The 57,671-nt window shown below is 45.4% G+C and carries 29 protein-coding genes (1 of these 29 running past the window's edge); 5 read left to right on the top strand and 24 right to left on the bottom strand.

The window, feature by feature from the left end; all coding sequences use genetic code 11:
• The 15 genes from KJB05_RS25580 to pstS all read right to left on the bottom strand — a co-directional run.
• A protein-coding gene (locus tag KJB05_RS25580) for an EAL domain-containing protein (protein WP_208444298.1) crosses the window boundary here: on the bottom strand, window positions 1-1,907 show its 5' portion. Its footprint begins 160 nt before the window's first position; 1,907 of the gene's 2,067 nt are visible here — the first part of the coding sequence; the start codon lies at window positions 1,905-1,907; its stop codon lies beyond the left edge, outside the window.
• A gap of 337 nt (window positions 1,908-2,244) precedes the next feature.
• Complete coding sequence (locus tag KJB05_RS25585; protein ID WP_045479639.1) at window positions 2,245-4,335, bottom strand: EAL domain-containing protein; 2,091 nt, start codon at window positions 4,333-4,335, stop codon at window positions 2,245-2,247.
• 283 nt (window positions 4,336-4,618) lie between these two features.
• Window positions 4,619-5,467, bottom strand: a complete 849-nt coding sequence (locus KJB05_RS25590; RefSeq protein WP_005441240.1) for a mechanosensitive ion channel family protein — start codon at window positions 5,465-5,467, stop codon at window positions 4,619-4,621.
• Window positions 5,468-5,564: 97 nt separating this feature from the next.
• Complete coding sequence (locus tag KJB05_RS25595; RefSeq protein WP_208444299.1) at window positions 5,565-6,470, bottom strand: OmpA family protein; 906 nt, start codon at window positions 6,468-6,470, stop codon at window positions 5,565-5,567.
• 9 nt (window positions 6,471-6,479) lie between these two features.
• Window positions 6,480-9,995 carry a hypothetical protein gene (locus KJB05_RS25600; protein ID WP_208444300.1) on the bottom strand — a complete coding sequence of 1,172 codons (3,516 nt, stop codon included), beginning with the start codon at window positions 9,993-9,995 and terminating at the stop codon, window positions 6,480-6,482.
• A 68-nt stretch (window positions 9,996-10,063) separates the two neighbouring features.
• A complete protein-coding gene (locus KJB05_RS25605; protein ID WP_244142886.1) occupies window positions 10,064-21,328 on the bottom strand; it encodes a DUF11 domain-containing protein in 11,265 nt (3,754 codons plus the stop codon).
• A gap of 199 nt (window positions 21,329-21,527) precedes the next feature.
• Window positions 21,528-22,019 (bottom strand): DM13 domain-containing protein, encoded by a 492-nt coding sequence (locus tag KJB05_RS25610; RefSeq protein WP_208444301.1) that lies wholly within the window; start codon window positions 22,017-22,019, stop codon window positions 21,528-21,530.
• A gap of 352 nt (window positions 22,020-22,371) precedes the next feature.
• The gene (locus tag KJB05_RS25615; RefSeq protein ID WP_208444302.1) at window positions 22,372-23,289 is read right to left on the bottom strand and encodes an OmpA family protein; all 918 of its coding nucleotides are present in this window, start codon (window positions 23,287-23,289) and stop codon (window positions 22,372-22,374) included.
• A 29-nt stretch (window positions 23,290-23,318) separates the two neighbouring features.
• Entirely contained in the window at window positions 23,319-26,834 is a 3,516-nt protein-coding gene (locus tag KJB05_RS25620) for a hypothetical protein (protein WP_208444303.1), read from the bottom strand.
• Window positions 26,835-26,864: 30 nt separating this feature from the next.
• On the bottom strand, window positions 26,865-37,400 hold the full coding sequence (locus tag KJB05_RS25625; protein WP_213053118.1) for a DUF11 domain-containing protein: 10,536 nt from the start codon (window positions 37,398-37,400) through the stop codon (window positions 26,865-26,867).
• 380 nt (window positions 37,401-37,780) lie between these two features.
• Window positions 37,781-38,506, bottom strand: coding sequence for an SDR family oxidoreductase (locus tag KJB05_RS25630; protein ID WP_208444304.1), 726 nt, complete (start codon window positions 38,504-38,506; stop codon window positions 37,781-37,783).
• A 125-nt stretch (window positions 38,507-38,631) separates the two neighbouring features.
• Window positions 38,632-39,438: a phosphate ABC transporter ATP-binding protein PstB gene (gene pstB / locus KJB05_RS25635; RefSeq protein ID WP_348542144.1), complete on the bottom strand. Its 807-nt coding sequence runs from the start codon at window positions 39,436-39,438 to the stop codon at window positions 38,632-38,634.
• Window positions 39,439-39,488: 50 nt separating this feature from the next.
• Complete coding sequence (gene pstA, locus KJB05_RS25640) at window positions 39,489-40,325, bottom strand: phosphate ABC transporter permease PstA (RefSeq protein WP_208444306.1); 837 nt, start codon at window positions 40,323-40,325, stop codon at window positions 39,489-39,491.
• Complete coding sequence (pstC, locus tag KJB05_RS25645) at window positions 40,322-41,251, bottom strand: phosphate ABC transporter permease subunit PstC (RefSeq protein WP_005441028.1); 930 nt, start codon at window positions 41,249-41,251, stop codon at window positions 40,322-40,324. Before pstC ends, pstA begins: the two co-directional genes overlap by 4 nt.
• 51 nt (window positions 41,252-41,302) lie before the next feature.
• Window positions 41,303-42,337 (bottom strand): phosphate ABC transporter substrate-binding protein PstS, encoded by a 1,035-nt coding sequence (gene pstS, locus KJB05_RS25650; protein ID WP_208444317.1) that lies wholly within the window; start codon window positions 42,335-42,337, stop codon window positions 41,303-41,305.
• A 370-nt stretch (window positions 42,338-42,707) separates the two neighbouring features.
• On the opposite strand from pstS, the gene KJB05_RS25655 reads away from it, so the two are divergent.
• Together KJB05_RS25655 and KJB05_RS25660 are read left to right on the top strand one after the other, a co-directional pair.
• Window positions 42,708-44,102, top strand: coding sequence for a HAMP domain-containing sensor histidine kinase (locus tag KJB05_RS25655; RefSeq protein WP_041053805.1), 1,395 nt, complete (start codon window positions 42,708-42,710; stop codon window positions 44,100-44,102).
• Window positions 44,099-44,728, top strand: a complete 630-nt coding sequence (locus KJB05_RS25660) for a response regulator (protein WP_005441035.1) — start codon at window positions 44,099-44,101, stop codon at window positions 44,726-44,728. Before KJB05_RS25655 ends, KJB05_RS25660 begins: the two co-directional genes overlap by 4 nt.
• Before the next feature lie 91 nt (window positions 44,729-44,819).
• Here the strand turns inward: KJB05_RS25660 and KJB05_RS25665 are convergent, their stop codons facing one another.
• From KJB05_RS25665 to KJB05_RS25705, 9 genes are all read right to left on the bottom strand, one after another.
• Window positions 44,820-45,380, bottom strand: coding sequence for a sugar O-acetyltransferase (locus KJB05_RS25665; protein ID WP_020197144.1), 561 nt, complete (start codon window positions 45,378-45,380; stop codon window positions 44,820-44,822).
• Between the two features lie 136 nt (window positions 45,381-45,516).
• Window positions 45,517-46,857 carry an HlyD family type I secretion periplasmic adaptor subunit gene (locus KJB05_RS25670; RefSeq protein WP_208444307.1) on the bottom strand — a complete coding sequence of 447 codons (1,341 nt, stop codon included), beginning with the start codon at window positions 46,855-46,857 and terminating at the stop codon, window positions 45,517-45,519.
• Window positions 46,832-48,550 carry a type I secretion system permease/ATPase gene (locus KJB05_RS25675; RefSeq protein ID WP_208444308.1) on the bottom strand — a complete coding sequence of 573 codons (1,719 nt, stop codon included), beginning with the start codon at window positions 48,548-48,550 and terminating at the stop codon, window positions 46,832-46,834. The genes KJB05_RS25670 and KJB05_RS25675 overlap by 26 nt, the downstream gene beginning before the upstream one ends.
• A gap of 61 nt (window positions 48,551-48,611) precedes the next feature.
• On the bottom strand, window positions 48,612-49,196 hold the full coding sequence (locus KJB05_RS25680) for a calcium-binding protein (RefSeq protein ID WP_009704923.1): 585 nt from the start codon (window positions 49,194-49,196) through the stop codon (window positions 48,612-48,614).
• A 205-nt stretch (window positions 49,197-49,401) separates the two neighbouring features.
• Window positions 49,402-50,058 carry a LuxR C-terminal-related transcriptional regulator gene (locus KJB05_RS25685; protein ID WP_032802144.1) on the bottom strand — a complete coding sequence of 219 codons (657 nt, stop codon included), beginning with the start codon at window positions 50,056-50,058 and terminating at the stop codon, window positions 49,402-49,404.
• Window positions 50,059-50,288: 230 nt separating this feature from the next.
• On the bottom strand, window positions 50,289-50,957 hold the full coding sequence (locus KJB05_RS25690) for a LuxR C-terminal-related transcriptional regulator (protein WP_009704925.1): 669 nt from the start codon (window positions 50,955-50,957) through the stop codon (window positions 50,289-50,291).
• Window positions 50,958-51,135: 178 nt separating this feature from the next.
• Window positions 51,136-51,336 carry a chromosome segregation ATPase gene (locus KJB05_RS25695; protein ID WP_009704926.1) on the bottom strand — a complete coding sequence of 67 codons (201 nt, stop codon included), beginning with the start codon at window positions 51,334-51,336 and terminating at the stop codon, window positions 51,136-51,138.
• 59 nt (window positions 51,337-51,395) lie between these two features.
• Window positions 51,396-53,312 carry a methyl-accepting chemotaxis protein gene (locus KJB05_RS25700; protein WP_208444309.1) on the bottom strand — a complete coding sequence of 639 codons (1,917 nt, stop codon included), beginning with the start codon at window positions 53,310-53,312 and terminating at the stop codon, window positions 51,396-51,398.
• 226 nt (window positions 53,313-53,538) lie between these two features.
• Window positions 53,539-54,282, bottom strand: a complete 744-nt coding sequence (locus KJB05_RS25705) for a Crp/Fnr family transcriptional regulator (protein ID WP_208444310.1) — start codon at window positions 54,280-54,282, stop codon at window positions 53,539-53,541.
• Between the two features lie 113 nt (window positions 54,283-54,395).
• Between KJB05_RS25705 and KJB05_RS25710 the strand changes: the two genes are divergently transcribed.
• The 3 genes from KJB05_RS25710 to KJB05_RS25720 all read left to right on the top strand — a co-directional run bounded on the left by KJB05_RS25710 (window position 54,396) and on the right by KJB05_RS25720 (window position 57,661).
• Window positions 54,396-55,772: a hypothetical protein gene (locus tag KJB05_RS25710; RefSeq protein ID WP_208444311.1), complete on the top strand. Its 1,377-nt coding sequence runs from the start codon at window positions 54,396-54,398 to the stop codon at window positions 55,770-55,772.
• 83 nt (window positions 55,773-55,855) lie between these two features.
• Complete coding sequence (locus KJB05_RS25715) at window positions 55,856-56,530, top strand: hypothetical protein (RefSeq protein ID WP_208444312.1); 675 nt, start codon at window positions 55,856-55,858, stop codon at window positions 56,528-56,530.
• A gap of 174 nt (window positions 56,531-56,704) precedes the next feature.
• Window positions 56,705-57,661, top strand: a complete 957-nt coding sequence (locus KJB05_RS25720; RefSeq protein ID WP_005432145.1) for a MoxR family ATPase — start codon at window positions 56,705-56,707, stop codon at window positions 57,659-57,661.
• Window positions 57,662-57,671 lie beyond the last annotated feature (10 nt).

Raw genomic sequence — 57,671 nt, forward strand, 5'->3', positions numbered from 1 at the left:
TCCGCAACGGTTTCTGCCCCAGTGATTTTCACCAGTTTAGCTGTCAATCTGAACAACTCTCTTCCGTTCTTGTTATCAAGGTTGAGCACTAAAGAGCGGTCGATTTTCACCTTATCAAAATCGTATTTCGACAAGTAGCCGATCGACGAATAGCCGGAGCCAAAATCATCAAGCGCGATCTTCACTCCTGCTTCTCGTAACTCACTCAACACACGGTGGGTACGGTGCTCATCTTGAATCAGCATGTCTTCTGTAATTTCAAACTCAACTTGCGAGTAAGAAAGCGCGCTTTGGTTAATCATCATCAACACTTTCTCTGTGAAATCTGGCACCAAACACGTTTCTGGAGATAGGTTGATCGACACTTTAAAGCTTGGTCGATTCGCTAACGGCGCAACTTCTCGTAGCGTCGTTTCTACCACCCACAAGTCCAACTCACTCATCAAACCGACTTTGGCAAAATCTTCGAGAAACGTTGGAGGCGTGATCTCACCCGTTTCAGAGCGATGGCGAATCAACACCTCAAGCGAACGAATCTCCCCAGTGCGAGCGTTTACCTGCGGTTGGTAGAACAGTACGAACTCACCGTGTTTCTTCAAATCGCTGATGCGTTTCTGAGCAGCAAACTTATTGGTGATCTCTGGGAAGAAAGCCCCCGCGACTTTGCCGTTGTCTAAGCCCTCATAGTTGAAGAAATCATCAGAGACTGACTTCGCAAACAAAGCGTTTGAGCTGCCAATTTTGTCCATCTGCTTAAAGAACGGATAGTAAATCACGATGCCGACCAGAATAATGATCAGCTGTAATATCGCGCCCGTCCAAGTGTAACCTGTGCCGATGTAACCACTGGCTAATGGCGGTGTCATCCAGCTCATGATTTCTGTTATCGGCGCAACTAAGCCCATCACTGTAGCAATGTACGCAATGATAAGGCCGACAATAGGTGCAATCAGAAACGGCACAATCATGACTGGGTTGAACATGATTGGTAAGCCATAAATGATCGGTTCGTTGATGTTGAACAAGCTCAATACTAACGCCGTCGCCGCCAATGCTTTGTAACTGCGATTCTTGGTCAGAAACAGCATACACAGCACCAGAGAAATGGTGTTTCCTGCCCCACCCATTCCCGCATAAAAGTCATAGAAGTTGGTGGTTAGAATTGGCAGTGGTGTGCCAAGCGCTTCGTGGTTCTCTATCGCGACACGCGTTGTCTCATACAGCTCTGCTTTGTAAGGCGCAAAGATGATGTGACCATTGATGCCAATCGACCAAAACAGGTTACGTACAAACTCATAGATAATGCCATCAAGCAAAGAGTTCGGATCAAGTTCTGGCAGCAGAAAACTCGCGATATCCGCTGCGCAAACCGCCTTGCCTAGCACGTAGCCAAGAGCGGAATATCCAACCACCAATACAACGGTTGCCATCACAAGGTTGTATGACTGATCCACCACATTTGGCAGCTCTGAACGCATGAACCATTTTCGGTTTTGCATCACACGTACAGACCAAGCGATCACTGTTGGTACAAGTATCGCCAGTGGATAGTTACTCGGAACGACAGTGCCTTCTTGCAGCAAACCCCATTCGTTACACACGATAAAGTAAACCATCAGCGATGGCGTGATGACATTTACGCGAGAGACTTTCAGCAAAGAAGAAAGAAACTGCGAGAAATACACTAACAGTAAGATCGGGAAAAGCTTCCAAATGATCGCGCTTGCCGTGCCTATCGTGATGCCAAGTTGTTCATAACCAGCAATCATAAACAGATTACTCAGCAAGGTACTAAATGCTGAAATAAGCGACACGGGCAATAACATCACAAGGACATTACACAAACCGTTAATATATGAATTGGAAGAAATTAAAGTAAAAAGCCGATTAATGTATCGATTATTCATTTGGCTAAGTAAATCCATCAAAGTACGACTCAAAGAGCCGTTCAGGAAGTTCGCCGCAATTAAATCCGTTTAGTTTGTTTCGCAATGAGGGAGAGTTTCGACATGCTCGTCGAGGACGGTATCATTCGAGTAACAAAGCGTTGATCGTTCAACGTTGCGAATAGTCACTCAACAAAGGTAGCCATAGCCAACTTGTTGTTATCATCCAAACAAAAAGAGCACAAGCTAGGACCCTCGTACTCTTTTAGTCTGGTTAAACGCGTTGTTTCTTGGGTCAACGTCGTTTGTTATTTCGCCTGCTATTTAAGCAAGGAGGCGCACATTAGCGTCAGCAAGTCTATATTTCCACTCGACTTTGTGATTGTGACGATAAAAGTGGCTTGTCTTGTTGCTCACCAAGGATATCCACCAGCGGTGACGGGCGAGCAAAGAAATAACCTTGCACTTTATCGACACCACAGCCTTTCACAAAATCGTACTCTTGTTGGGTTTCCACCCCTTCTGCGACCACTTCACAATGAGTAATGTGGCCCAACTTTGCGACCAACTCATAGAGGTCTCTGCCCTTTTGATCGTTGGCATCGAGCAAGAGAGAGCGGTCGAGCTTGATCTTATCAAATGGGTATTTCAGCAAATGCGGGAACGACGCATAGCCCGTACCAAAGTCATCCATAGCGATACGAATGCCTTGAGCTTGCAGTGCTTCCATGGTCTTAATCAAAAACACCTTATTGCTAAGAATCGCTTCTTCGGTAATTTCAATTTCCAACCATTCTGGCGAAATGCCGTAGTGGGCTAAACGCGATAGTAGGTGCGGCACAAACTCTTCTTGCTCAATTGTCGCTACTGCGATGTTGATGGCAATACGGCGATCTTTGGACAGCGTCATTTGCTGCATATCTGCCAACACTCTTTCAATGACCAACTTATCCAACAGCGGCATTGAGTTGAGCATTTGGAAGTCACTCACAAACGTCGGTGGGCAAAGGTTTCCGTCTTTATCGATATAACGAAGTAACGCTTCATAAGAGAACACGTTAACTTTCTTAGTCGACTGAAGTTTTTGATAAAACATCACCAACTCACCTTCTCGCAATATCGTGGTTAAACGCTTTTGTGCCGTCGATTTGCTGATACTGGAGTTATTGGAGTCTCTTACGTTGTTCAACAATGATTTGAATATCGAGCTCTCAATACCGGTATAGGCGGTGTTCGCACGAAACTGCGCTGAAAACTTCCCTGCGTATGCCAAGTAAAATGGGCGGTAAATGAAAACACCCAACACAATGATCAACGCTTGCAGAATTGAGCCTTCAATTTGATTTCCCATTGCCATGTAACCGCTGAAAATGGGTGGCGTCATCCAGTTCACGATGTTCTCTACCGGTGGCACTAAACCAAACGAAATACACGAATAGGTGATAACAAAACTCACCAAAGGCACCAGAACAAAAGGTACGATCAGGATCGGGTTAAAGATGATCGGCAGACCAAATAGCAATACTTCGTTGATGTTGAAAATCACCAGTGGCATTGCTGCCAGAGCAAGCATCAGATGGTTACGCTCTCTCGCGAACATCAGCACGCACAGCAACAGGCTAATCGAGTTACCAGAGCCGCCCATCGACATGAATGCATCATAAAAGCCTTGGCTAATGACGTTGAGTGGCGCATCCCCTGCTTGCCAAGCCATCATATTGGCTTCGGTGGCAGCAAAGATCTGCTGCTTAATCGCAAACAGCAAGTTGTGTCCGTTGATGCCAATCGAGCCAAGTAACCCAAGCACGGTTTGATACATCAATCCGCCAGTGAGCGTCAGTGGGTCGACACCCAAATCACGGACCATGCCACCAAACAACGCCATAAAAATCGCGGTGAAGTGGGACATGACCAAGGCCACCAGCACAAACAAAAAGAAGTGCACCACGTGTTTGAGCAAACGGGACGAGAAATCGAGGGCTTGCGGCTCTAACAAACGTATCTTGAATAGGCTGCAATACACGTACGTCATCGTCGCGCTCAATAAAGCGAGCAACGGGTTGTTTGGCAGCATATAAGTCGCAGACAAGCTGCTGTTTTCTATCGAGACCAAATAAAACATGATCAGCGAGTAGATGATGAACAGTGCGCTCGAAACATTGGTTTTGTGTGAAAGGTAATATCCTGCCACGACACAAAACGCACTTGGATAGAGGTTGATCAAAATGTCGGAGACATGGAATAACAACTGCGACAAATCAGCCAAACCGGTAAGCCTGAAAACGTGTCCGAGAAATATGGCCAACGCATTAGACAAAGTCAGCGGAAGTAACAGCAAAGCAATAGACGCCAAATCCGTTAAATAGGACTTGGAGCTCGCTCGCCATTGACTCACCACTGCCAATAAACGTTGGGCAGGTGCAAATTTGAGTGTAAAGCCAGTTTGCATGGAGCATCTTATTATAAATGGGGGAGTGAGCTGTTAAACGAACAGCCGTAATTGCAACCAGTGCCTTTTAGGCGTGACCATCTATGTAGTCTTAGTTAGTAGTAATTTTTAGTGCTTAGCAGCAAGCGTAAGTTGTGCGGATAGGTTGCGAGGCGTAATTTAGCGATTATATGCGCCTCGATCCATTAAGATTATTTGTCGTTACGATAATTGAATACATGAAAATAACCCTCACTGTGAAAAGCGAGGGTTAACATTTGCCAGATGATTATTGAGTAAGAACTTAATGCTCAGTATTCATTGGAAATCGCTGTTCATAAAGCTCCATAAAGTCTTTACGAATCAGATGCTCTAAATGGTTTGCCTTGTCAGTCGGGCAGAAAATCATGATATGCAGGATTTGCTCACCATTGATGTTGCTTGAGATATGGATGTGCGGCTCTGCACCCGGTAGATCGACACCAGCGTGCTTCTCGATCATCGCGTTGTAACGGTGAGCAACATCGGCAAAGTAACTGCAATGTTCATCAATCTTATCGGTCAGTAAAGGCAAAAGTGGGTAGAGATTGACGAAGTCTTTCACCACAACAGAAAAGTCATGGTAGACGTAACGCTTCATGAAGTTGAGGTTCTTCACTGGGTAGGTAAAGAACATGCTGTTGGGCAACGTCGCGGTTTTCCCCGTGAAGTGGTATTGCCCATGATGCAGGTCGATTTCTTGAATCACTGTCGCCATCATGTTGTGCTCAATAACCTCACCACACAGCTTGCCAACTTCAATCCAGTCACCAATGCGGAATGAACGCGAACTGGCTCGCTGAATCGAACCGGTAAAACAAAGAATAATCTCTTTAGATGCGACCACAATCGCCACTGCAATCGCCGTAACGCTTAGGGCGAACTCGCTGATTTCTGATTGCCATAAGATGAACAACAGAATCAGAGTGAGAGCAAATGTGCCGTTTTTGGTTCTCGACATCCAACTGCGTTGTTCTTCCGTAATGAAGGCATCGTCGCCACGAATTCGAGACAGAATCAAACGACGTAGAACAATGATAAACAGCAGGATTAATGCGGAAAATAAAATTTTGTGAGTGAGAAGAAAATCGACGACTAACTGCACTTTCTCCATTACCCGACTCCCTGTTTGGTTTAGATAGGTTGACCTTTCATGCTAAATATCGCTCAGAAAACAGATAGCTAGCTTGCGAGAGGACAACCTTACCAAATTATTCAGTCGGTTGCCCCAGTTCGCTTTCTTTAAATACGATAAACGCACGGCGGTTTAAAGCATTGGCTTCTGGAGATTCCTCGTTGATCACAGGTTGAAGCTCACCAAAGGCTTTTACTTCCCACACAAACTGCGATGGATCGAGTTTCGTCTTGAGATACGCCACCACGGTTTGCGCTCTTCGCTCCGCCAATTGTTCATTATAAAAGAGCGAGCCGACTTGGTCGGTATGACCAGCTACCATAATGCTACCTTCTAAACCTTGCAGTTTTGCGATGAAATCATCTAATTGTGAAAGGTCTTCCGGTTTTAATTCCGACTTATCGAAATCGAAGTGTGGTGTCATCGCCATGTAGATCTTACGTTCTGGTTTTGGCGGCTCACAGAAAGGCATCTCTTCGTACTTCTTCGCCTCTTCAAACATCACATAAGCACGACGGTTTTCAGCACGCGCTTGATCCGATTTACCCAACGCTAGCGGCTGCGACTCACCAAAGTGCTTCACTTCCCAATCGTATTGCTCTGGATCGAGTTGTTGCTGGAGATACGCTTCTACCGATTCAGCGCGGCGCATAGACAGCTTCTCGTTATATTCGTCAGAACCTTTATAATCGGTGTGACCAACAATCGTGATGCGCCCGCTCAAGCCTTGAATATCACGGATGAACGCATCTAGGCTTGCCGCATCGGCTTCACGAATGATGGATTTATCGAAATCAAAATGCTCGGCAACCGCAATATGGATTTCGCGTTGCGGTGCTAAACATTCACTGATCAAAAACTTGGAGACATTGACATCGGCAAACTTTTCTCGGTTCTCTTGGCTTACATACGCATCCGCCGAACAACCTGCCAATATTGCCCCTGCGATCATGCCGCTTAACAAACGAATCGTCGTTTTCATATCGCCCTCTTATAACTTACCAACTAGGTTAATGAACACGCCTGATGCATCGTAATCGTCATCATTCGCTAGGTTGCCATCAAAGCCTGAGAAGTTATAACCCACGCCGACTTTGAAGTTGTCGCTCAAATGTTTGTTAACCGAGACCAATGCGCCCTGCTCTAGTTCGTCATAGGTGCTGTCCGTCTTCCAGTGGTACTCACCAGTCACGTCCCAGTCTTTCATAACACGGTAAGAGGCACTCAAACCGTAGAGAGAAATTTTACTGTCGACTGGAATGTCTTCGCCTGACTGACGAGTGAAAATTTCATGCTTGTCCTTATAAGCGTATTTCGCGCCTAAATCCCAGTTTGCATCCAACGAGTAGATACCTTCGATTTCGATGATGTGGCTTTCTTCATCTTTGTAATCCACATCGCGGTTAAGTTGGTCGAAGTCCACCAAATACGTGTAGCGAGAGAGTACGTTCAAACGGTCATTGTAGATTGGGCGATATGCCAAACCTGCGGTCGACTCAATAAAACGAGCCAATACTTTATCGCTCGATTTGCTCTCTGAGCGTGAGTAGTTGAACTTACCAAACAAGGTGTACTCTTCCGTTAGATGATGTGTGTAACGGTTAGTCGTCACCCATTGGTCGACACGTTTCTTATCTGGGTCTGCGGAATCATCAGTCTTGTCGACACGGTATTCGACTTTGTTCTTGAACAATACGTCATCCACATCAATCGAAGTGCTTACACTCACCGCTTGACGCTCTGTGGTGATCTTCTGGTCGTCTTCGATTTCGCCTTTTTGGTAGCCGATACCCATGTCGATATCATCATTCATGTCGTAACCAAAACCAAACGAGTCAATACGGCCTTTGCCGTTGTTCTCATCTACAAATTGGTTTTCTTGGTAGAAATCGACGGTTGAAGTCAGGTCTGCACGTTGACCGACAATCACGTTGTTTTTGCCTTCGTAAGTGTCATCTACGTAGGTTAAGTAGGTGCTGTAATCTTCCGTTACGTCATACGTCACGCTCGCTTCTGCGGCATCACCGCGATCGCCAGTGGTGTATTCCGCGCCAACCACAAAGTCTTCTAGAATGCGGGTTTCACCACCTAGCGTGACGCTGTCGTTCTCGTCGTATTCGTCGGTTTGGCCCACAGTTTTCTGGCCTTTGATGTACACGTTGTTGTCGCTGTCCCAGATGTAGTCAGCACGCAGACCTGCTAAAGTCCCTTTGCCTTTTTCATCTTGGTTGTTTAGCTCTTCAACTTGTTTACCCGCTGCCGAGATCTTGATGTGTTTGGTGACTTTAACTTGAGTTTCCAATTCCGCTTGCTGGGTATCCGTTCGCAAATCACCATCGGATTCACGCTCTTCAACCGAGGTAAAGCGCGTCTTCACCGCAACTCGGTCAGTGGCTTGGAAACGAATTTCGGTGCCATAAGACTCTTGCTCTAAGTCGTCATCTTGGCTGGCAAAACTGTAACCTGCATCTTTGGATTTGTACCAAGCTTTAACATCGTTACCTACCGCAGAGAATACGTTAGGAGCTAAGTCGTAAAGGTTCATCACCCCTTTCACTTGGTAGATATCACCTTCACGATCTTCCGCATTGCTGCCAATCGGAGTAAAGGTTAAGCCGCCATCGAAAGATACGTAGTTGGAATCGGTTTGACGACCTTTACTGTGTCCGAATTCGGCTTTCAAGTACGTACCTTCTGATGCACGCAAGGTTAAGTCCGTGCCGTACGCTTCGTAGTCTTGGTTGTCTTTTTCTTCGGTTTGGTAGTTTGCACCCACACCGATGTAGTCGTTCACCCAACCTTTCACACGACCACCAGCAGTCATTGCGTCAAGCGCGTCACTGCCTTGAGGAACGTATTCGTAGTCCACCGAAAGGTAGTTGTCATAGCCCGATGCTGGTTGGTCGTTGATGACAGTGCCGAAGTTATCCGAAATGATGTTGTTCAGCGGTCTGGTCAGAATAATGCGGCCTTGGTACGGGTCGATTTCATAGTCACGCCCCGATTGCAGCGGCATTTCTTGCACAGTGATGCTGCTGTCTGGGTCGACAACTTTCACCATTACTTTGTCACTGCCCGGTACCACTTCACCATGACGCAAGAAGTACAACGAACCACCTGTACCGAGGAATTCATCGTGAGCGAAGAGTGAGTCAGATTCAGCCGCAAAACCCACAATGTTTAAGCGATCTTCACCAAACTTGGTGGTTGAACGAGTACGGTAATCCCCTTTGAAGCCGTATAAACTACGGTTGTAATCGTTGTTGTCGGTGCCAGTAATGCCGGTGTTGTAGTTACCCCACAACACATTGGATTTGTCGTACTCAACGTTGAGGTAAACCTTACCTTTGGTGTTCACCACTTTGTAGATGTTGGAGCTGTCACCATAGTTGCCGTAATACATCTCATCGTCGTCTTCGAGAATGTCGAATACGCTGGAAGACTCAGAGGCAAACGGGTTCTTAAACATGTCTCGAACGTCACTCTCTTTAGTATCAAAGTGAGTGGTAACTCTGAGTTTGTCGCCAAACTTACCCTGACCAAAGTACGCCAAGCGCCCTTGGTTATAGATGTCATCTTGGTATTGCTCGTCGACGGCTAATGCGGCGGAGTTACCCGTCACTTTATTTTTACCGATGTAGAAATCTGCAAGACCCGCTTGCACCCAATACTCATCAGGAATACGCACGTACAGTTGGTAGCGACGCTCTTCACCGCTGTCGAATACCACGCGAGTTGGGAACAGATACGCATCTGCTGGCAAGTATTGTTCTGCGTATAGCTCGCCCTCTTCCACATCAAACTCGTCTTCGCCAATTACGACTTTATCGACGCCTTTTAGTCCTGTACCCATGAATCTAGCCAGACCCGCAGAGGTAGGAATGTTGTGACGCATCAACTGAGCTTTGCCGAGCTTGCGGCTTTGCTCTTCTTCGCCGTCGTTCTTATCGATATCGACCTCAGAATCTGGCTCGACAAGGTCAATCACACCAACCGTCGTTACGTCCATGTTGCCGTCTTTATCAAAGGCTTTTAAACGGAATAACAACTGCGTGTTGGATTCAAATTGATACTCTTGGTCGGTCGTGCCATCCCAAACAATGTTGAAATCGTTAGCAAATTGCTGACCTTCTACCACTGCTAAAGGGTCAACCAAGCCACGGTCACCACCACGGAAGACTTCCAGTTGGTAATGGTCGACGTAGTAGCTGAAGTTGGTTGTGATAGCAAAACTCATTTCTTGCAATGGTTTGCCATCTTTCACTTCAACATCACTGCTAATGCTCAGGTCGAGAACTGGGTCAAATCGCATGATGTCGCGGCTTACCCAAATCGCACCTTGGTCTAGGTAGATACGCGAGTTATCCGTTTGTTCGTGAGCTTTTACTTCAATACCCAGTGAGTCACTGTCAAGTTTCTCCAATTGGCTGGTGTCTTTCGCGTACGAAAGTATTGGCAACGCAGCCGCGATACACATTGTCAGTCTTGATTGTCTAAATCTAATCATAATAATCCTGCTTAACCGCTTGAGTGGTTGGCTGGAACTGGCCCAGCCTGCGTCTGTACTGCGAACGGTTAATCATCCCCACTGCTTTGAATACTGAAGTTAAATTTCGTCAGTTTGTTTGGTGTGATTCGGCGTACTTTCGGGTTCTCACTGACCACCTTCATGCCTGTCGGTAGCGAGTCTGTGTCAACTTTGACCAAGAACTGCTTACCTTTTTTATTCAACACCCACTGTTCTGGAACGTGGTATCGACCATATTGGTCTGTCTCGATGATGATGCCTTCGACCGTTAGCAGTCGAACGCCTGGGATACCGTCTTCGTAAAGTCCTTTGTTCTCTACGATGATTTCCCATAGGTACATATCACCATCTCGGTAGAGGTTTCTCACCACGTCGATGTTCTCTGCCGACAGACCTTTTTTCTTATCTCCTTTGTGCTTGGTAATCGCGTTACCTTGCTTATCGAACTCGATGTGCGTGCCGTTATCCGTTGTCACCTTGAAAGGGAAGCCTTGGCGAGTTCGTGTATTAAACTGGAACACCACTTTGTTGCTGTGTTCGAGGGTACGGTTACGAGATAGACCGAACAGCTCATCGACTTCATAGCCTTTGTCCACACTCGACATCACGACGTCTTGGCCTTTATGCTTCACCTTCACATCTTTCAGTTGAGTTTCAACACCATCTTGAGTAATGAAGGTCGACCCCGGTACGTAGTCGCCCGCGGCAAGGTCGACATCGATGTAAATGTCATCTGCCGTTGCGTCTGCTTGGAAACCGTCACCGTTGTGGTCTTCGAACACCTTGCCGATGATTGAAGCGGTATCGAATACCTTGTCTGGCATGATTTCGACCGTTGCACTGGCAAGGTTCGACTTCACAACGTAATTGGTCGTGGTGTTTTGTGCCGAGAAGCTTTCTGCCGGTGGCGCTTCGGCCCATGCTGTGTTGGTGTAAACGCCAAAGGTAGCACCGACGCTTACACGCATTAGGTAACGGATACGAACAGCATCAGCGGTTTTCGAATCGCCCTTGCCGTAAATATTCATGTCGCCGACTTCGAAGAACAGTTGATTGGTCTTCGTTGGCTCTACGGTGATTTGGATGTCATCCGAGGTATCAAATACGCCATCAGGACCACTGTTAATCATCTCAGTCGAGTCTGGAATGTAAGCAAAGCCGCCCGGATAGCGGTCAACCAAACGTACACCCGTGAATGGGTTGTCGTTTTCATTGGTAATCACGACTTCGTACTCGACAACTTCACCGACGCTCGCCTCTGACTTGCTCGCTACCTTGGTCACTTTCAGCATGCCTTCGTTGTAAGCTTGTTTCTTAACCTTAATCGTGACGTTGGCTGAGGCAGTCTCACCCGTTGACGCAGCGGCAGTGAACACGTTGGTAAAGTTATCGTCGATACCTTGGTTGATTTCACCCGTCACTACGATTTCATATTCATTACCTTGGTACGCCTTCATGGTGTGGTTAGAATCGACATTACTGTCTGAATCAACCGACACCACTACACCAGACTTGAGTTCGGTGATGGTCGCTTTCCATGTCGTGAACAACGGGTTTCCGTTGTTGCCGATGAGCTTGTCGATTTCATCCAACAGGTTGACGCTCTCCGCATCTGCAGAGCCTCGGTTGGACGCCGTCATCGTGAAGGTGATTTCATCGTCGTCGTTGGTGTATTCCGCTTTATCTGCCACTTTGGTTACCGATAAGATGATCGGTTGTGGCTTGATGGTCACGAAATCATCAGCAAGTACATCACTTTCAGACTTATCGTAGGCATAAGCGTGGTTGGTAATTTCTCCCATTGCGTCGGCGTTCACCACACCCGTGATTTCAATGTCCAACTTATCGTTTGGCGCAATAATCACACGGCTATTCACATCCAAATTGTCACCTTGAATCTGTGGTAACACGATGGTGCGATCGTCACTGTATGAGCTTGTCATGCTCCAACTGGTAAACGCTGGCGCTTCGGTGTCATGAATCGTATTCACCTTCAACTCTGAGATAAGATCTTTAAGTACTATCTCTTCGGTAAACGAGCCAGATTCATTACTTAACACCACGTGGTAAGTGACGTTTTCACCCGGACGGTAGTACTCATCATCGACGGTCTTCTCTAGCTTGACCGATTCTGGCATCGCCAATAGCATCGCGCTTGCTTCTTGAGTTTCACCGCGGAACACCGCACTTGCCGTGTTCTCAATCTCGCCCGTTGCGTACTGATTCACCAAACCAGTGATAACAAACTCAACCTCATCATTCGCTGCTATGGTCAGCGTTGAATCGATGTCGGTATTTACGCTTGGAATATTGGTAATATCAGTATCGGAACTGCCCTTGTTCACTTCGATACGCCACGAATCGAACGCTTTGACTGTCGTGCCATCTAAGCGAACCACTTCAAGATCACTGATGGCATCTTTCACCTCGACGTCTGTTGCTGGCACCGTACCTTCGTTCTTCACTTTGACGCGGAACGTCGCTTCTTTGCCCGGAATATAGAACTCAGTGTCAGCGGTTTTCTCGATAGAGATACCTTGCGATTGAGGTTGAATCGTTGCACTTGATTGCTGTGTGGTGCCGTTTAAATCTGCAATTGCCGTATTAGTGATTTCACTCGCTGCCAATGGATTGGTTTTCGCCGTAATGGTGAACTCAACAATGTCATGTGGCGCGATATCGATCACCGAACGAATATCTTGGTCATCAACTGGCATTGGCGTGATCGTTGTTCGACTGTCATTGTTAGTCGTCTCAATCTTCCAACTCTCGAAAGCACGTTCGTTTACACCGTAGATATTGACCGCTTTAATACCTGACAGAATGTCATCGAGCTCAATGTCGTTGTCGAAGCCATCAGTACCGTTGTAAACGCGAACATGGAACACCGCTTCCTCACCCGGAATATAAATTGGCGATTCGGCTGTTTTCTCTATCCAAACCTCTTCAGGTAGGGTTTCTAGCGTTGCCGTTGCATCGGTAGTCGCACCACCAAACTCAACCGTCGCTGTGTTAACGATGTTGGCTACCGCACTACTGTTGACTGTACCTGTGATAGCAAATTCAACCGTGTCGCCAGGTGCAATATCAAGGTTGGTAGAAATGTCACCGTTTGGTCCCGGTACCGTTTCTATGTTGGTACGTGGGTCGCCTTTAGTGGTCACGATAGTCCAATCATTCAACGCTGGTTCCATTGCCCCACCCGAGGTTTCCACTTCGAGTGAAGAAATGATGTCCTCGACTTTTACATCGGCCGCAAAGCCAGAACCGTTGTTGGTCACCTTGACACGGAATGTAGAGAACTCTCCCGGTTGGTAGTAACGCTCATCGGTGGTTTTCTCCAGAACAATATCGCCCGGACGCGGTTTCAACGTTGCCGTTGCCGTCACGTCTTTACTGTTGTGATTCAACGTTGCGGTGTTAATTATGTCGCCTGTCGCTTCTGTATTGACTAGGCCAATAACGTAAAGGGTAATGGTGTCGTTCGGTGCGAGGTCGATGTTGTAATCGATATCCTTATCGACAACAAGTGAGTTAGCATCGACTGTGGTCAGTGAACTGCCCGTAACATACTGAACCGCCCATTGCAGGAAGGCTTGGTTCGCCGTGCCATCAATGGTGTTCACGGTTAGCGCACCAATTTCATCTTTTAGGTTGATGTCATTCGCGTAGCTGTTGCCTTCATTGACGATTTTCAGGATGTAACCTGCCGCTTGGTTAGGGCTATAAAACTCGACCATTGGCTCTTTGGTGAAGGTTAAATCTGGGATCTTCGCGGTGCTGGTTGCCTCTGCTGTTTTTGTTGCACCGTTGTAAGTGACTTCCACTTGGTTAGTCACGTCACCTACGACTTCAGGGTCAAGCTCACCTTCAACAGTCAGCGTCACCACATCATTTGGACCGATGTCCAAGCTGCCATCTAAAAACTCACCAGTGGACGATGGGAACTTGGTGTCACCCGTCTGTGAAGATGCATTGAAGAAGATGGTGCCAGATTCAAACGCTTTTACTGTCGCGCCAGTAATACTGGTTGAAGTGATGTCGTTGACCAGATCTTTGATCGCCACATCACTCGCCCAGTTGGCTGTCGTGTTTTCGATCTTGATGGTATAAGTCAGCTTGTCACCTGATTCGTATTGGCTCTTATCGACCGTTTTATCGACTGTGAGATCAGCCGTTGCCGCCACGTAAGTCGCATCCGCAGTTTGCGAGCTGCTTGAATCGCTCACTTCTACTACGTTGGTGATATCGCCAACAAGGTCCGCTTTTACAACACCTTCGACATGAAGTTTCACTGTGTGGTCTGGGTGAATGTTGTAACGAATCTGATAACCATTGTCGCCAGTTACCTCAGAGCCCGCAATTGGTTGAGTCAGCGTTGGATCTGTACCATCGACAGTCACTGATGTTGCTGACCAAGAATCAAACGCGCGCACAGGTAATGTCGCCCCTGCCTTCTCTGCTCGAATCGTCTTCCAAAGGTCTGAAATCAACACATCGGTCGCATAACCTGTACCGGTATTTTTCACCTCAATGTCGTAACCAATGGTATCGCCCGGATGGTAAATCGCAGGGGTGATTGAGGTGACTTTAGTCACAGCAAGGCTTCCCGGCTCTGGGACGATAACTTTTTCTTTGAGGTTGTATGTGAAGTACTTGGTTCCTGAATTCAGTTTACCTTGTAGTTGGTTTGTAAACTCACCAACGGCATCATCACGAACATGACCAACGACTTCGATTAGGATTTCACTTTCTGCACCGCCATCAACTTTACCATTCATTTTCACGGTAACATCGATGTCAGTATTGGCTGCGATAGATTGAAGCGGTGCAATGTCACGGAACCCAGAAGCGTTACCGTCGCTCACCACACTTGCTGTTACTGCCCAATCTTTAAGTGCTGTCTGTTCAGAGCCATCAGCAACTTCAACCTTATATGTCGAGATCAAATCTCGAACGTTAATCTCTTCGTTTAGTAGCGTTTCATTTCGAATACGCATTTCATAACGAATCTCGGAACCCGGTGTGTAAGTTGGTGTGCTGGTCGACTTCTCTGCCGTTAAGCTTGAAGTACCCGGATCCAACACAATCGCATTACTATCAACATCATTCACTTTTGCAATATTTGTGATTGTGCCAGACGCATCCGCCGCTACCGTGCCGTCAATCTCAAACACAACTGTATCACCCGGCATCAAGTCGAACGCTGCATTCAGTGGCACGGTTCCTTGGTAATTACCCGTAATTGAGAATCTGTCTGGATCAGGCGCACTTACGATTGCCACACTATAGTCTTGGAATGCAGCCTTACCATCTGATGTATTAATGGTGTTTAGCTCATCAACGATAGTCGCGCCATTGGTAATACTGTCACCCACGTTGGTCACACTAACTTGATACTGAACTTGGCCGTTCGGGTTGTAGTGACAATCTGTGCCAGTCGTTGATGGGAAAGTACATGTGCCGCTGTCTGCGGTTGTACTCAGCACTGACTTCTCGAAGTTCAGTACGGGCACAACTGGTGGAATCACATCAGTTGTATCACTTTGGTTGCCTGCTTTACCTGTGTTGCCATCGATATCACCAAGAGCGTCCGGGCGAACTTTTCCTTTAACCGTAAACTCAATGACTTCTTCCGGAGCGATATCGACTAGTAGGTCAAGATCATCAGTCGCATCATAAGACTCGATGTAAGTGTCTTGGGTTCCCGTTGTACCTGTTGAAGTGAAAGTATGAGATATATCCGTATCTGAGAACGCTGATTTCGTCGTCCCACCGATCACTTCAACGCGAACGTTAGAGACAATATCTTGGATCACGGTTTGGTCACGCCACACGGGCTCGGTGTTGATCACCGTGAATTTGTAGATGACCTCATCTTCAGGTTTGTAGGTGTCACCGGATACATAAGATTTGCCATCGATTGAGACAATTTCTTTGCTCACCGACAGATTACTGCCCTCTGGCGTAACTTTCGCGGAATTGAAGTTACTGCCGTTGTATTTCGGTGTCGCAACAATCTGGTCGAGCGCATCTTGGCGGATCTGTGACTCCATGACAAAGTCAATCCAACCACCCGGCGCGATCGAAAGTACTGAAATATCGATATCTGCATTCGCACCACCAGTGTAGCCATCAATTAGTGTCGTCGCTTCACCCGAGGTAGTCGCGGTGACTGTCCAACCATATTGGCCAAATGCCGGTAAAGTTTGTGAGTCAGATTCGCCCGCTGCGTTTTGCGCAACACGTACTTTGACATTTGAGAACAACTCTTTCAGTGATTTATTGTACTCCAAACCTTTACCATTGTTCTCAATACGCAAGTGGTAAACGATCTTTTCGCCATCTGTCGTATGGTTGTAGGTGGTCTTGTGTGTTGCCAATGATGTATCAGTGTACGCTTTATGCGACTTAACAATGTTCACCGGCAGCATGTTCACCGGTTCTGACGGTAAGTTATGGCTGTTGTCTACCACTGCAACGTTAAGAATTTGACCTATCGCTTTCTCACTGATCTTCGCTTTGATCGTGTAAGTAACAAAGGTTCCGCCCGTTGCAAACTCATTAGCTGCTAGGTTGAACTTAGTATCGATATCACTGTTGTTACTGACAGAGCCCGCATCACTGATGCCACTCGAATCAAAACTGGTAACAATGGTCCATGAATCAAATGCACGTCCTTTACCACTACCATCGAAGTAATCGGTCTGGATCTTGCTGATTTCATCCTTGATTGGCATCTCATTAATGTGAACATTATTTAAGTTCTTCAGTGAGATTTCATACTCGATGTAACCACCCGGCGTATAACCACCACTTAACTCGGTAGTGCCATCCTGATCGTAAATTTTGGTAACATGTTTAGAGAAGTCGTACTTCTCAGCAGACGCTTTGGTATCCGCACTCACTGTATCACCATCGACGGTAAGCAAGTTCAAGAGCTCACCGACGGCGTTGTTGTTCACCTTAGCTGTGACAACGTATTCAATGGTTGTGCCTTTAGGGATGGATACATGAGTATCGATGTCTGCGTTATCAGCAATCTTGCCATCCAGATCGAGAATAGCCGAGGAGCTACCACTGACGATCCTTGGAACGACCGTCCAACCCGAGTCAAACGCTTTACCGCTTGTGCCATCGACAAGATCGACCATGATATTAGACAGTCGGTCGATAACAGGAATGTTGTATGCGTTGCCCTTACCATCGTTTTCGATCGTTAAGCGGTAAACCAGAGGTTGTCCCGGTTCATAGCTTGATTGATCTACCGTCTTGGAGAATGCTAGATGGTAGCTGTTCGGAATGACCGTGATGCCACCAATGGTAATTGTGCCGGTTGCATCTTCGCGCACCACACCCACGACTTCAAAGGTAACGGAATCTTTGCCAGCCACATCAATCGTAGTATTAATGTCTTGATTATCCGCAACAGTACCATCCAATGTGCCGTCGGTTGTGCCGTCGCCACCATTTGAGTCATCTTTCGAAACATCGACGGTGAAACCTTTATCAAATGGCGTCGCTAAAGAGCCATCCAACAACTGAGTCGTCACGCCAGTAATGTTTTCGCTTACAGCGTGGTCATTGACATAACCAGTTTGAGAAGAAACCGTCACTTGATAGGTAAGCGTATCGCCCGGAGAGTAGAAACGAGACTCTACGCCATTTACTAATAGTTTTCGTACTACGTCTCCACCATTGAAAGCGCGCTCCATTTCATGGTGAGAAACGTGCGATTCTTCGGTCACTTCACCAAAATCACGATATACGTAAGCGTCGTTTTCAATTTTGTCGTTTAGGTTCCCCATTGAATCTTGAGAACCAATAACGTTGTCTTTTACGTGAGCTTTAATTCGGAAAGTACGAAGCTCGCCCGGTTCAAGCGTCATTGTGTTCGAAGCAGCACCCGGTGGGTAAATAAAGTCTTCGGTAGTTTGAGGTTGAAGACCGCCACCGTCATCGAAATCAAACTGCCAGTATTCAAACGGAGATTGATCAGAGTAGTTTTCGTATTGGTTGTCTTTGTCGTTCGCTAAAACAGAGCGAATCTCTGTCAGCAAATCAACGACCTTAAGACCATTTTCGACATTCGCGCCATTGTTCAAAACACGAATCTCATAAGTGACGTCATCGCCTGGGACAAAACGTACTTTGTCAGCGGTTTTCAGAATCGAAACATTCAGCTTTTCACTGCTCGTCCCACCAATTTCTGCAGAAGAGGATTGGTTTAGATTGGTCGATGGATCGTAGATTTCAGCTGTGTTCGAGATTTCATCTTCGACGTAATCGTCTTTGACTTTACCTCTCACATTGTAAACAACGTAACCTTCTACCCCATTCACTTTCGGGTCGATATCGATGCGACTATCAATATTTCCATTGTTTGGATAGCCCGACTTTTCACCATCGTAACTGCCTGTTTTAAAAGGTGAGTTATTGGAATCCGTGTACGAAGTTATTTCCCATTCCGAGAACGCATTTAGACCTTTGATGTCATCTGTGACACGTACTTCGTTCGCATAACCTGGCCCCGTGTTCACAATGGTGATTTTAAAGTTAACCCATTGTCCCGGAACAAAAGCATCATCTGGTGTTGTTTTCGCAACAATCACTTTTGGATCATGAGGGTAAACAATAACTGTATCCGATGCAGATGATTGAACTGTTGAATCCGGTGTTTTGATTTCTGCTGTATTGTCAAATCGCGAGTATATAATCTCACTTTCATTTGAGCGGTCGATTTGTGCCACGATGGTGTAAACCACTTCAACATTCGGCGGGATTTGTGCCGTTGTATCTAGATCCGTATTTGGTGCAAAAGTACCGACGTCGGTGTACGCTGGATTGCCATCCAATTGAGGATCATCTGAGATAATCTCCGCACTGATCGTCCACGATTTGAACACTTGTTTTGATGTCGTATCTGGTTCCAATATCTTCGCGGAGATCGAAGATAAGGTGTCTTTTACAGCAACATTTGTCGCATAACCGTTTTCTTTATCGTTCTTTAAGCTGATTTGGTAAGTGACTTCGGTATCAAGCTTAGAATACGCAGTCTGTTCACCATGAAACCCGCTGTCAGTATTCGTCTTCACACGTTTGTTTAGCGCAATCGCAAAGTCGCGAGGATCAGAGCCTCGATCGGCATAGACAGAGCCATCAACAGTTACTTCGTTTGAGATATGGCCATTTGCTAAAGGGTTAGTCTGAGCAACGATGGTGTATTCAATGTAGGAGTGAGGCTGGAGCGTTGCTATCACATTTAAGTTATCGGGATAATCGATCTCGCCGGAGATGCCAGTATTTGAAGCCGTCGCTGGCGTACCATCGTCTTTAAACGCTTCAGCGGTGATCGTCCAATCCGAATAAGCATTGATTTCTTTGCCGTTGATATCGGTTGTTTTCACTGAGTTCAGGTCATCTAGCACCTGAACTTGGTTTGCAAAACCATCACCATCGTTCGTCACGGTAATGGTATAAGTAAGAGTCTGGCCTGAAGAGTAAAAACGGCTATCTACATCTTTACTCGCACGCAAGTTGTCATCTGGTGTTTGAACACCCGAGCCTTCTTCAGTGACGTTATCGTTAGAACAGCTTGGGTCGTCATCAAGAATGAGGCCTGTGCTGGTGTCATTGGTTTTCGCAGTCAGCTTGTACTTGATGGTTTTACCCGGTGCGATGTCCGGTGTCAGCGAGAGTGGACTTGATGTCCAAGCTCCATAACTAAAAGAGCCAGGATCAGAACCAATTGAATCTTCTCCGGAAATGACTTCAACTTTCCATTTTTCGAAAGCCTGCCCGTCACCAGCGCCACCCGCTTGCTCGGTAACAACACACGTCAAGTTATCTTGAACTAACAGGTTATTGGCAAAGTATTTTGATGAGCCATTTGTAACGGTAATTTCGTACTCAATTTCACCACCTGGTACATATTCGGATGCAGAAGTGGTTTTAGAAATAGAGATATCAGAATCCGTCACACTCAGCACTTTTTCTGCGTCAACCGTATCGGAAATAATGGAGCTCTCGACTAGCGAACCAGACTCATCTGTCACCGAAGCAGTAAAGCCTTGCAAAGTACCAATCGTAATCGGTGTTAGTGTTGCTTTAATTTGGTAAGTAATCGACTCACCCGGATAGATAGAAACGGTATCGTCAAAATCGACATCCGTCTGCGTGCTGCCTTGGTAGTCAGAAAGTGAGTTACTGCCAATGCTTGAAACCGTGATATCCCAAGTCGTGAAGGGGTTACCATCCACATCGGTGTTGTTGTAAGAAGGGGATAAATTGTTAGCTAAACCATTGCGGCTAACTAGGTCTTTAATGTTTTGTTTTACATGATAATTATGAGCAATCGCGCCACCGTTGTTACTCACCTTCAATTCAAAATCCACCTCACCGTTAAGCAGGTATGGCGATGTTGAATTGAGCGTGTGTCCCAGTTCAATTTCAGGATCAGATGGAGGAGTTGATAGCGGGTTGCCGTCGACCGTGCCAGCACGAGTCGTGGAGCTTGCTTGGGTATCAATATCGGAGACTAAGTCCGCAGCAACCGTTGCTTTGATGGTGTAAGTAATGTAACCACCAACAGAGATCTCCGCATCGGTGACTGACAAATCTCCTGTTGTTGCAAAGGTGCCCGCATCGCTCCCTGATGAAGCGACGGCACTAATGCTCACGCTGCTAAATGCACTCCCGGTTGTGCCATCTAACTTTTGTCCTGTTAAAGACGCAAACTCTTGCTCAATATCTAATCCTTTAACCGCATAAGCACCGTTATTGGTTGCCGTTAAAGAATAAGTCAGTGTGCCGCCAACATCGTATTCGGTCGGGCTAACGTATTCTTCCAGAAGATAATCGTATTCAGCCGGAGGGAAAGTAATTGTATCTGGGTTAGTAAAAGTCGTCTCTGTGCCGGAAACCGTTCCTTTTACTTCGGTGTTGCCAAGAACAATATCTTCAGCAGCATCACCAGCAACCGTCGCTTCAATTTGATAAGTAATACGCCCTAGCGGTAATAGGTTCGCACCGGTCACATTCAGGTTGCTATTGCTAGAGGAGTAAGTACCTGCATTCGTTCCTAGCGTATGAGTATCAGTAATCTTGATACTACTGAACGCCCTATTCGAACCAGACATCACATCCCAAATAGCATTCGTTACGGAGACATCACTGATCGTGCTGATCGTCGTATTTCGAACTTCAATTGAGTATGTAATGACCTGTCCATTTTCGTAAGGCAGACCGAATGTTGGATTAAAGGATATTTCTATTTCCCCTGCAGCTAATGCTTTGAAAGGAAGCAAAAACATCAGTAAAAACAAGGCTAGATAACGTTGAACAATTGGCACAATACTTTTCCGACTCATATAAAATATTAATTATTCAGATATTTATGACTAAGCTAGCAATAACGTCAAAAACTAGACGCTGGGATATTGGCGACATAAAAATTAACATTGTCACGTTTCTGTCATTTTTTATTCGGCATCAGTTAAAACTTTTGGGCTGTCAGTTCTGGTTCAGATTTGCGACAGATTCAAGCTGCGCAGAGGTAATAAATTCACCAAATGTTTCACACCAAATAATAACGGTCGTGTAGTTGTCTAAAGGCAGATCTTGAGGAAGAGTGACCATAAAACGGTCAAATGTTTTTACGTCACCCACATTAATCATTTGCGGCTTCAATCGATTGAAATCAGCTTCCGTTTCAACGAATGTTGGAGAGAGGTAAACTTTATAATCTGGGCCCGGAGCTAGCTCACCTTGGAACGCAACTGTGTCCTCTGTTAACCAGATCTCCCCTTCTCCCCAGTGTAGGAAATCACTGTCAGTTCGGTTGCGATCAAAAGAGCCTTGATACAGCACACCTTCAGTGGAATTAGAGATGACGGAAACATCAGGCGAATCCGGCTGAATAAGAATAGGCAGAGCGTAAATACCCGCAGCAAAACCAGCCAAAACACACAAAGTGTGGCTTACAAGCAACAAAATCCATTTCATAGTTATATACCTAGCTTTAGCTAACACGACGTCACTAATAAAGTTAGTCTATAAATCTCGCTAAATCAGGATATTACCCAAAACTCAGAAAATTCCTATATGTTTTTCAGGTCAATATCACAATTCTCGTTATCATATTGCGATTCTCGATACTTAAATTGAATAATTGTTATTCAGATAAGTGCAACTCATGGAAATACAAATGAAAATAATTTGTGCTAAGGGCAAAGCGGTTTTATTTCATTTGCCAGCGTTTGAGAAAGTAGGAAAGGAGGAGAAAATAGAGTGGAAATAAGGGATAAAGGTAAAAAAGCCAGCCTTTATTGATTCAATCCTAGGCTGGCTTTTTTAATTATTGTTTAGGTTGGATAGTTGGCTGCTCTATCGAACCTTCTTTGAATACGATGAAAGCTCTGCGGTTAAGGGCATTGGCCTCTTTCGAGCGTTCATTGATAACCGGTTGTAGCTCACCAAACGACGTCACTTCCCACAAGAATTGCGATGGGTCGATCTTGGTTTTTAGATACTTCACCACTTCAGATGCTCGGCGCTGTGCCAACTTCTCGTTGTATGACATCGAACCAATTTGGTCAGTATGGCCTGCGACAAGAATACTGCCCTGCAAACCTTGTAGCTTATCAGTGAAGCTGTCTAATTTGGCTAAATCTTCCAGCTTCAGTTCGGACTTGTCGAAATCGAAGTGCGGTGTCATCGCCATGTAGATTTTTCGATCCGGTTTAGGTGGCTCACAAAATGGCATTTCTTCATATTTTTGCGCCTCTTCGAACACCACAAAAGCACGACGGTTTTCAGCACGATCTTCATCGGTTTTACCTAGCGCTAATGGCTGCGTTTCACCAAAATACTTCACTTCCCAATCATAATGGTCTGGGTCGAGTTTTTCTTTCAGGAAGCTTTCCACTGATTGAGCTCGGCGCAGTGACAAGGCTTCGTTGTATTCCAGTGAGCCTTTGTAATCGGTATGACCGACAATGGTAATTCGACCGCTTAAGCCTTCGATTTCATGTACGAAGGCATTCAGACTCGTCGCATCTACGTCTCGAATGTTGTACTTATCAAAAGCAAAGTGCTCTGCCACAGCAATGTGAATTTCTCGCTCTGGCGCTAAACATTCACTGATTAAGAATTTCGATACGTCCAAGTCGGTAAACTTGTCTCGGTTCTCTTGGCTTACGTAAGTATCAGTGGCGCAACCAGCGATAAGCAGCGTGCCCACTACCCCACCAAGAAGACGAAGGGTTGTTTTCATAAATTCCTCTCACTCATTCACGGATGGGGTTATAACTTACCAACCAAGTTGATGAATACGCCTTGTGCGTCGTAGTCATCATCGTTGGTTAAGTCGCTATCAAAGGCAGAGAAGTTGTAACCAATACCGACTTTGAAGTTGTTGCCGATGTGCTTGTTCACTGACACCAAGGCACCATGTTCTAACTCATCATTTAAGGTGTCCGTTTTCCAGTGGTATTCACCAGTTACGTCCCACTCTTTCATCACTCGGTAAGAGGCGCTTAAGCCATACAGATCAATGTCACTTTTGACGATTTCGTTTTTACCGGATTCACGCGCAAAGACTTCTTCTTTGTCTTTGTGTGCGTATTTCGCGCCGACATCCCAGTTTTCATCGATGCTGTAAATCGCTTCGACTTCGATGATTTGGCTGGTTTCATCTTGGTAATCCACGTCGCGGTCTAGTTGGTCATAATCCGCAATGTAGGTATAACGGCTCAATAAGTTCAGACGATCGTTGTAGATTGGACGGTATGCTAAACCACCTGTTGCCTCAACAAAGCGCGCCATGGTCTCACCTGTGGTTTGACTCTCAGTAATCGAGTAGTTGTACTTACCAAACAAGGTGTGCTCTTCCGTTAAGCGATGCGTGTAACTGTTGGTCGTCACGATCTGCTCCAGCTCTCGTTGTGCAACATCGGGATCGTCTTCGTTCTTGTCGACACGGTATTCCAGTTTGTGGCTCAAGTTGATGTCATTCAAATCGATTGACGCGTTCAAGCTGACCGATTGTCGCTCGGTGATTTGGTTTTCATCGTCTTCGATTTCACCTTGTTGATAACCAATGCCCATTTCGACATCGTCTGTCACGTCGTAACCAAATCCGTACGAGTCGATACGGCCGTGGCCATCGTTTTCATCGACAAACTGGTTCTCTTGGTAGAAATCCACACTTGAAGTCAGGTCAGCACGCTGGCCGACAATCACGTTGTTTTCACCTTCGTAGTTGTCATCCACGTAAGTGACATAGGTAGAGTGGTCGTCAGAGACATCATACGTCACCGTCGCTTCGGCAATTTCGCCACGATCACCAGTGGTGTACTCACCACCCAGTGATAAGTCTTCCAACACGCGGAACTCAGCACCCACAGAAACACTGTCATTATCGTCGTAGTCGTCCGATTGGTTCATGGTGGTTTGGCCTTTGACGTACACGCTGTTGTCGCTGTCCCACATGTAATCCAAACGTAAACCCGCCAAGGTTGCATTACTTTGCTCATCGGCTTGGTTTAGCTCATCCACCTGTTGGCCTGCTGCAGACAGCTTGATGTGCTGAGTCAATTTGAATTGGGTTTCTAGCTCAATGGTCTCAGAATCTGTTTTCAGATTGCCATCCATGTCACGCTCTTCATTGGCAGAAAAACGTGATAACACTGCAATACGGTCAGTGGCTTGCAGGCGCAATTCCGCCCCATAAGCTTCTTGCTCAAGGTCGTCACTGCTGCTTGCATAGCTGTAACCGGCGTCTTTGTCTTTGTACCAAAGTTTGACGTCGTTACCGACCGCACCGAAGATGCTCGGAGCCAAGTCATACAAGTTCGCAACAGCTGTCACTTGAATGCTGTCACCTTCGCGGTCTTCTAGACTGTCACCAATCGGCGTAAAGGTTAAACCACCATCGTACGAGACAAAGTTCGACTCGGTTTGTCGGCCTTCACTGTGTGCGAATTCCGCTTTAATGAACGTTCCTTCCGTTGCGCGAAGCGTCAAATCAGAGCCGTAAACTTGGTAGTTTTGGTTGTCTTTCTCTTCCGTCGCGTAGGTGACGCCAAGGCCGATGTAGTCATTCACCCAGCCTTTCACACGGCCGCCGTAAGACATCGCATCCAGTGAGTCAGAGCCTTGTGGTACGTATTCGTAGTCCACAACCAGATAGTTTTCGTAATCGTCGTTGCCTTCAATCACGCTGCCGAAGCTGTCAGACATGATGTTATCTAACGGCTTAGTCAGGATAATTCGGCCTTGGTATGGGTCGAATTCATAGTCACGCCCCGGCTCTAGTGGCACTTCGTTTTGCGTTAAACCACTTTCATCCACGACCCTAACATAAACCTTGTCACTGCCTGGTACGGCTTCGCCGTGACGCAAGAAGTAAAGCGAGCCACCTGTGCCAAGAAATTCATCGTGTGCGTATAGGGAATCCGCTTCTGCCGCAAAACCAACGATGTTCAATCGGTCTTCACCATACTGAGTGGTATCGCGAGTGCGGTAGTCCGCTTTAAAGCCATATAAGCTGCGGTTGTAATCGCTGGTTTCTGTGCCTGTGACGCCCGTGTTGTAGTTACCCCACAAGTACTGCGACTTGTCGTATTCTACATTGAGGTAGACTTTGCCTTTGGTATTGACCACTTTCTCGATGTTCGAGCTGTCGCCATAGTTGCCGTAGTACAACTCGTCATCGTCTTCCAGAATGTCAAACACGTCTGAATCTTCCGATGCAAACGGATGCTTAAACATGTCTTTCAGTTCACTTTCTTTGGTGTCAAAGTGGGTAGTAATACGCAGCTTGTCACCAAACTTACCTTGGCCAAAGTACGCCAAACGACCTTGGTTATAGATGTCATTTTGGTATTGATCATCAACGCCAAGCGCTGCACTGTTGCCTGATACGTTGTTCTTACCGATGTACAAATCCGCCAAACCGGTTTGAGCATAGTAAGTGTCTGGGATACGCACGTAGAGTTGGTAACGGCGCTCATCGCCATTATCAAACACGACTTTGGTTGGGAATACATACGCGTCGGTAGGTAGGTACTGCTCTGCGTACAAGTTGCCATCTTCAACGTCGAATTCGTCTTCGCCAATGATGACTTTATCAACGCCTTTAAGGCCGGTACCAATAAACTTCGCCAGACCTGCGTCGGTCGGAATGTTGTGACGCATCAACTTAGCTTGGCCATAGCTGCGGCCTTTGCCTTCTTCGTCTTCGTTGTCGTTTCGGTCGATGTCCACTTCTGCATCCGGACGAACGAGATCCGTCACACCAACCGTAGTGACATCCATATTGCCGTCTTTGTCCCATGCTTTAAGTCGGAACAACAGCTGGCCACCAACATCAAACTGGTAGTCTACATCTGTAGCACCGTCCCAGTTGATGTCAAAATCGTTGGCCAACTTATCGCCTTCTAGAACAGCAATCGGCTCGGACAAACCAAAGTCGCCCACACGATAAACTTCAAGTTGGTATTTTTTGATGTAGTAGCTGTAGTTAGTGGTAATGGTGAAACCAACGCTATCGCGCAGCGTTCCCTCTTCCACCTCCAGCTCATCACTGACGCTCACATCAAGCACTGGGTCAAATCGCGTGATATCACGACTCGCCCAAATTGCGCCTTGGTCTAAATAAATACGCGATGCGTCGTCTTCTTGTTTTGGTGTTTCGACCGCGATGTCAGTGGTCTCTGACTCGAGTTTTTCTAACTTACTGGTATCGGCTGCCATGCCCATCATCGGCATGGCAGAAATAATACAGGTAGCTAAACGAGACTTGCTAAATACTTTCATACAAATTCCAGATACTGCTCCAATGACTCACTACTCTTGCTCGGTGTCTTTCGCTTTGCGATGAACACTGAAGTTAAACTTCGTGAGCTTATTCGGGGTAATTCGCAACACTTTCGGGTTTTCGCTCACCACTTCCATCGAAGTCGGTAGCGAGTCAGTGTCTAACTTCACTAGGAAGTTTTTCCCTTTCTTATTCAGCACCCATTGGTCGGGCACGTGGTAGCGTCCGTACTGGTCTGTATGAATGACGATGCCTTCCACCGTCATCAGCTTGACACCAGGTATCCCGTCTTCATAAACCCCTTTGTTCTCAATCACGATTTCCCACAAGTAGGCATCGCCATGTCGATAGAGGTTTCTTGTGACGTTAAGATTCTCTGCACTTAGGCCGTTCTTTTTGTCTGATTCATGAGCAAATTTGATTTGGCCTTGCGCATCAAATTCGATGCGTGAGCCACCGTCCGATGTGACGGTAAAATCAAAGCTCTCACGAGTACGTGTTTTGAATTGAATCGCGACAGATTTTGTTTCAGAAATGGTGCGGTTTATTGAGTGGCCCCAAAGGTCACCCAATTCAACACCTTCTTGCACGGCTGAAATCACTTGACCATTGTCTTGCTCATCCTCAACCGACAGCTCTTTCCCATCGCGGACGACGATTGTAGAGCCAGCGATGTAGTCCTGTGTAGGCAAGTTGGCAATCAATTCCACATCAAATGCCGTCGCGTCTGCTTGGAAACCGTCTTTGTTGTGGTCTTCAAACACCTTACCGATGATGGATGAGGTATCGAATACCTTGTCCGGTTCTACGGTCACTTTGGCACTGTCTTCGTTCGACACCGCAAGGCCATCGACTTTCGATACCGCGGTGTTGATGTAGTCACCAAACGTTGCGCCAACGGAAACTCGCAGTAGATAACGAATACGTAGCTTCTCGCCCGGATCGAAGTTCAATGAAGTAAACAGCAACTTGCCTGTGTCTGATGGTTCGATCGTCAACACTCGATCGTCTTCATTACCAAACTCACCATCTGGGCCACTCAACACCACTTCCGATGTATCAAGGATGTACTTGAAGCCGCCTGGGTAACGGTCTTCCACGGTGACGTTTTTGAAGTACGATTCGTTGTTGTTTTCTACAATGACTTCGTATTCCACGGCATCACCCACTTGCGCGGTGTCTTGCAACGCCGCTTTCGTTAGCTGAAGTTCACCACTGTTATCTGGGATCTTCTTGATGTGCGTGGTCACGCTGTCACTGGTTTGTGTACCGTCGCTTTCTGTCGCGGTAAAGGTGTTGGTGATGTCGTCATCCAAGCCTTTACCTAGCGTGCCCACAACTTCAAAGGCAAACGCATTACGTTTTTTCGACTTAAGGTTGACCGTTAAGTCCAAATCTTCACTTGCCGGGAAGGTGTGGCGATCAATCACGCTGCCGCTGTCGTCTACTTCAACACCTTCAATCGTCCAGTCGGTGAAGACCTTGTTGCCCGCTTCATTTTGCAGCTCACTGATTTCATCGGTTAGACGAACATTGGCTGCGTTACCATCACCTTGGTTCGTCACGGCTAAGTAATAAGTGACGGAATCATCATCCGGTGTGTATTCCGGCTTATCAGAACGCTTCTCGACCACAAGCTCAGCAGGAACAGGCGGTAAATCCAACGCTGCAACTTGGTCTGCTGAACCCTGCACTGAGGTTGGCGAAGGCATCATGCCTTTTGAGCGCGCCATTGCAGCCGGATTCCACGTCAGATCTAAGTAGTAACCGAGTACATCAATGTTGGTCAGCATGTCTTCGTTGACGGTCAACGTGAAGGTGTAATCAATCTTACCGCCCGGTGCGATATCAACGATGGTGAACAGGTCTTTATCGTCTTCATAATCGCCCGGCTGAGTTTCAGCCCCTTGCCAATCCGCCGTTAGCGTCCAATCATCAAAGGCTTTATCACGAGAACCATCGATGTAATCACCCATGGATTCAGCGAACTGAGTGTAGACCGCTACGTTCTTTGCAATACCGCGTCCGATGTTTTCAACTACTAAGTGATATTCCACTTTTTCACCCGGCACGTAATGTGGTGCGTCGGTGTAAAGCTCAGCCTGCACAACCGCACTCACACTCTGAACGGGTGGGCTGATCACATCACCACCATCGACTTGCGCGGTATTTACAATGGCTCCGGTCGCTGAATCCACAACCGTGCCTTTCGCGCGGAATACCACCTTACCTTTTGGTGCAATATCCACGCTGTATTCTGTCGGGCTGATCGATTCGACATTGCTACCTATGGTCTGTGATTCAACCTCAAGCGATGTTGAGCCATCTACAAACGCAGGGCCAGTTGTACCATCGTAATAACCAACTTGGATAGACGACATGTCATCCACCACGCTCAAATCGGTGATGTAGTTATTCGAGGTATTCTCGATTGTGATCAAGAACTCCAACTCTTCACCAGGTTCGTATTCGGTTTGAACGTTTGTTTTGGTGGCGACAAAATCGGAATCCATCGGCAGCATAATCGCCGTTGATTCTTGAGAAACACCGTTATAAGTGACGGTTGCAGTGTTACTGATTTGACCAATCGCTGTGGTACGGATCAGCGCTTTCACACGGAAGGTCACGGTACTCTCAGGCGCAATATCCATGGTTGCATTAATATCGTCGCTCAGCTCAAACGTTTTTGGCGTCACAACCGTGCGTTCATCCGATGCTTCGTACGTCACTTCCCACAACATAAACGCTGACTCTTTGTTACCACTGGTGGTATCAACATCGATGTCGCTGATGATGTCTTTCAGTTCAACACCAGAAGCAAACGCCAATGACGTATTGCTCACCGTAATGTCATAGTTGATCAGTTTGGTCACTTCATACGTGGTTGTATCAACGATCTTATTAATGGACACCGTCGCTAGAATTGGCGTACTGGTTACGCTTTTTTCTGCTGTACTCCCTTCAAACGTTGTACTCGCGGTATTGGTGATGTCACCCGTCGCATTGGCTACCGTTGTCGCTTGAATGGTATAAACGATCGTATCTTCAGGAGCGATATCCAGCGTCTCTTTCAGATCTTCACCTGTTGTTGGTGCTGGTACTGGCGTTTCACCCGTTGTTGAAACCGCTGAAATCTGAATTGAACTTGGGTCAAACGCTTTTCCTGTGGTGCCGCCAGCAAGTGTCGTTTCAATCGACTTCAATGTGTCTTCAATTTCAACGGCTTCTGCCCAACCTAAGCCGTTGTTCTTAACCGTCACGGTATAAGTCAGCGTATCACCCGGTAGGTATTCAAGCTTGTCGACTTCTTTCGCCAACGTGACTTGCGCGTCTTCAGGCAAATACGTCGCTTCCGCAGTGTAGTCTGTGCCATCACTGTCCACTTTAACTAAGTTAGTGATGTTGCCTTTGGCCTTGTCGTTGACGGTATTCGTTACAACGAGAGAGTAACTATCGCCCGGGTGGATACTGTAAGTCGCGCTGTAACCCTGATCGGTATCGATCACGTTTTTACGGGCGTTCAGCAAAGGATCGCCACTACCACCGAGTACTTCATCACTGATCACCCATTTACCCGTAAAGGCTTGTTCTTTGTCAGTACTGTTCGCCACATCGGTCATAATGGTATCGATGCGATCCACTAACACTTGATCGACCAAGTAACCTTCACCGACGTTAGTTAACGTGATTTTGTAAGAAACAGGCTGACCCGGTTGGTATTTTGCATCTGGTTCTGCAATTGGTGTTGTCTCTTTGGTCAACGCCAATTGGCCCGGTTTTGGTGTGATAAAGCGTTGCGGCCCTAGTTGAGCACGTTTACTACCTAGGCCATACAATAAGAAGGCAGTATTGGTAAAACGACCTACAGCGTCATCGCGGACTTTACCTTGGATGTGGATGCGAATAACGGTGTAATCACCACCACCACCGGTACCAGCATCATCACGTCCTGCCATTTTTATTGAGCCGGCAGGAATATTGATATCCGGATTAGTTACACCAACGAGTTTATCTAGCTGAGAGAAATCATTTGCTGCCGGATCAGAAGGCGCAGAGTCTAGCAGCACTTCATAATCCATAGTCCACTCTTCTAAAGCCGGCTTCATTGAGCCATCGACGGTTTCAACCTCAAAGCTTGCGATGTCATCTAGTAATCCAAAATAGCCCGTACTTACATCATCATTAGTAATATCGATATAATAATTAACCATCCCGCCCGGAACATATTGAGGAGTATCAGTCCATTTATCGATCAAATACTGAGATCGGCCAGCTTCTAGAACAATATCATTCGTGTTGTCCCCATTGACTTGTGCTGTATTGGTTATTGAACCTGTCGCAGAAGCAGCCACCGTCCCTTTCACATCAAAAACAATGAACTCACCAGGTCGAAGGTCAACAGTAGCATTTAACGGAACACCGCCGTCGTAATTGCCAGTTACAGCATATGACCCTACAGGCTCAACCGCGATCGACGTTGACCATTTCGTAAATGCTGCTGTGCCATCTGAAGTATTGATATGGTTGATGGCATCGATAACACGAACGTCATTAGCGATGCTGTCGCCCGTGTTTTCAAGGGTGACTTGATATTCCACATCACCACGAGGAGCATAAGTACAGCCACTGCCATCACTAGAAGGAACCGAACAACTCGCTGAATCGCCATCGGTGTACTCTAGCGTCTTGAAGTAGTTGATTTCTGAAGGCTTAGGAGGAATAGGCTCCGACGAAGCCGACTTACCATCTGCGGTCACTCGGTTCGCTTCAATCTCACCCAGAGCGTCGTCTCTTACTGTACCTGTCAGGTTAAAGGTCAACGCTTCGCCGGCTGCAATATCCACTTCGATATCGAGATTACCGGCTACGCTGTAACCCGGAACATAGGTATCAATGTTCGCGTCGATACCATTACTCACCTTATGACTGATATCACCAGAGGCATACGCCGGTTTGGTTGTTCCGCCAATAACTTCAACGCCAATATCGGTCACCGTATCTTGAATACGCACATCGTTCGCCCACCCATTTTCTGGGTTAGTAACCACGAACTCGTACTCCACTTCGTCACCAGGGATGTAAGTATCTCCTGAGGTGAAAGGCGTACCATTAATAGACACGACGCGTTTTTCCACATTGATGTTGTTCGCCAAAGGCAGCAATGTGGCCGTGCGGTTTTTGCCATCGTAGTTCGCGGTGTTTTTAATATCACCCAATGCATCCTCTCGGATGGTGCCATGGACGGTGAACGTCAATGACTCCTGAGGGGCAATAACAATGTCATTGTCAATATTGATATTGTTACCATCAACAAAGCCAACAGCCTCTGTAATCGAGTCTGGTTCGGCATCTTTGACTAGGTTCACTTCCCAACCAGCATCAAATGGTTGACCGACAGGGTCCCCGCCCGCCGTTGAGTTGTCTTCTGCAATACGGGTCTGAATCGTCTCGATGGTGTCTTTTAGACGAGCGCCATATTCGGTGCCGTAGCCGTTGTTTTTCAGTTGAATACGGTAGTAAACCTCACTCTCACCCGATGCTTGTGAGTAGGTAGTTTTCTCTGCGCTGAATCCAGCATCAGAGAAGGCTTTCTTATTGAAGCTGATTTCCGGGTCGGCCATTGACGCTGGAGGAGACACTGCAATTAGCTTGTTGCCATCATCTTCATCAATAAACGCTCGGTTAGTAAACGAACCTACCGCTTTTGGACTTATCTTCGCTAGAATCACGTAGCGAACATGAGGCGTGGTTAAGAAGCCACCGAAGTCTTTAGCCGCAATATCGACGTGAGTATTGATAGGGTCTTTAATCCAAGTGCCTGTGACAATCGCACCATCTACATCCGGGTCAGAGATACCAGAATGATCGGTCTCTGTCGTTATCCTCCACTCATCGAACGCACGGCCTCGACTACCGTCATAGTAGTCCGTCATAATTTCATCAATGTCGTCACGTAGGCTCATATTATCGACATGAGCCTCGGCTATGTTATCTATCCGAATCTCATACTCAACATATCCACCCGGCATATAGTGAGTTGCGCCAGTAAGTTTATTTCCATCTACATCATAGAAAGCGAGAATATTTTTTTCGTACTCAACTTTGTTTACAGTCTGCTTAATACTGTGAGCAATGCTGTCACCATCAACCCTTAGCAAGTTGACGATTTCGCCTTGAGCTTTGTCATTGATTGTCGCAACCACTTCATACTCTAACGTAGCTCCCATTGGGATATCGGCTAAAACATCAAGGTTACTATCAGTAGATGTGTAGACATTGCCAGCACCTGCACCAGCGTCGACATACTCTTTGTTGTCACCAGTCGCCTTTGAGGTAACGTCCCAAGTAACGTATGCGTCACCTGTACCGCCATCAACGAGATCAACCTTGATATCCTCAAGATTATCGACAATTGGAATGTCATCAGCATTGGCTTTACCGTCGTTCTCAATGATCAAACGATACGTGACAGTTTTACCCGGTTCGTAAACCGTTTCATCAGTGATTTTGTCAAAATTAAGGTGATAATCATTCGGAATAACAATGGTGTCACGATAGTTAATATCACCAACCGCATCCGGACGAATAATCCCTTTCACGGTGTACGTAACATCTTCACCTTCATCGATATCAATCGTAGTCACAATGTCATTATTGTCAGCGACCGTACCGTCTTTAGTACCATCTGTAGTACCCGCATTCGCAGGAGCACTTTTCTCAACGCTTACACTGAATTGATTAGTCTTTGTCGTAGGATCATAGAACGGGTTGCCCGTTGAGCCATCTTGCAATTGAACTGAAATACCATTAATCAATTCATTCACATCAACGTTATTGCGGTAGCCTTTGCCATCTTGTGAGGTGTACTTGAAGGTATAGATCAGCTCATCACCTGGAGAGTAACGGTTGATGTTAGTGGTACGGAAAACATCACCATTGTTATAAACCTGATGGTTTTCAGCAACGGCACGTTTTAGGTATTCACATGAAGTAGTGCAACCTGCATCGCGCATATCTATTAGTAACGCTTCGTTACGAATGATATCAAGGTCACCAGCTTCAACCCCATTTGATACTGCATTGTCTTTGACCAAAGCCCTGATCTTTATCGTTTTCAACTCATCAGGCTCAAGAGATAAATGAATTCTTACGTCATTGGTAGACTCACTTCCATAACCACTACCGGTATCTACCAACCAGTGCTCAAACGCAGGTTGATTTGTCTCATCTTCCACAACTCCCGTTTTTTCATTGGCAAGCGTTGTCATGACCTTTGTTAGTTCGTCTCTTAGCTCTACTTCTGCGAAGCTTTCTTCATCGTTATTCTTTACTAAAATTGTATATTCAAGATATTCACCCGGCGTATAACGAACTACATTGGTCGCTTTAGTAATAGAAACATTGATATCAAAAAGACTGTCACTATTATCAATTTGCGCAGAAGAGCTATGGTCACGGTCTGTTAATGGATCATAAACATCAACACGGTTGGAAACCTGATCGTGTGGGTAATCACTCTTGACGATACCGGAAACTTCATAATGCACCCACCCTCCCGGAGTGATATCGACGTCGGTATCAATATTTTCGTTATCTGCAACATCACCGTAGCGTGAACCAGGCTCATCGGTATTTGTCGAACCTGTTACAGACCAGCTCGAGAAGAAGTTCAACGCTTCGATGTCATCCTTAACGGTTGCATCATTGGCGTAACCCACTCCACGGTTGTAGATGTAGATATCAAACGTTGCACGCTCACCAACAATAAAATTGGCGTTTTGAGCGGTTTTTGCCACAACAAGGTTAGGCTCATGCGGATGCGTCGTGACTGAATCCGATAAATTGATGTTGTCTTCTGTTTCAGTTGAGTTGACGGTTGCTGTGTTAGAGAAAGATCCCCACAGGATTTCAGTATCAACACTGCGATCAAGAGTACCAACAATGGTATATGTGATGGTTACACCCGGTGGGATTTGAGCGATAACATCAAGATCGTTGTTATCAGAAAAGTCTCCGGTGTCAGCGGCCACTTTTAACCAAGGCGAATCTGCCTCAATGTCTGCTGAAATAGTCCACGAGGTGAAGACTTTCTTCATCGCGCCTGCTGGTTCTAAAAGTTCTGCCTCTATGGTGCTGATTTCGTCTTTGATTGCGATATTAGAAGCAAAGCCATTGCCTTCAGGGTTAGTCACACTGATGGTGTAAGTCACTTCATTGGTCGTATTGGTGTACCAACTCTCTTCATCATTACCTTCAACGCGCTTATCCAACACGAGGTAGTAATCACGAGGGTAAGAACCTCGATCAGAATAAAGCTTGCCATCCACTTCAACTTCGTTGCGGATTTCATCATCCGCAATTGGGTTTACCACCGCGGCAATCGAGTAAATGATGGTCTCTTTTGGGGCAACCGTCGCATTTACATCTAAGATGTTTTTGTTGCTTTGGTTACCATTGATCTCCCCTGTAAAGCCAGGTTCACTAATGGTGGAAACCGTACCATCCTCGGCGTAAGCGACTGCGGTTACAACCCAACTAACGTATGCTTGAGTTGATGAGCCATTAATAGACGTCGTTGTTACTGAAGCCAGATCATCATAAACAGGTACATCGATCGCGTAACCTTCACCGCTGTTTTCTACTGTGATGGTGTAGTTTAGAGTACTACCAGACGAGTAGTAACGAGAGTCGACTTCTTTTTGGACTTTCAAATTAGAGTTTGGCATTTGAACACCAGAACCGACTTCGCCTAGGTTATCGCCCAAACAAAGACCTGCATCTGTGCCGTCATCAACAATTTGGCCAACGCTGTCGTCCGCCACTCTTGCTGTCAGCTTGTAACGAACATAGCCTTCTGGAGCTAAATCGACTTTTAGATCGATGTCATTGGTTGTCCAAGCGCCATAGTTGAATGAACCATAGTTAGAGCCTTCGCCACGGCTATCCGCGATTTCAAGCTTCCACTCCGAGAACGCAGAACCAGACGAACCATCAACTTGGTCAGTTACGTTACATGCAAACCTGTCCAATACGGTTATATCATTGGCAAAGTATTTCGAGTCCGCATTCGAGATCTCGATGTCGTAAACCACTTCATTCTCACCAGAAACACCAGGGACATACGTCGTGTCAGAAGTCTTCTTGAATCGTGAAATTTTACCTGAGGAGGAATCCAACACCTCTTCAGTATTCAAAGTATTTGTTAGCTGATCGGCAGAGTCTGAGGTTCCGCCACCATTTAAAACACGAGCAATAACTTGTGGGATCTTACCGATAGCAACAGGACTAGCATGCACAACGACGGAGTAAAGTATTTGTTCCCCAGGGTAAATAGAGACTTTATCATTCAGTGATTTATTCGTTTCTTTGCCTGATGCATCGAGTTCTGAAGTGCTGTTTGCACCAATACTAATAACTTCGTTCGTCCACAACGAGTAAGGGTTGCCAGTCGTATCATCGGCATTTTTACCATTAGTGATCTCATTACCTAGTTCGGACTCAACATCCTCCATCAACTGCTGAACGGTGTAGTTGTGAGCGATACCAGCACTTGATGCATTTTGGACTGTTATGGTGTACGAAAAGTCTTCGCCAACTAAATAATCGTCGCTTTTGTTAAGTATATGAGTAAGGGTTACATCCGCACTTTTTGGTGGCGTTGTCGTTGTTGTGGCGGCTTTAAAGTCATCACGCGTTTCTGCTTTTGCGCTGTCGTTAATAATATCGCCAACCAATGTCGGGGCAACTTGTCCTCGGATGGTATAAGTCACTGAACCACCAACTGCGATAGATACATCCTTCGCATCCAAGTTACCGCTTGTTGAGAACGTCCCCGCATTACTCCCTGAACCCGAAGTAGAAGAACTGTTAGATACGGACGTAAAGGCTGAAATCATTGCACCATTGATGTCTTCGGCCTCAATATCGGCCACAAGGTCGGTAACCGTCATACCTTGGATTTTTGCAGAGCCTGTGTTCGATACTTTTAGGGTGTAAACAAGAGCCTGCCCTGTGCCATATTTATCAACCGACGCAGAAAGATCGATGCTGTGTTCATACACCACTCTCTGGTGGGTAGTTGTGTTTGAGTCTTCTCGTGAAAGCGCACCAGAGCGGACACTAGCGACGTTAGTAATATCACCTGCCGCCTGCTCTGAAACGGTTGCTTTGATGGTGTAAGAAACCGTGCCGTTATTACGAATTCGTACATCAGCCGCAGTTAGGTTGCCATTTCGGTTGTAGTCACCAGCAGAAGACAGAAAAGAAGCGGATGCGGAGATCTCTGCGCTTTCAAACGCATTCACCGAACCACCAGAATCACCGGAAGTCATGATGTTCATGATCTCATCATTGACCTCTAACCCGGAAAGTGTGGAACCAGAGGTGTTGGTTAAGGTCAATGTATATTCAATCTGGCTGCCGTTATCGTATTGGCCACTTACCGGTGACAATTGGACATCAAGCCCGGCTATATCCGCTTTCGCAGGCATAGCAATCAATACCATTAGGAACGACAAAAACGCACCACCTAAGGAGCGAATCAAACGACTAAAATCTTTCGACATACTTACTTCTACTTTCCAAATCAGCTAGTTAAGAAAAACCAGGATTAATCAAGGCGAATTAATCAGCAGAAAAGTTTAGCGAAGCGAATGTGATTACAGTCGGCATCTTTCGAGCGAAGAGTTTTTTAAATGCCTATTACGACCATGAAGAAAAACAATATGTAAGGCAGGATTTAAGGGGGGTAGCATTCAAAGCATTGATATATCGATACAAACCTCCAAATCAGAGCCAATAATTTTAGAACTATTTAGTTGATGGAAACCTATAAAACCGGTCAATAAGCAACCAACTCGAAATCAGAAAGGGAAATTTTTGTTGACATGAAAGACTAGGAAGGCGCTATTGCAGAGCATTCCTAGTCGATAGAATTGGGCTTTTCTTAATCTAGCAAGCTGTCTTGATAAATCATTTTTTTACTCATTCCACCATCAACGACCAAATTGTGGCCATTAATGAAGTCATTCTCTGGGTGCGTTAAAAAAAGACACGCATTAACAATATCTTTGGCTTCCCCTACTCGACCTGATGGATGCTGTTGATGGTCAAAACTATCAAGTTCACCATACCCTTCAACTTGAATCCAACCAGGACTAACCGCGTTGACGGTAATTGGCGTATCTGACAACGAAATGGCCATCGATTGTGTCATAGAGACCACACCACCTTTTGATGCGCCGTAAGCATCCCAACCAGATTCATTTTGGCTCCAGCGCGTAGAGGCAATGTTGATGATTCGTCCATAAGACTGAGTATGATTCAATGCGATAAATCGTCGGGAACAAGCAAACGCACCTTTGAGGTTAACGTCAATCACACGTGAAAACTCTTCAAAAGTCAGCTGCTGAATGGGTTTGTTAAAGTTGGCGATCGCACCATTGTTGATGAGGACATCGACTTTGCCGTACTTTCCTTGGATCTCATAAAAAGCCTGTTCAATCTGCTCTGGTCGCCCTAAATCAACGAGGTGAAAATCCATATCTGGATTCTTATTGGGCGCAATGTCTAGCACGATAACTTTTGCTTGTTGCTCAAGGTAGGCAAGAGCAAGGTGTTGACCGATACCTTGGCTACCGCCAGTAATCACGACCACTTTATCTTTATACATACAGAGTTCTTAATTGTTTTTAATAACCCCAATTTTAGGGCCCAAACGCATAAAAAAATAGGCACGATTCTCGCAAAATCGTGCCTAAAGAGTGCTGAATCAACAGCCGCTATTGTTGTTATTCGTTATCCAAAATCACCAGAGATGTATCGCTTAGTACGATCATTATCTGGACGGTGGAAAATTTTGTCGGTCGTGCCATATTCTTCTAACTTACCGAGGTACATAAAACCGGTGTAATCAGAGATACGCATCGCTTGCTGCATGTTATGCGTAACGATAACAATGGTGTATTTCTCGCGCAGTTCAGTAATCAAGGTTTCAATCGCTGCAGTCGCAATTGGGTCAAGCGCTGAAGTCGGTTCATCCATTAGGATTACTTCAGGCTCTAGAGCAATCGTACGAGCGATACATAAACGCTGCTGCTGACCACCCGACAAGCCATTTGCATCGGCATCCAACTTGTCTTTCACCTCTTCCCACAAATGCGCGCGTTTTAATGCAGATTCAACACGATCTTTGATCTCTGCTTTGCTAAACGTACCTTGGATTTTAAGACCAAACGCCATGTTCTCGTAAATCGACATTGGGAATGGTGTCGGCTTTTGGAAAACCATACCGACTTTAGAGCGCAGCTCATTAACATCGGTGTTGTTAAAGATGCTTTCGCCATCCAACAAGATCTCACCTTCCGCATACTGATGACTGTACAAATCGTAAATTCGGTTCAAGGTACGAAGAAGCGTGGATTTACCACAACCCGAAGGGCCAATAAGTGCCGTCACACGGTTTTTGTAAATCGGCATGGATACCGATTTCAGTGCTGCATCTGCGCCTTTGTTGTAGTAAAAATTTAAGTTTTGAATATCCATACGATGAGTCAGATTTGCTGTCACATCGTTGGTATTAATGCTGTCTACCAAAGTGCTCATAGTAGGTCCGTTCATGTTGTTTGTAGTGACTGGGTTTAAAGTTGCCGTGTTCATGCTCTTCTCGCTTTAAATAGCTGCGGCAACGAGGTCGCCAGTACGTTAACAATCAAAATAAAGGTCGTGATAATCAGTGCGCCAGCCCATGCTAGCTCCTGCCACGATGTGTATGGGCTCATCGCAAACTGGTAAATCGTTACCGGCAAGTTTGCCATCGGTTTGCTCATGTCCGTGGTCATAAAACTGCTGTTTAGCGCGGTAAACAACAAAGGTGCCGTTTCGCCCGAGATACGTGCGATAGATAATAGAATCGCGGTAATAATACCCGGCGCCGCAGCTCGGTAGCTTAGCTGGGTAATCACGCGCCATTTAGGTGCGCCTACGCCACTGCCCGCTTCTTTCAATGTTGGTGGAACAAGACGAAGCATCTCTTCGGTTGATGCAACAATCACTGGCAATGCAAGGACCGCAAGTGCAATTGCCCCCGCCCAACCCGAGTAACCACCGGTTGGAACCACAATCAAAGCATAAACAAACAGACCAACTAGAATCGATGGTGCGCTCATTAGCATGCCGTTAAGGAAGCGCAAAGACTCAGCAATCTTGTTGTCTTTGTCTGCTTCAGCAAGCCAAGTACCAGCCAGAACACCAATCGGGGCTGCGATTAAAATGCCCAAACCAGTCAGCATCAAGCTACCAATTAGTGCGTTTTTCAAACCACCTTGGCTGCCAGGACCTGGAGTCAGTTCAGTGAAAGTAGCGAAGCTCAAGCCCTTCACGCCTTCGCCAACAAGCGTATACAAAATACTGGCAAGAACGAAGACACCGAATGCGGCTGACAAAGAACAAAACGCTAAGAAACTAAGGTTCTTTAATTTTCTAGTATTCATGATGACTTCCTTAGTAAACGTCGAGCAAAGCCCATCACAAAGAAAGTGATAATAAAGAGCACAACGCCAAGCCCAATCAGCGAAGCGATATGAATTGGGTCTGTCGCTTCATTAAATTGCTGAGCAATCGTCGATGAGATTGAGCTCGCTGGCATAAAGAATGAAAACTCAATACGACTCGCTCCACCGATAACAAAAGCCACCGCCATTGTTTCGCCAAGTGCTCGCCCTAGGCCTAAGATGCCTGCGCTCACCGTTGCATTTTTTACTTTTGGGATAAGAACTTTGGTGATCACCTCAAATGGTGTCGCACCTGTTCCATACGCCGCTTCACGAAGTACATCAGGAACCGATTTAAGTGCGTCACGCGTCAATGACGTCATGATTGGCAAAATCATAAATGAAAGGATAATGCCCGCCGCTAACAAACCGATGCCAATCGGTGGCCCATTAAACCAGCTACCGATCAAAGGAATATCAACTAAATGCATGCCTGCCCACATTTGGAACCCTTCTGAGAACCAAGGAACAAAGACAAACAAACCCCACATACCATAGATAATACTTGGTACGGCAGCGAGTAGCTCAATGGCTTTACTCACTGGCTGACTTAGCCATTTAGGTGCTAGTTCAGCGAGGAACACTGCCGTACCTAGTGCGATAGGTGCAGCAATAACAATAGCGATGAAAGAAGTAACAAGTGTGCCGTAAATTGCAGAGGCAGCACCAAATTGACCATTGATTGGATCCCAAATATCTCTAAATACAAAGCCAGGGCCAAATTCTTTAAAAGCAGGCCATCCACCTTCAATTAGTGATAATAAAATACCAATTAGGGTCACAAAAATTAATAAAGCACTCGCGAAACTCAATTTATTAAAAACCGAATCACCATTTACTTTATTTTTAATAGCTAATGTAGTCATAATCTTTTATTCAGTTGTCTGGGGAATATATTCCCCAGACAACTTAATGAATTATTGAATAATCGCTTGGCCGTCAGATTTCAAACCATTTTTCCAAGTTTCGTTAACCATGTTAACTACCTTGCTTGGCATTGGGATGTAATCCAGCTCTTTCGCAAGCTCACCTTGCTCATAGCTCCACTCAAAGAACTTCACGATTTCTTTTGCTTTATTCGCATCCGATTGGTCTGTGTGCATTAGGATGAACGTAGCAGCGGTCATTGGCCAAGAATCAGCACCTGGCTGGTCGTTCAGTAGAAGGTGGTAACCTGGTGCATTTTCCCAATCAGCGTTAGCTGCAGCTGATTGGAAAGTGTCCATACTTGGGTTTAGGAACTTGCCTTCTTTAGACTGCATTTGGGTGTAAGCAAGGTCGTTTTGCTTAGCAAATGCGTATTCCACATAACCGATCGCACCGCGAGTACGGTTTACAAAGTTTGCGACACCTGCATTACCGTTACCTCCAATTGTTGTTGCTTTCTTTGGCCATGTAATGTCTTTACCAACACCAATAGACTCATGCCATTCAGGGCTTACGCGGTCTAGGTAATCAGTAAAGTTGTAAGTCGTACCAGAACCGTCCGAACGGTGCACTACGTAGATAGGTTGATTTGGTATTTCAACGCCTTCGTTTAGCGCTGTAATCGCCGGATCATTCCAGTTCTTGATATTGCCTAGGTAGATGTCAGCAAGCACTTTACCTGTTAGCTTAACTTCACCCGCATCGATGCCTGGGATGTTTACTACAGGAACAATTGCCCCCATCACCATTGGGAACTGAATCATGCCCTCTTTGTTCAACTCTTCAATAGCCAACGGCGCATCTGTCGCACCAAAGTCTACTGTGTTTGCTGTGATCTGACGGATACCGCCACCAGAGCCGATCGCTTGGTAGTTAATCTGAACGCCCGTTTCCTTTTGGTACTGCTCAGCCCACTTCGCATAAATAGGATGAGGGAATGTCGCACCAGCGCCATTGATCGTTGTTTTGGCAGCAACGCCGAATGATGCTGCAACCAGAACTGAAGACACTAGAGCTGATTTCATGAATTTCACAATATATCTCCGATATAATTTAGCGATTAAGTTGGGCTAATAAAAAAGCAACATTTAATTAGCCCAGATTAGTTTTAGTGTTCAAGTAAAACTAGGTATTGAAATAAATCCAACAATCAATCGGTGCTCACCAATCGACGGGTGCAGATTAGAAATTCAATATGACAGTTTTATTAAATACCGAGACTAAACCACACAATGTGAATAACAATTATCTCTGAAGAATTAATTATGATAAGAAAACTTCACACAACTTTTATAAAGTAAGTGCAGATGTAAAAGGATATGTATGCAATGCACCATAATAAGATTGCAAATATTAAATATTGATGAAGGGTAAGGAGTCATTTAGACTCAAACCATGGACATGTTACTCATCTTTAAGATATACCTCTTCTATGGCTTAGCTTTCTTCGCCATCTTTTTTGCCATTCTTTTTCGAGACTTACGCAAAAGCCGGATCGCTATCGCTTCTGCTTTACCTATTCTTGCGTTATTTGGGTTCATTCACGGTTTCCACGAATGGTCAGAACTTTACTTGGTCATGTATGAGCATGAGTTCACTCTCACTAAGGGAATAGAGACTTTTAAGGTATTCAAGCTCTGGTTCTCATTTATTGCGCTTGGCGCTTTTGCATGGAAGATGCTGGATCTCACGGACTGGAAGTACATTAAAGCCATCAAATATGGTGCACTCACTGTGCTTACCTTGTTTGTTATCAGCTTAATCGTTCGGTTCGGAAGTAACGAGTATGCAATTTACATTCACAACACTGCAAACCAAGTCCGATGGATATTCGGCTTAGGCGCTGGCGCCATCTCTGGGTTAGCAATGATGAGCTACGCGAACATCCTAGAAAAAGAAGGTCATGGCGCATCACTCCCATTTAAGTTAACCGGCCTTGCTTTGATCGCTTATGGCATTGCGGCAGGTGTACTGACCTCCGATTTAGGGCTTTGGGTGCTTGGCGTCAGAATGGTTTGTGCCATTTGTATTTTATGCACCTTATGGATCGCACTGCGCGTGTTTGATGATGAAAAAAGCAAACAACTTGAAAGTAACATTCAACTCTCTCAACAAGATGCCAAACTTAAAGAACTTGGTGAACTGACTTCCGCGGTCGCCCATGAAATCAAAACACCGCTCTCCAGCGCAACAATGAGTTGTGATTTATTGGAGAAACATTTACCAGACAACGAGGCCAGTCACAGACATTTAGCACGTATTCGTCACGGCTTAGAACGTGCTGCAGAGATCAGCCATGAAGTGCTGAATTACGCTCACCATAAACCAATCCAACGCGAAGTGGTTTCTTTGAAAAAGATCGTGGACCAAGCACTTTCCTTAAACCAATACCGCTTGGAGGGCTTCATTGTAAGTACTTCCCTTGATGACACGCTTAATGTCTTAGGTGATGCAGGCCAATTAGAAGAAGTGGTGACCAATATCATCGGTAACGCGATTGACGCTAGCCAAGAACACAAACAACTCTACATAGAAACATATCAAGACAAACTGGTGGCAATTCTCTCCATTTCCGATTGGGGGACTGGGATGCCACTGGACAAAATTGCCAAAGCGAAAACACCTTTCTACACCACAAAGCCAAGGGGTGAAGGCACAGGTATGGGATTGGCAATCAGTAATCAAATTATCTTACAACACGGTGGCGAGCTAAACTTGAGGAACTCGAAGAAGAGTGACCACATTACTGGCTTAACAGTTGAAATCCGCTTACCAAGGAATATTGAATGACACTAAAACTCTTACTTGCAGAAGACGATGTTGAATTGCGAGAGGTCCTCATTGAGGCATTAACCTTGGAATCGTTTGAAGTGGTCGCGTGTGATAACGCTGAAGACGCACTGGATATTGCCAGCGAGCAACACTTTGACTTAGCTTTGTTTGATGTCGTGATGACAGGGATGACAGGGATTGAAGCCCTTTCTGCCCTAAGACGCCTACATCCAAACATTGGCATCATCATCACCACCGCTTTTGCTACTGTTGATGTCGCCGTCGATGCGATGAAGAAGGGTGCTGATGAATTTCTTACTAAGCCGTTCAACCTTGCTGCATTGTCTGTCACGTTAAAGCGTGTCCACGCAGAGCGGTCACCAAAGTCACCGCTTGATGAAAGAAAGCATGACCAGATTTTTAGTGCGCTATCCAACCCGATTCGTCGCTCGGTTATAAAGCAGCTCAAGATCCATCGAAAAATGAAGTTCATGGACCTCTGTCGTGTGGTTGGTATTGAGGACCACACCAAGTTCAACTTCCACCTAAAACAACTGGTCAACAGCGGGTTGGTTATTAAAGAAGATGGGCGAATTTATTCGCTGACAGAGCAAGGGCAACAAGTCCACTCCAGCATGCTTTAACGCACCTTTAAAATGCATAAAAAAAGCCGACTGAATGTCGGCTTCTTAATTTTAATTCGCTGTCCCGTCCCGAGATAAGTTACCAATTCAATTATTTTTGTTCGATTGGACGAATTACTTTACATGGATTTCCTGCAGCAACTACGTTTGGTGGCACATCTTTCGTAACAACACTGCCCGCACCAATCACCGAGTTTTCGCCGATAGTCACACCAGGGCAAACAATCACACCGCCGCCTAACCATACGTTGTCACCAATAGTAATCGGCGTGCCAAACTCAACGCCCTCCTCTACACGGCCTTTGACATCCAAAGGATGTCCTGCAGTGTAAATCTGTACATTAGGAGCAAATAGAACATTATCTCCAATATGTACTTCCGCTACATCTAGCACCACACAGTTAAAGTTCGCGTAGAAGTTCTTTCCTAGTTTGATGTTTGAACCATAATCGCAGCGGAAAGGCGGTTCTAAATACGCCCCTTCAGAGTCAGGAATGAGCTCGTCAATTGCACTGCGCCATTCCTCAGTATCTGGAATGCTGTTGTTGATTTTCTGCAGTACTTTTCTGCATTCAATACGTGCTTGGTAAAGTTCTTTATCCCATGCATTGTATGGCTCACCAGCCAACATTTTTTCTTTCTCTGTTCTCATTGCTCACATCATCTCACACAAAATAAAGGCGCATCAAAACACATCCCAATCTCACAAAGTGTGACCTCGTTAATGGATCATTTATTTACGTTATTTACGTGCCTTCAATGACAAGATTTCAAACAGAAGTTATCCGTTAGTCTTCTCGGAATGCGCGATTCATACTCTCGGTTAATGGTTTAACAAGGTAACTCAGCGGTGTTCGTGGCTCTGATAGAATTAACACTTCAGCGTTCATACCAGAAGTCAGTCGATGCTTAGCAACGTCCTCTTGAGCCAAAGCAATACGGGCAAGATAAAAGTCATCTTGGTTTTGCTCTGAGAGCTTATCCGCGGAGATAGTTAATACGGTGCCATCGAGAGGTGCTAGCGTTCTTGCATTCAAAGCCGTTAAACGAACTTGAGCATGCTGACCTGGCGTAATCAAATCGATGTCTTGTGGACTCACACGAGCCTCCACCAGCAACTTGTCATCTTGAGGAACGAGCTCAAGCAAGGTTTCCCCCGAGCCAATCACCCCCTTTTCAGTAAACACTTGCATGTTCACTACTCGACCGGAGATTGGAGCGACAATCGCTGTTCTTGCGACGACATCTTTTGCAGAGCCGTATTCCTCTTTGATCGAAACAAGCTCTGTCTTGGTGTTACGCAACTCTTCGACAATTTGATTGAGTCGCTCGAGCTTCAATTCTTCGATTTTTGCTTGGTTTTCATCTAATCGCTTGGCCACGGTCAAAGATTGACGGTCCAATTGGCTGAGTGTGCTGCGAACTTCTGCGGCAAGACGTTTAAGCTGAAGTAGCGCAGACTTTCCTGAAAAGCCTTTTTGCACTAACGCCTGATTACTGGCAATTTCTTCCTCAATGAATTTCAAGCGCTCGCGTTCGATTACTTTCGTTGCATTGAGGTTATCCAATTCCAAATTCGCGCCTGAAATGCTCTGAGCAATGATGTTTAGTTTGCTGTCGAAAAAGCGCTTTCTCGCCTCAAAGATCTTACGTTGTACTGATTTCGCCTCAGCAACAATCTCTGCGTTTTTAATCGTCTCAATATCTTGCGCCCAATTAATCTCAGGCAATTCATCGAGTTCGGCATTCAATCGATTTTCTTTGGCTAGAGTATGAATGTACTGACCACCAAGAGAATCTAATTTTGCATTTGCTTGACGCTTTGAAAGCTGAATAAGTAACTGTCCTTTTTCGACCAAGTCACCTTCTTGAACGTAAAGCTTTTCAATAATGCCACCTTCCAAATGTTGAATCTCTTGCCGCTTACTCAATACAGATAAATCACCGTAAGCGATAGCAGCACTCTCTAGCTTTGAGGTAGCCGCCCAGTAGCCTAATCCGCCCAAGAATAAACTTAACGTCAACACACCAAGTAGAATGGGACCTTTAAGTTTAAGCTCGGCCGTTGGCATAAAACGGAAAACGCTTTCCGCCGTCAGTTTGTTATCGGTTTGCAGTTGATTGCTCATTTCGCACCCTCGGTATATCTGTTCTTTCTTCTCCCATTAAGCGCTTTAACACCTCATCTCTCGCGCCGTACAATTTGAGGCGGCCTTCGGCCAGATACAGTAATCGGTCCATCTGGCGCAACGTACTTGGGTTATGAGCAATCACAATGACAGTGGCTCCTTCCGACTTAAGATGCGCGATTAAACGCTGATATGACGCTTCACCCTCCCCATCAAGGTTCGCGTTGGCTTCATCAAATACAACAACGGATGGATTGCCGTAAACGGCGCGAGCCAGAGCAATACGCTGACGCTCTCCACCGGACAACCCACGTCCATTTTCGCCAATGACAAAATCATAGCCTTTGTTTTTCTTAAGAATGAGCTCGTGACAACCGGCTAACTGGGCAGCTTGAATGACTTTTGCAGGGTCTTCATCTTTAAATCGCGCGATGTTATCTCTAATCGTCCCCGGAAACAGCTCCACTTCTTGTGCGAGGTAACCAAAGTGCGCTCCTCTATCTTCAGAAGCCCAAGAAGAAACCTCCATCCCATCTAGAGTAACCTTACCTGCGAGCGGTTTGATGTTACCGAGAAGCAGTCTTGCAAAGGTCGACTTTCCTGTACCAGAGGGGCCAATGACACCCACGGAGACACCTGGAGGTATTGATAAAGAGATGGATGATAAAACAGGCTCTGTCGCGCCAGGGTGACGATAAGCTAAACCCGTAAATTCAAAATGTCCTTTCGGACGAGGCAGGGGCATGTCCGATTCATCTTGTTTAACGATCCTATCAATTTCCCACAACCGCTTATAAGCATTCCTAGCAGACATCGCGCTGCGCCATGTTCCTATAGCTTGTTCCATTGGCGACAACGCTCTGCTCATCAAAATGGAACTGGCAATCATGGCGCCTGCGGTAATCTCATGCTGGATCACCAACCATGCGCCTCCCCCTAGCAAGCATATTTGCAATGAGCCACGAACAAACTTAGAAAAATTAGCGAGATAGATCGACTTCCCCGCTACCGTCTGCTCTAACAAGTTGGATTCGTTTGCTTTCGCGTGCCACCGCTCTAAGAACGCATTCATCATCCCCATTGCGACAATCGAGTTTGCGTTTTGAGTAGCGATTTCAGCGTGATTGATATGCGAAATTGAGCGAACTTCGCTCTCTTGTAACACCTTTCTTGTCACCAATTCATTGATGATTCCAAGGCTAAACAGAACAATCGAACCGCCTAAAGCAATGTGACCTAAAACAGGATGCAGCAAATAAACGAAAAGGATAAAAACAGGCGTCCAAGGTGCGTCCAACAAAGGATAAGGTGCCTGACTACTTAAAAAACTCTTGATGTTTTGTATATCCCTCAGTACTTGGGATGTGTAGCTTTTACCAGTATGGGGTTGGTATTGGATACTACGCTTGAGCATAAATGCCGACAGTTTTGCATCCAGCCAATAGCCAAATGACTTACTCATTTGCGCACGAGCTATATCTATCAAAGACATAGTGAGTAATGCCGCAAGGACAATAACGGTCAGTAAGAAAAGTGTATCGATTGAATAGGAAGAGATAACGCGGTTGTACACTTGGAGCATGTACAGAGGAATAGCAAGCACTAATAAATTTATGAATAAACTAAAACCAACCAGCAAGCCTATGAGCGTGCATAGTTTTTGTCTAACTTCTTTGAAAACCGTTTGTTGCACGATTATTTCCACATATTTTTATACATTAGGCGCTAGACTCGCTAGCGCCCAAAAAGGTGACTTAGATAATGAATAAGTCGCTGCCGTATGAGTTGATGTCCTCTTGTGTAACACCAAGCAATTTGACCGTCAGATCCGCGCCATCAGTAAAGACAGCATTGCCTTTAGCGTCATAAGTAAAGCTCAGATCAGCATATGATGTTACAGAGTCGCTGATGATATGCAGTGAATCTTCACCAATAGTGAAATCAACGACTTTCGCTTCCCCATGACCGCCAAATTTGTCGGTAAAGATAAACTTGTCTGCGCCACTACCACCAACCATTACATTGTCACCAGAACCCGCAACCAGTAGGTCATCGCCTGTACCACCGTTTAGCTTGTTGTCACCCAGCAAACCGAGCAATAAATCGCTACCTGTACCACCGCCGAGATAGTCGTTACCTGTGCCAGCCATTAGAATGTCGTCACCTGCACCACCAGTTAGACGATCATTTCCCTCACCACCGACAACGAAGTCGTTACCACCGCCACCAACGAAAGAATCGTTGCCACCAAAACCGATAAATACGTCATTGCCACCGTCAAAGTCAGCGACCTGATGGTTATCACCCGCGTCACCATAGTAAGTGTCATTTGTGCTCATTTTATGTCCCTCTTGGCTTTCTATTTGAATAGACCTTTATTTCACGCCTGTTTAACTTCCTACAGACACCGGAAGTCTAATAAACAAAAGCATAGGAACAAGTTTGAATATGGATTGATATTTCAAACTAACAATATTATTAGCACATTAAAAACTGGTACTTTTAGATATAAAAGGCATTTAAAACATAAGGTTAAATCTAGTACTACAGGTTTCTTCTCGCCCAACTAGTGGCTTGCGTTCGGTTTTTGACTTCTATTTTTCGAAATATGTTGTAAAGGTGAGATTTAATAGTATGCTCGCTGATAAATAAAGAGTCGGCAATTTCCATATTTGATCCGCCTTCTTTCAGCATCTGTAAAACTTGAACCTCTCTTCGCGTGAGCTCTACCTCTATAGTTGGATCAATAATATGACTCGCTTCTTTGCCTTTATAATAATTGACAAGTTGATCAAGCAAACGACGCGATAGCCAATTCTCTCCTTCTATAATTGCACTTAAGCCTTGGCATAATTTCTCCATAGAATCACTTGGACCAAAAATACCTTTAACATTGGGCCAAGAAGCTAACTCCGATGTATCCAACTCATGCCCTAAATTGAGCATAATAGTACCTAATACTTTATCGCTATCCTTTAAATAAACTAAAGTATCAGATGGCGTATCTACTGAAAAATCTACCAACAGGAAATATTGTTCTGGAATGAGTTCATGATAGCTTGGATTTTTGCTATCGATAATCGTAATCTTGGTATCTGTGTTTTTTGAAAGCATCTCCTTGAAGTTCTCACTCTGCAGACTTTGTTGAGTGATCATTAGGATTTCAGGTTTTTCTTTATACTGTCCCATAATGTTTCTCATACTTTTATTGACTAAATATTTTAGATTAATAACTAGTTATAAGTATTTGAACTCATATCTAAGTGCTAGCCGATAGAGTAGAGTTATTTGCTACTTTTTTAAATTGCAATTTCGTTAAGATCATAAACAAAAAAAGTGTTTCTCATAAAAGAAACACTTTTTTAGAACGAGATAATTATATTAGATATAAGTCGCAAAGATTATGAAATCGATTGAAATAACCATATTTATTATACGGCAATCGAAAGATCAGACATATTCTCTTTAGCCCAAATTAATGCTTGCACTCTATTTTTCACGTCAATCTTCTTAAAAATATTATGAAGATGTGTTTTTACAGTATTTTCACTCACAAATAACTGTTCTGCGATCTGTTGATTCGAAGCACCCATTGATAAGAAGGTAATTATTTGTTGTTCTCTTTTAGTTAAAATTGCGGGAACGTTCTTATTAAGTGGTCTGCTGTGTCTACGTAGATGAGTAATGTACTGTTGAGAAAACTTGCGGCTAAACCACATGTCACCTTGTAATACTTTACCAATTCCAACTTGAAGAGTGCTTATGTCGTCCGATGTGTAGAATATTCCCGCGAGCGTTTGCCATACAAATAACTCTTCCGTAGAAATAGACTTGTCACAGTTTATCAAGACCTCAATAGTGTCTTTAAATGTAGCTTTCTTAAATTCCATGTAATGAGAGAACACTTCATCGGTAATCACACTGTAGTCCAACACGATTGCTGAGGCGGGATTTTGCAACTCTGCTTGGGCAGCAAGCTTTTCAGGTGCGATTAGACTTACGTTGATGCTGAGCTTCGTTTCGAGCACATCCTTCAATAAAGAGGACTGTAAACTGTCCTCAGTTATTAAGATCACGTTCCTTGTATTTTGATGCTCCATCTTGTTTGCTGCCCTTTAGTTATTTTGATTGAAATAAGCAATAGATTTAGTTAGAGCGGCAGCATTGTCAAGTATGAAAAAAAGTAGTAACAACTAATAACTTATTGATTAGTAAATAATTGCAAGGCATGAGTTAAATGGCGGGTATTAAAAAAGGGAGTATGAAACTCCCTCTTTATTAGTGCACTGGCACCGAACTTTTCTGATTGAACTTACCAAAGTATTGCTCAAGGATTTCTGGTGTCAGCTTTCCTTCAGCCTCTAGCTTTTTAAGCTCTGCTACGATTTCCTGTTGTTCTTCAAGAGATGGCAGCTTTACCTCTGGCTCGTCACCAGCTTCTTGTGAGATCAGTTCTAGTTCTTTTTCGAAATCATTCATAGTACTTACCTAAAATATCGAGTCATTAAACTTGTAAACTAGCCCTATTCTATCCAACTCTACAGCTTGAAGCTACCAACCATCTTATCTAGGCGAGATGACAGCTCTTGTAGGTCTCGGCTTGCGCCAGCCAGTTCTTCTGCTGTTGCTGTTGTCATCTCATTGATAGCGTTAATTTCTTCAATGTTTTGGTTGATAGTGTGAACTACTGTCGATTGCTCTTCTGTCGCTGTCGCAACTTGGGTATTTCTATCTGAAATATCCGCAATACGCTCAGAAATATTCATCAGAACGTCAACCGCTTCGTCAGTAGAAGCAACACCTTCAAACGTCACCGCTTTGCCTGCTTCCATTGCAGTTACTGCATCTTGCGCATCACTTTGAAGTTGGTTAATCATCTTCTGAATCTCTTCGGTCGAATCAGCCGTACGTGACGCTAAGTTACGTACTTCATCCGCTACCACTGCAAAGCCTCGCCCTTGCTCACCTGCGCGTGCTGCTTCGATCGCTGCGTTCAATGCAAGTAAGTTAGTTTGCTCAGAGATATCACGAATCACGTCCAAGATAGAGCCAATGTCTTTGGTTGTAGTTGCCAGTTGCGTCACTACCATGCTGGTCGTCTCTACGTCATCAGCAAGACGACTAATCACTTCCTTCGCTTGCGTTACGACTTGGCGACCGGTCTGCGTGTTGTCAGATGCTTGGTTTGCCGTATCCGCCGCTGTTGCTGCGTTTGAAGCAATCTCGCTGATCGTCGCACCCATTTGGTTAATTGCTGTCACGACTTGGATCGTTTGGTCACGTTGTTCTTGGCTGTTGTCATGAGTCGAAGTCGCTTTGCTAGATACACTATCCGCAGCCTCACTTAACGCACCACTGGTTAGAGACACTTCCTTCATGGTTGCATGGATCTTCTCAATAAAGCCGTTAAAGCCTTTAGAGAGCTGAGCGATTTCATCGTTACCCTTGATTTCAATACGCTGGGCTAAATCACCTTCGCCTTCGCCAAGGTCAGTGAATCGGTCTGCAATTTGGCGAATTGGGTTAGTAATGCTGTTTGCTAAAAGAACGCCCATTGCGATGAAGATCAGCGCCACGATGGCTGTCGTGAACAACATTTTCTCTGCGGTTGCATCAAGATCCGCAAACACTTCATCGACAGGTACAACACCAACAACAAACCAATCCATCGAAGGCACATACAAACTAGACACGAACATGTCCTGGCCTTCAAACTCTGTTGTCACTAGATTGAAGTGACCTTTGTTAAGTAGCTGAGAAGCTTCACGTCCAAACAATTGGCTAATAGAGATTTTGTTTTTGCCTTGCTGACGGTGAATCTGGATATCACCTTTGCTATTGGTTAGAAAAACATAGCCTGTTTTTTCAATCTTAAAGCCGTTCAATAGCGACACCATGTCATCCATTGACTTAGACAGACCTGACATCGATACGCCATTCACATCTTGGTAGTTAGTGAACATTTTCACGTCGCCATTCGCTTCTTGGAAAACACTTACCGACGTGTCTTGACCAGAAGAAGTAAAACCAAAGAACCACGCATCTTGCGAACGATTAAGCTGGCGTAAGAAGCCGTTTTGGTTCCAGTAGTAAGCCGTTTGTCGATTTGCTACGGAAGCGTCGTTCAACTGATATTGGGACTTCACATTGTTAAGCTGTTGAACGAGTTGCGCTTCTATCATTGGGTTGCGTTCTGTCGTCGAGAGCGCTTCAATGACGAATTCGTTCGTGGCAAGTTGCTTTGCCGCTTGCTGCATTTGCACAACTTCACGGTCAATCTCAGTATTGATCTGCTGCAACATTGCAGGTAATTCGATATCGATTAAGCGATGACTTAGCACTTCACGTGCGTGTCGCTGTGCCATGACACCGACAATGATGGTAGAAGCGAGCACGGCAAAAGTAATACCGATGACAACCTTCTGTTTGATACTCAGGGAGTTAAGTTTCAACATATCTGGACCTTTAAAAAGAATCACTCGTTATCTGTATTCTGAACAGGATAAAACTGGATGCATAACAGCTCGCTATGCACGGCTTGAAACTTATATCGGCCTTCCCCTACAAAACTAGAGAAATTTCTCACAAATGTGTGCAATTAAAATGCAATGGAAACTTAAATGTGTGACATAAATCAAACCAAGCTAGAGTTTCTTTCTTTTTATCAAGAACTTAACATCATCAAATGGGCAGTCCGGAGCGAATAAAATCATCCAACTTTTCACCATTAATAATATCGATACGACGATAGCCAATGCTGATGATTCCTTGTTTAGCCAACTGTTGCAGTGAACGACTTAATGTCTGGCGTGAACACCTTGAAAGGTGAGCTAGTTTATCTTGAGTGTATAAAATAGGAGCGTTGTGCCCGTTAGGCGTATTCAATCGACTAACCAATGCAAGCAATTTAGCGACTCGATACTCATTTTTTAGCAACACGGATTCTGTGGTCCACTCCATCAAAAGCCTAAAACGGACGCTGATTTCATGGATAGCGATTTGATAAAGTTGAGGATAACGCGATGCGATATCGCGCATTTTCTTCACTGGTATAGCGATGGTGAGCGTATCAGAAGCAGAGTAAAAATCATGTTTTGTTGGTTGGTCTTCAAAACAGCCTAGCCACGTCAACCAACTTCCTGGACCTAAAATCGCAATGCAGGCCTCTTCCCCATTTGCATTACAACTCACCAGCTCGATATGACCGGACACAACAAGTCGCATGGTATCAACCTTGGTGTGGGCTGAGTTTAGCAAAGTAGGCACTTTATAACTCTCGACTCTAGCTGCGAGTACCATTTCGTCCACTGCCTTTCTATCCAACTCTGCCAACGTCAGATCTGCATGTAGTACTTGGTCAGGAAGCACAGTGGGATCTTCTTGGCTCAATGAATGACTCAAGTGAGATTGTAAGATTTTAGACATTGTTCGAATCCTACCTCTGATACGTTGTTAATTAATTGTTACATAAAGACTAACAATTAATCGAATAAAAATACCAGAGAAAAACCACAAGGTTGTGGGACGAGGATTTAATTATGCTAATGCCATGCGTAACAACTCTAAGCCGATGGATACGTACGACCGCCATCACAGCAATGTATTTTACCATTGCGATTTGGACGACAACTTCTGTTGCGAGCGACACCTTTGAGGGTATTCCCGGAGAAAGAACTTGTTTCTTTCGTTATGGGCCAGTTTCAGCCGATCCTTACATTAACGTTGCCTACCCTGATGCCGCGGTAAAATATTGGGGAGCAGCATTTACCGTACCTAAAGGGGCGAAACTGAAGCTAGAAGGTCAATTTCCCCATGCTCGATACATGTCACTGATTAGCTATGATGATCGAGGAAGGCCGGTTCAATCTCTTCCAGATTACATGATTAAGCCAAGCCAAAGTAACGTGAACCCTTTTCGTGAAGGAAGTCAAAGGGACAGCGTTTTCAGAAACTATGCTGTAAATGTGCTCGATTACGAACCCAAAGACGATTACACCGCAGGACAAATTCGTGAGGGAGTAGAATCAGACCAACTGCATGCACCAAAGTCTTCTGCGAATCAGCAAGTGTTGATTTATCGAATTTACGCCAAAGACGAAAATAGCGATGGAACCGCAAACGTATCCTTACCTAAACCCATCCTAACCCTTGCCTCTGGTAAAGAGCTGCGTGGTTCTGAAGCGTGCGCAGCTTTGAATAGTGCCCAACCCTTAAAGGCACAACTCAACGCCCTTGGAATACCTGTCGAGAAATATCATAAACTGGTCACCCAACCAAATAAGCCAGCAGGATTCCCCGCGACGAACCCTTCTACTTGGCATATTCAGTTAGATCGTCAGAGCTTGCTTGGCATCTACACGGGGAAGATCAATCCTGAGGCGCGTCGTAGTTCAGGTGGTTTCTATCCAAACTTAGACAATAACTACATTAGAACCGTAGTGAATCGTAAACATGGTCCTGTGTATGTTTTGCGCGCAAAAGCTCCAATAACCCCGAAAACGTTTCATGGCGATAAACAGATGACTGGAGGTGAATTGCGTTACTGGTCGGTATGTTCGAACAAAGGTTTTGCGGTTACCAAAGTCAACGATTGCCTATACGACGAGCGCATCCCCGTCGACAAAGATGGTTACTATACCATTGCCGTAAGTCGCAAATCAGACAGGCCTCGCAATGCTTTTACTCAATGTGGTATTGGTTGGCTTCCAATGGCTGATGATGGAGATGGGATTGTAGATAAAGATGCATCAATCGTTCAAATTCGTCATATGCTTGCCTCACCTAAATTCGAGCATGCCATTCAAAATATCCAACAAGACAAAGACATCGCCTCCGTGATGCGCGAGTACTACCCGAGAACATTCTATACCACCACTAACAACTTTGAACTGATGTTCCCTTGTAATCAAAGCTAGTTACTCCACTCGCTTTATTCCTATGGCAGGTATCCCCCTCCCTGCCATTCCTAATTCAAATACAGACTGATATCGAGGTAGCCATGACTCTTAAGCTACTGTGTTTGCTGTTGTTCGTTTTTCTCGTCGCAACAGTGTACGCATCACCAACCTCTCACTCTGAAAGTAATACGGAACTGGACGACCCTACTGCACTCAGTTCATTTGTCGGGCTCCGTTCTGGTAGCAATGGATACGGTGCCATTGGCCAACTGAGTTTCCATCATCCTGATAGCGCATTTGGTCATAACAGTTTCCTTCAATTTAAAGACGACTTTGAAACCGTGCATTTACGCCACTTCTCTATTTATAAACCAACAGGGACAGGTTTGTTTGTCGATGCGCAGCGCAATAATACCAACCCAATTCCTATCAACCGTGCTTCTTTTGGGGCGATTCAAGTTATTCCTGTCACTGAGACATTACGCATTAATCCTGCACTCTTGTATGGTTCAACTTGGACAGACGATAAACGAGCACGACAAAGCCTGTTTCCCGACACACCCATTATTACGCTTTATAGCTTCATTCGCTGGCAAGTAAGCAGTGACTGGTTTGTGAACTTAGTGCCTCAATACACCTACAGTGTTGGAGGCAAAAAAGTACGTTTGTTTGAATTGGTGACTCAAGTTGGCCACAACATCACAGAAGAAGCGACGGTTTCAATAAATGCGGATGAAGATGACAATTTTTGGCTCACACTCAAGCACGCATTGTGAGCTACCGTATGGTTAGAGCGTCCGATACACCGAAGACTACGTCAGAACCTTGTAAAACATAGCAATACCCCAATATTGAAAAGATAAATTACACGGACGTACTGGAACTTTTCCCCTTGAGAAAGTGACCAATACTCAAAACAAGAATCATATGGATACCAGAGAGTCCAAAAAATGCACAAAACAAACTTCGAAACTCTTCAAAGCTACTTAGAGTCTCAGATCATTGGTCAGCATGATCTAGTAAAACAGTTACTTATTGCTCTACTTGCCGATGGGCATATCTTGGTTGAAGGTCCTCCAGGATTGGCTAAGACCCGTGCGGTGAAATCTCTATCGGATTGTGTAGAAGGTGATTTCCACCGAATTCAGTTCACACCAGACCTACTGCCAGCCGATTTGACGGGTACCGATATCTTCCGTCCAGAAACGGGCGAATTTACCTTCCAGTCTGGTCCTATTTTTAACTCACTGATCCTTGCTGATGAGATCAACCGTGCGCCAGCTAAAGTACAAGCCGCGATGCTTGAAGCAATGGCAGAGAAGCAAGTGACAGCAGGACGAAACACATACGCACTCCCAGAGCTATTTTTGGTGATGGCAACTCAAAACCCAATTGAGCAAGAAGGTACTTACCCGCTGCCAGAAGCGCAGCTTGACCGTTTCTTGTTGCACCTTGATGTGGATTATCCAGATGCGGAACACGAGTTGGCTATTTTGCGCATCAACCGTGGTGAGGCAAAAGGCGAAGCGACAATTGAACGTCCAAGCTTGAGCCAAGAAGACATCTTCACCGCACGCAAAGAAGTGCTCAACATTCACATGGCAGATGCGATTGAGCAATACATCGTTCGTCTTGTGATGGCGACTCGACAGCCAAGCGATTACGACTCAGAGCTTGCTAAATGGCTATCTATGGGTGTGAGCCCGCGTGCGACGATCGCCCTTGACCGTTGTGCTCGTGCTCATGCGTGGCTGGCAGGTCGTGACTTCGTTTCACCAGAAGATGTTCAAGCCATGGCTTACCCTGTGCTACGTCACCGTCTGCTGCTTAGCTACCACGCTCAGGCAGAAGGCATTACAGCAAATCAGGTTATCGACAAGCTTCTTAATCTTGTAGGTAGCGCATAACGTAGGTAGG

This window comes from Vibrio sp. B1ASS3 (genome assembly GCF_905175355.1).
Lineage (GTDB): Bacteria > Pseudomonadota > Gammaproteobacteria > Enterobacterales > Vibrionaceae > Vibrio > Vibrio owensii.

Excerpts from the sequence above, each read along its gene's own strand:
- KJB05_RS25585 (WP_045479639.1), bottom strand. The coding sequence starts at position 4,335 with ATGCAAACTGGCTTTACACTCAAATTTGCACCTGCCCAACGTTTATTG.
- KJB05_RS25590 (WP_005441240.1), bottom strand. The coding sequence starts at position 5,467 with ATGGAGAAAGTGCAGTTAGTCGTCGATTTTCTTCTCACTCACAAAATT.
- KJB05_RS25595 (WP_208444299.1), bottom strand. The coding sequence starts at position 6,470 with ATGAAAACGACGATTCGTTTGTTAAGCGGCATGATCGCAGGGGCAATA.
- KJB05_RS25600 (WP_208444300.1), bottom strand. The coding sequence starts at position 9,995 with ATGATTAGATTTAGACAATCAAGACTGACAATGTGTATCGCGGCTGCG.
- KJB05_RS25605 (WP_244142886.1), bottom strand. The coding sequence starts at position 21,328 with ATGTTTTTGCTTCCTTTCAAAGCATTAGCTGCAGGGGAAATAGAAATA.
- KJB05_RS25610 (WP_208444301.1), bottom strand. The coding sequence starts at position 22,019 with ATGAAATGGATTTTGTTGCTTGTAAGCCACACTTTGTGTGTTTTGGCT.
- KJB05_RS25615 (WP_208444302.1), bottom strand. The coding sequence starts at position 23,289 with ATGAAAACAACCCTTCGTCTTCTTGGTGGGGTAGTGGGCACGCTGCTT.
- KJB05_RS25620 (WP_208444303.1), bottom strand. The coding sequence starts at position 26,834 with ATGAAAGTATTTAGCAAGTCTCGTTTAGCTACCTGTATTATTTCTGCC.
- KJB05_RS25625 (WP_213053118.1), bottom strand. The coding sequence starts at position 37,400 with ATGTCGAAAGATTTTAGTCGTTTGATTCGCTCCTTAGGTGGTGCGTTT.
- KJB05_RS25630 (WP_208444304.1), bottom strand. The coding sequence starts at position 38,506 with ATGTATAAAGATAAAGTGGTCGTGATTACTGGCGGTAGCCAAGGTATC.
- pstB (WP_348542144.1), bottom strand. The coding sequence starts at position 39,438 with ATGAGCACTTTGGTAGACAGCATTAATACCAACGATGTGACAGCAAAT.
- pstA (WP_208444306.1), bottom strand. The coding sequence starts at position 40,325 with ATGAATACTAGAAAATTAAAGAACCTTAGTTTCTTAGCGTTTTGTTCT.
- pstC (WP_005441028.1), bottom strand. The coding sequence starts at position 41,251 with ATGACTACATTAGCTATTAAAAATAAAGTAAATGGTGATTCGGTTTTT.
- pstS (WP_208444317.1), bottom strand. The coding sequence starts at position 42,337 with ATGAAATCAGCTCTAGTGTCTTCAGTTCTGGTTGCAGCATCATTCGGC.
- KJB05_RS25655 (WP_041053805.1), top strand. The coding sequence starts at position 42,708 with ATGGACATGTTACTCATCTTTAAGATATACCTCTTCTATGGCTTAGCT.
- KJB05_RS25660 (WP_005441035.1), top strand. The coding sequence starts at position 44,099 with ATGACACTAAAACTCTTACTTGCAGAAGACGATGTTGAATTGCGAGAG.
- KJB05_RS25665 (WP_020197144.1), bottom strand. The coding sequence starts at position 45,380 with ATGAGAACAGAGAAAGAAAAAATGTTGGCTGGTGAGCCATACAATGCA.
- KJB05_RS25670 (WP_208444307.1), bottom strand. The coding sequence starts at position 46,857 with ATGAGCAATCAACTGCAAACCGATAACAAACTGACGGCGGAAAGCGTT.
- KJB05_RS25680 (WP_009704923.1), bottom strand. The coding sequence starts at position 49,196 with ATGAGCACAAATGACACTTACTATGGTGACGCGGGTGATAACCATCAG.
- KJB05_RS25685 (WP_032802144.1), bottom strand. The coding sequence starts at position 50,058 with ATGAGAAACATTATGGGACAGTATAAAGAAAAACCTGAAATCCTAATG.
- KJB05_RS25690 (WP_009704925.1), bottom strand. The coding sequence starts at position 50,957 with ATGGAGCATCAAAATACAAGGAACGTGATCTTAATAACTGAGGACAGT.
- KJB05_RS25695 (WP_009704926.1), bottom strand. The coding sequence starts at position 51,336 with ATGAATGATTTCGAAAAAGAACTAGAACTGATCTCACAAGAAGCTGGT.
- KJB05_RS25700 (WP_208444309.1), bottom strand. The coding sequence starts at position 53,312 with ATGTTGAAACTTAACTCCCTGAGTATCAAACAGAAGGTTGTCATCGGT.
- KJB05_RS25705 (WP_208444310.1), bottom strand. The coding sequence starts at position 54,282 with ATGTCTAAAATCTTACAATCTCACTTGAGTCATTCATTGAGCCAAGAA.
- KJB05_RS25710 (WP_208444311.1), top strand. The coding sequence starts at position 54,396 with ATGCTAATGCCATGCGTAACAACTCTAAGCCGATGGATACGTACGACC.
- KJB05_RS25715 (WP_208444312.1), top strand. The coding sequence starts at position 55,856 with ATGACTCTTAAGCTACTGTGTTTGCTGTTGTTCGTTTTTCTCGTCGCA.
- KJB05_RS25720 (WP_005432145.1), top strand. The coding sequence starts at position 56,705 with ATGCACAAAACAAACTTCGAAACTCTTCAAAGCTACTTAGAGTCTCAG.